General features: G+C 73.4%; 48 protein-coding genes (1 of these 48 running past the window's edge). 23 read left to right on the forward strand and 25 right to left on the reverse strand.

The genetic code is table 11. From position 1 onward, the window contains the following. Window positions 1–213: 213 nt before the first annotated feature. From RM446_RS18645 to RM446_RS18655, 3 genes are all read right to left on the reverse strand, one after another. Window positions 214–1,266, reverse strand: coding sequence for an ROK family glucokinase (locus tag RM446_RS18645; RefSeq protein WP_311546635.1), 1,053 nt, complete (start codon window positions 1,264–1,266; stop codon window positions 214–216). Window positions 1,267–1,327: 61 nt separating this feature from the next. Next, complete coding sequence (locus tag RM446_RS18650; protein WP_311546636.1) at window positions 1,328–2,167, reverse strand: hypothetical protein; 840 nt, start codon at window positions 2,165–2,167, stop codon at window positions 1,328–1,330. A gap of 289 nt (window positions 2,168–2,456) precedes the next feature. Further along, entirely contained in the window at window positions 2,457–3,827 is a 1,371-nt protein-coding gene (locus RM446_RS18655; protein WP_311546637.1) for a KamA family radical SAM protein, read from the reverse strand. A 396-nt stretch (window positions 3,828–4,223) separates the two neighbouring features. Here RM446_RS18655 and plsX point away from each other — a divergent pair, with 396 nt between their 5' ends. Together plsX and argS are read left to right on the forward strand one after the other, a co-directional pair. Continuing rightward, window positions 4,224–5,324 (forward strand): phosphate acyltransferase PlsX, encoded by a 1,101-nt coding sequence (gene plsX / locus RM446_RS18660; RefSeq protein WP_311546638.1) that lies wholly within the window; start codon window positions 4,224–4,226, stop codon window positions 5,322–5,324. A 123-nt stretch (window positions 5,325–5,447) separates the two neighbouring features. Next, window positions 5,448–7,181 (forward strand): arginine--tRNA ligase, encoded by a 1,734-nt coding sequence (argS, locus tag RM446_RS18665; RefSeq protein ID WP_311546639.1) that lies wholly within the window; start codon window positions 5,448–5,450, stop codon window positions 7,179–7,181. Between the two features lie 218 nt (window positions 7,182–7,399). Here argS and RM446_RS18670 read toward each other — a convergent pair whose 3' ends face one another. After that, window positions 7,400–8,170: a cellulose binding domain-containing protein gene (locus RM446_RS18670; protein ID WP_311546640.1), complete on the reverse strand. Its 771-nt coding sequence runs from the start codon at window positions 8,168–8,170 to the stop codon at window positions 7,400–7,402. Window positions 8,171–8,547: 377 nt separating this feature from the next. Here RM446_RS18670 and RM446_RS18675 point away from each other — a divergent pair, with 377 nt between their 5' ends. Then, window positions 8,548–9,492: an NAD-dependent epimerase/dehydratase family protein gene (locus tag RM446_RS18675; RefSeq protein ID WP_311546641.1), complete on the forward strand. Its 945-nt coding sequence runs from the start codon at window positions 8,548–8,550 to the stop codon at window positions 9,490–9,492. Window positions 9,493–9,647: 155 nt separating this feature from the next. Here RM446_RS18675 and RM446_RS18680 read toward each other — a convergent pair whose 3' ends face one another. The 3 genes from RM446_RS18680 to RM446_RS18690 form a co-directional block, all read right to left on the reverse strand. After that, the gene (locus RM446_RS18680; protein ID WP_311546642.1) at window positions 9,648–10,220 is read right to left on the reverse strand and encodes a hypothetical protein; all 573 of its coding nucleotides are present in this window, start codon (window positions 10,218–10,220) and stop codon (window positions 9,648–9,650) included. A 220-nt stretch (window positions 10,221–10,440) separates the two neighbouring features. After that, window positions 10,441–11,364 carry a ribokinase gene (locus RM446_RS18685; RefSeq protein WP_311546643.1) on the reverse strand — a complete coding sequence of 308 codons (924 nt, stop codon included), beginning with the start codon at window positions 11,362–11,364 and terminating at the stop codon, window positions 10,441–10,443. Between the two features lie 92 nt (window positions 11,365–11,456). Then, entirely contained in the window at window positions 11,457–12,299 is an 843-nt protein-coding gene (locus RM446_RS18690; protein ID WP_311546644.1) for an exodeoxyribonuclease III, read from the reverse strand. 675 nt (window positions 12,300–12,974) lie between these two features. On the opposite strand from RM446_RS18690, the gene RM446_RS18695 reads away from it, so the two are divergent. From RM446_RS18695 to RM446_RS18710, 4 genes are all read left to right on the forward strand, one after another. After that, window positions 12,975–13,703 carry a response regulator transcription factor gene (locus RM446_RS18695; RefSeq protein WP_311546645.1) on the forward strand — a complete coding sequence of 243 codons (729 nt, stop codon included), beginning with the start codon at window positions 12,975–12,977 and terminating at the stop codon, window positions 13,701–13,703. Further along, a complete protein-coding gene (locus RM446_RS18700) occupies window positions 13,704–15,125 on the forward strand; it encodes a sensor histidine kinase (protein ID WP_311546646.1) in 1,422 nt (473 codons plus the stop codon). A 161-nt stretch (window positions 15,126–15,286) separates the two neighbouring features. Beyond that, window positions 15,287–17,224 (forward strand): acyl-CoA dehydrogenase family protein, encoded by a 1,938-nt coding sequence (locus tag RM446_RS18705; protein WP_311546647.1) that lies wholly within the window; start codon window positions 15,287–15,289, stop codon window positions 17,222–17,224. A gap of 44 nt (window positions 17,225–17,268) precedes the next feature. Next, window positions 17,269–18,477, forward strand: coding sequence for a winged helix-turn-helix domain-containing protein (locus RM446_RS18710; RefSeq protein ID WP_311546648.1), 1,209 nt, complete (start codon window positions 17,269–17,271; stop codon window positions 18,475–18,477). Between the two features lie 45 nt (window positions 18,478–18,522). Here the strand turns inward: RM446_RS18710 and RM446_RS18715 are convergent, their stop codons facing one another. Continuing rightward, a complete protein-coding gene (locus tag RM446_RS18715; protein ID WP_311546736.1) occupies window positions 18,523–19,110 on the reverse strand; it encodes a GNAT family N-acetyltransferase in 588 nt (195 codons plus the stop codon). Between the two features lie 194 nt (window positions 19,111–19,304). Between RM446_RS18715 and RM446_RS18720 the strand changes: the two genes are divergently transcribed. Beyond that, window positions 19,305–20,345: an alpha/beta fold hydrolase gene (locus RM446_RS18720; protein ID WP_311546649.1), complete on the forward strand. Its 1,041-nt coding sequence runs from the start codon at window positions 19,305–19,307 to the stop codon at window positions 20,343–20,345. A 2-nt stretch (window positions 20,346–20,347) separates the two neighbouring features. Beyond that, window positions 20,348–20,956, forward strand: coding sequence for a TetR/AcrR family transcriptional regulator (locus RM446_RS18725; protein ID WP_311546650.1), 609 nt, complete (start codon window positions 20,348–20,350; stop codon window positions 20,954–20,956). Window positions 20,957–21,033: 77 nt separating this feature from the next. Here RM446_RS18725 and RM446_RS18730 read toward each other — a convergent pair whose 3' ends face one another. Beyond that, window positions 21,034–22,176, reverse strand: a complete 1,143-nt coding sequence (locus tag RM446_RS18730; protein ID WP_311546651.1) for an acetyl-CoA C-acetyltransferase — start codon at window positions 22,174–22,176, stop codon at window positions 21,034–21,036. Between the two features lie 115 nt (window positions 22,177–22,291). Continuing rightward, on the reverse strand, window positions 22,292–24,334 hold the full coding sequence (locus tag RM446_RS18735) for an MDR family MFS transporter (RefSeq protein ID WP_311546652.1): 2,043 nt from the start codon (window positions 24,332–24,334) through the stop codon (window positions 22,292–22,294). A gap of 230 nt (window positions 24,335–24,564) precedes the next feature. Between RM446_RS18735 and RM446_RS18740 the strand changes: the two genes are divergently transcribed. Next, window positions 24,565–25,707 (forward strand): acyl-CoA dehydrogenase family protein, encoded by a 1,143-nt coding sequence (locus tag RM446_RS18740; protein WP_311546653.1) that lies wholly within the window; start codon window positions 24,565–24,567, stop codon window positions 25,705–25,707. Between the two features lie 32 nt (window positions 25,708–25,739). Further along, window positions 25,740–25,907 (forward strand): hypothetical protein, encoded by a 168-nt coding sequence (locus RM446_RS18745; protein ID WP_311546654.1) that lies wholly within the window; start codon window positions 25,740–25,742, stop codon window positions 25,905–25,907. Between the two features lie 68 nt (window positions 25,908–25,975). Here RM446_RS18745 and RM446_RS18750 read toward each other — a convergent pair whose 3' ends face one another. The 3 genes from RM446_RS18750 to pdxH form a co-directional block, all read right to left on the reverse strand. Then, on the reverse strand, window positions 25,976–28,228 hold the full coding sequence (locus tag RM446_RS18750) for an ATP-binding SpoIIE family protein phosphatase (protein WP_311546655.1): 2,253 nt from the start codon (window positions 28,226–28,228) through the stop codon (window positions 25,976–25,978). Window positions 28,229–28,437: 209 nt separating this feature from the next. Then, window positions 28,438–29,148 (reverse strand): metal-dependent transcriptional regulator, encoded by a 711-nt coding sequence (locus tag RM446_RS18755; RefSeq protein WP_311546656.1) that lies wholly within the window; start codon window positions 29,146–29,148, stop codon window positions 28,438–28,440. Window positions 29,149–29,463: 315 nt separating this feature from the next. After that, complete coding sequence (gene pdxH / locus RM446_RS18760) at window positions 29,464–30,129, reverse strand: pyridoxamine 5'-phosphate oxidase (RefSeq protein WP_311546657.1); 666 nt, start codon at window positions 30,127–30,129, stop codon at window positions 29,464–29,466. A gap of 146 nt (window positions 30,130–30,275) precedes the next feature. Between pdxH and RM446_RS18765 the strand changes: the two genes are divergently transcribed. From RM446_RS18765 to RM446_RS18780, 4 genes are all read left to right on the forward strand, one after another. Continuing rightward, window positions 30,276–31,382, forward strand: a complete 1,107-nt coding sequence (locus tag RM446_RS18765) for a citrate synthase 2 (protein ID WP_311546658.1) — start codon at window positions 30,276–30,278, stop codon at window positions 31,380–31,382. Window positions 31,383–31,534: 152 nt separating this feature from the next. Next, window positions 31,535–32,656: a phosphoserine transaminase gene (gene serC / locus RM446_RS18770; protein ID WP_311546659.1), complete on the forward strand. Its 1,122-nt coding sequence runs from the start codon at window positions 31,535–31,537 to the stop codon at window positions 32,654–32,656. A 166-nt stretch (window positions 32,657–32,822) separates the two neighbouring features. Further along, on the forward strand, window positions 32,823–33,818 hold the full coding sequence (locus RM446_RS18775) for a glycerophosphodiester phosphodiesterase family protein (RefSeq protein ID WP_311546660.1): 996 nt from the start codon (window positions 32,823–32,825) through the stop codon (window positions 33,816–33,818). Further along, complete coding sequence (locus RM446_RS18780; protein WP_311546661.1) at window positions 33,815–34,768, forward strand: aminoglycoside phosphotransferase family protein; 954 nt, start codon at window positions 33,815–33,817, stop codon at window positions 34,766–34,768. Before RM446_RS18775 ends, RM446_RS18780 begins: the two co-directional genes overlap by 4 nt. 396 nt (window positions 34,769–35,164) lie before the next feature. On the opposite strand, the gene RM446_RS18785 is transcribed toward RM446_RS18780, so the two are convergent. Beyond that, entirely contained in the window at window positions 35,165–36,214 is a 1,050-nt protein-coding gene (locus tag RM446_RS18785) for a hypothetical protein (protein WP_311546662.1), read from the reverse strand. Window positions 36,215–36,314: 100 nt separating this feature from the next. Between RM446_RS18785 and RM446_RS18790 the strand changes: the two genes are divergently transcribed. Continuing rightward, the gene (locus tag RM446_RS18790; protein ID WP_311546663.1) at window positions 36,315–37,040 is read left to right on the forward strand and encodes a 3-keto-5-aminohexanoate cleavage protein; all 726 of its coding nucleotides are present in this window, start codon (window positions 36,315–36,317) and stop codon (window positions 37,038–37,040) included. Between the two features lie 340 nt (window positions 37,041–37,380). On the opposite strand, the gene thpR is transcribed toward RM446_RS18790, so the two are convergent. The 4 genes from thpR to RM446_RS18810 all read right to left on the reverse strand — a co-directional run bounded on the left by thpR (window position 37,381) and on the right by RM446_RS18810 (window position 41,810). Then, window positions 37,381–38,004 carry an RNA 2',3'-cyclic phosphodiesterase gene (gene thpR, locus RM446_RS18795; protein WP_311546664.1) on the reverse strand — a complete coding sequence of 208 codons (624 nt, stop codon included), beginning with the start codon at window positions 38,002–38,004 and terminating at the stop codon, window positions 37,381–37,383. A gap of 171 nt (window positions 38,005–38,175) precedes the next feature. Beyond that, window positions 38,176–39,465: an MFS transporter gene (locus RM446_RS18800; RefSeq protein WP_311546737.1), complete on the reverse strand. Its 1,290-nt coding sequence runs from the start codon at window positions 39,463–39,465 to the stop codon at window positions 38,176–38,178. Between the two features lie 217 nt (window positions 39,466–39,682). Continuing rightward, window positions 39,683–40,132, reverse strand: a complete 450-nt coding sequence (locus RM446_RS18805) for a MarR family winged helix-turn-helix transcriptional regulator (protein WP_311546665.1) — start codon at window positions 40,130–40,132, stop codon at window positions 39,683–39,685. Window positions 40,133–40,310: 178 nt separating this feature from the next. After that, complete coding sequence (locus RM446_RS18810) at window positions 40,311–41,810, reverse strand: NCS2 family permease (protein WP_398695473.1); 1,500 nt, start codon at window positions 41,808–41,810, stop codon at window positions 40,311–40,313. Window positions 41,811–42,034: 224 nt separating this feature from the next. On the opposite strand from RM446_RS18810, the gene RM446_RS18815 reads away from it, so the two are divergent. Together RM446_RS18815 and RM446_RS18820 are read left to right on the forward strand one after the other, a co-directional pair. Beyond that, window positions 42,035–42,433, forward strand: a complete 399-nt coding sequence (locus RM446_RS18815; protein ID WP_311546666.1) for a DUF2530 domain-containing protein — start codon at window positions 42,035–42,037, stop codon at window positions 42,431–42,433. Between the two features lie 89 nt (window positions 42,434–42,522). After that, window positions 42,523–44,007, forward strand: coding sequence for a DUF7059 domain-containing protein (locus RM446_RS18820; RefSeq protein ID WP_311546667.1), 1,485 nt, complete (start codon window positions 42,523–42,525; stop codon window positions 44,005–44,007). A gap of 30 nt (window positions 44,008–44,037) precedes the next feature. On the opposite strand, the gene RM446_RS18825 is transcribed toward RM446_RS18820, so the two are convergent. The 5 genes from RM446_RS18825 to RM446_RS18845 all read right to left on the reverse strand — a co-directional run bounded on the left by RM446_RS18825 (window position 44,038) and on the right by RM446_RS18845 (window position 50,816). Beyond that, the gene (locus tag RM446_RS18825; protein WP_311546668.1) at window positions 44,038–47,151 is read right to left on the reverse strand and encodes a sacsin N-terminal ATP-binding-like domain-containing protein; all 3,114 of its coding nucleotides are present in this window, start codon (window positions 47,149–47,151) and stop codon (window positions 44,038–44,040) included. Between the two features lie 115 nt (window positions 47,152–47,266). Next, window positions 47,267–47,929 (reverse strand): AIM24 family protein, encoded by a 663-nt coding sequence (locus RM446_RS18830; RefSeq protein ID WP_311546669.1) that lies wholly within the window; start codon window positions 47,927–47,929, stop codon window positions 47,267–47,269. Between the two features lie 199 nt (window positions 47,930–48,128). Then, window positions 48,129–48,938: a DUF3027 domain-containing protein gene (locus tag RM446_RS18835; RefSeq protein ID WP_311546670.1), complete on the reverse strand. Its 810-nt coding sequence runs from the start codon at window positions 48,936–48,938 to the stop codon at window positions 48,129–48,131. Between the two features lie 203 nt (window positions 48,939–49,141). Then, window positions 49,142–49,525: a cold-shock protein gene (locus tag RM446_RS18840; RefSeq protein WP_311546671.1), complete on the reverse strand. Its 384-nt coding sequence runs from the start codon at window positions 49,523–49,525 to the stop codon at window positions 49,142–49,144. Window positions 49,526–50,039: 514 nt separating this feature from the next. Beyond that, on the reverse strand, window positions 50,040–50,816 hold the full coding sequence (locus RM446_RS18845) for a hypothetical protein (protein ID WP_311546672.1): 777 nt from the start codon (window positions 50,814–50,816) through the stop codon (window positions 50,040–50,042). Between the two features lie 419 nt (window positions 50,817–51,235). Here RM446_RS18845 and RM446_RS18850 point away from each other — a divergent pair, with 419 nt between their 5' ends. The 3 genes from RM446_RS18850 (at window position 51,236) to RM446_RS18860 (ending at window position 54,535) form a co-directional block, all read left to right on the forward strand. Continuing rightward, entirely contained in the window at window positions 51,236–51,424 is a 189-nt protein-coding gene (locus tag RM446_RS18850; protein ID WP_311546673.1) for a hypothetical protein, read from the forward strand. Window positions 51,425–51,467: 43 nt separating this feature from the next. Then, complete coding sequence (locus RM446_RS18855; protein WP_311546674.1) at window positions 51,468–53,939, forward strand: helicase-associated domain-containing protein; 2,472 nt, start codon at window positions 51,468–51,470, stop codon at window positions 53,937–53,939. 128 nt (window positions 53,940–54,067) lie between these two features. Continuing rightward, the gene (locus tag RM446_RS18860; RefSeq protein WP_311546675.1) at window positions 54,068–54,535 is read left to right on the forward strand and encodes a hypothetical protein; all 468 of its coding nucleotides are present in this window, start codon (window positions 54,068–54,070) and stop codon (window positions 54,533–54,535) included. Between the two features lie 4 nt (window positions 54,536–54,539). On the opposite strand, the gene RM446_RS18865 is transcribed toward RM446_RS18860, so the two are convergent. After that, the gene (locus RM446_RS18865) at window positions 54,540–55,667 is read right to left on the reverse strand and encodes an epoxide hydrolase family protein (RefSeq protein WP_311546676.1); all 1,128 of its coding nucleotides are present in this window, start codon (window positions 55,665–55,667) and stop codon (window positions 54,540–54,542) included. A gap of 113 nt (window positions 55,668–55,780) precedes the next feature. On the opposite strand from RM446_RS18865, the gene RM446_RS18870 reads away from it, so the two are divergent. Then, window positions 55,781–56,800, forward strand: a complete 1,020-nt coding sequence (locus RM446_RS18870) for a helix-turn-helix transcriptional regulator (protein ID WP_311546677.1) — start codon at window positions 55,781–55,783, stop codon at window positions 56,798–56,800. A 106-nt stretch (window positions 56,801–56,906) separates the two neighbouring features. Next, a complete protein-coding gene (locus RM446_RS18875; RefSeq protein ID WP_311546678.1) occupies window positions 56,907–57,377 on the forward strand; it encodes a CD225/dispanin family protein in 471 nt (156 codons plus the stop codon). 25 nt (window positions 57,378–57,402) lie between these two features. Here RM446_RS18875 and RM446_RS18880 read toward each other — a convergent pair whose 3' ends face one another. After that, on the reverse strand, window positions 57,403–57,671 hold the 3' portion of the coding sequence (locus RM446_RS18880; protein WP_311546679.1) for a GNAT family N-acetyltransferase. Its footprint extends 109 nt past the window's final position; only the last 269 of its 378 coding nucleotides appear in the window; its start codon lies beyond the right edge, outside the window; its stop codon occupies window positions 57,403–57,405.

Below are 57,671 nucleotides of genomic sequence, written 5' to 3' on the forward strand. Positions count from 1 at the left end.
TTACTTCGACCGGCGGCCGCGGCCGGCCCGGCAGCGTGCTGATCATGCCAAGCGTCTGCTTGAGGAGTTGTCTCAGGAAGGTTACGACGTTACTCGGCTCTTGCCTTCCCCGGCAGCGTAATCCCAGGTCAGCGGTGACGTGCAGGCCATTTTGGGAATAGATCAACGGCGATGCGTCCGGTCGGGACGGCGCGACCGGCTCCGGTCCCGCGGTCAGCGTCGGCGGCGGACCGCGCTGCCGATCCGGCGCTGGCGGCGCCCCTGCCGCCAGCGCGGCAGCGCGTCGCGGGCCAGGTCGGCGGCGCCGATCAGCCCGGCCTCGTTGCCCAGCTCCGCCGAGACGATGCGCGGCTCGGGGCGGTGGCCGCGCCCGGTCAGCGTGCGCCGGAACGCCCGCCGGGCGGGCTCCAGCAGCAGCTCGCCGCTCTGGGAGACGCCGCCGCCGATGACGAACAGGTCGGGGTCGAAGGCCGCCGCGAGGTTGGCCAGGCCCAGCCCGAGCCAGCCCCCGGCCTCTTCCAGAAGCTCCACGCACGCCATGTCGCCCGCCCGCGCCAGCTCGCTCACCAGCGAACCCGTGATGAGCGACGGCGTGCCCGCCACGGCGCCGAGCAGGCCCCGCGCCACCGGGGAGTCGGCCGCGGCCAGCTCGCGCGCCTCGCGGGTGACGGCGTTGCCGCTGGCGTACTGCTCCCAGCAGCCGCGGTTTCCGCACTCGCAGCGCAGCCCGCCCGGCACCACGGTCATGTGCCCGAACTCCCCGGCCATGCCGTGGCGGCCCCGGTAGAGCTCGCCGCCGATGACGACCGCGCCGCCGATCCCGGTACCCAGGTTGACCACCACCGTGTCGGCGGCGTCGCGCCCGGCGCCCACCCGCGCCTCGGCCCACGCGGCGGCGTTCGCGTCGTTCTCGACGACCACCGGGAGCTGGAGGCGGGAGCGCAGCGCTTCGCGAAGCGGCTCGTCGCGCCAGGACAGGTGGGGGGCGAACAGGACGGTCGCACGCTGCTCGTCGACGAAGCCGGCCGCGCCCACGCCCACCGCCCGCACCGGGAACGCGCGCCGCAGCCGGTCGACCACCTCGACGATGGTGTCTTCGACGACCTTGGGGCTCTTGCTGCGGTCGGGGGTCTCGGCGCGGTCGCGCGCCAGGATGCGGCCGCCGGGTGTCACCACGCCGGCGCCGACCTTGGTGCCGCCGATGTCGACGCCGATCACAAGCCCGCGGTGCTGGATCCGGGCGGCGTTGTCGCGCGAAGAAGCCATCGTTCGGCCACTCTAGACGAACCGGCGCGCCCGGCGGGCGACCCGCGGGCGCGGCCCGACGCTAGACGGCGCGGGACAGCACCGGCGCCTCCCCGGGCGGATCGCCGGGGGCGGGCCCGGGCACCGGCGCGGACGGCGGCTCCAGGTCGTGGCGTCCGGCGATGAGCTCCTGGACCCGGATCTTGGCCTTGATCAGCGGCCGCCGGATGCGCAGGTCGCGGCGGATCGCCTGGCCCAGCTTGGCCGAGCCCGCGGTGTAGCGCCACCGCGCCCACGGCGACCCGGGCACGGCCAGCCGCACGGCCGCCACCACCGAGATCGCCGGTACGAACACCCCGGTCAGCCCGGTCCAGATCTTGCCCTTGAGCAGGCTGATCACCGACCCCGCCAGGTTGACCAGAACCAGCGTCAGCAGTCCCGCCTGGGCGCCGACCTGCCAGCCTCCACCCGGCCCCGCCGACTGCACCCACTCCCAGCCGAAGGGCCGGAATCCGGTCAGTAGCAGGCCGGTGAGCGCGACGGCGACGAACACCGCGTCGACCGAGGCGCGCCCCTGCTCGGTCCAGTACACGTCGCGCAGGTGCAGGATCAGGGCGAACTCGTCGAGCACCAGCGCCGCACCCAGGCCGAAGAGGCCTGCTGCCACCGCGACGGCCGGTCCCTGCCGGTCGGTGATCAGCAGCGCGGCGACGCCGCCGACCATCATCAGAGCCACGCCGAAGACCACGTGATGGATGTGCAGGCCGCCGGGGCGCAGGTTGCCGGGCCACCAGCGGACCCCCGCGCGGATCATCCGCACGCTCATCCGGATCAGCAGGAAGCCGGACACGAAGGCGACGAAGAAGCAGAAGAGCGGCAGCCGGCCCGTCGCCACGACAGTACTGCCGAACCACTCAGCCATCGGACTCCTAGAGTGCGACACCGGCCCGCGGGGTGGAGGAGGCAGGCCGGGGCCCAACACTATGCGGCCCGGGCTGGAGTGGGGCCGCATCGCCGCGGATGCGGACCGGAGGCCGCGCGCCGGGCAGCGGCGGCGGGTCGCTTGCTGCGACCATGGTTCCGCCCTCCAAGCGGTACAGGTGCACGGAGGACGCCCTCTCCCTGCGCCGCGCTCCCCGCTCCCGCGGCCGCCGGTGTGCGCCCTCCCGGGGCGCGGCACCGGCGGCCGCGGCGGTCGGTTCCCGACGCGGCTACGGGTGGGCCGCGCCGATGCGCGGGGCGGCGCCGCCGTGCGGCTCCTGCTCGTGGGGGAAGCGGGAGGCTCCGAGCGCTGGTTCCAGGTCGGAGAGCCAGACGGCCTTCTCGTCGTAGCGGGCGAAGAAGGGCCTGCCCACAAGCTCGGGGTCGCGGGCCTGGATGAAGTGGCAGACGAACACCTTCTCGCCGGCCACCTCGGCGACCCCGTCGATGCACACCTTGCCGGGTGTGGCCGACATGGAGGGGCCGCGCACGGTGCGCGCCAGGCCGGAGACCTCGGCGAAGGCGCCGCGGAAGATCTCGTAGGCCTCGGCCAGCGGGACGGCGAAGTAGTCCTGGGGACCGGTGTCGCGCTCGACGAACATGTAGTAGGGCACCATGCCGTGGCGGACGTGGGTGCGCCACATGCTCGCCCAGGTGGCGGGGTCGTCGTTGATCGTGCGGATCAGCGGCGCCTGGGTGCGGATGACCGCACCCGTGCCGCGGATGCGCGCGACGGCCTGGCGGACCAGGTCGGGCGCCATCTCGTTGGGGTGGGAGAAGTGCGCCATGAAGGCGAGGTTCTTGCCCGCGGCGACGACCTCCTCGAACAGGCGCAGCGTGCCGTCCGAGTCGGGGTCGGTGGTGAAGCGCTGCGGCCAGTACGCCAGCGACTTGGTGCCGATGCGGATCGACTCCAGGGTCTCCACGCCCAGCAGCGGCTCGATGTAGCGGCGCAGCACCGACTCGCCCATGATCATCGGGTCGCCGCCGGTCAACAGGACGCTGGTGACCTCGGGATGCCGGTGCAGGTACTCGACGAGGTGGTCGACCTCGCTGGAGGCGAACTTGAGGTCGGGCTCGCCGACGAACTGCGCCCAGCGGAAGCAGTACGTGCAGTAGGCGTGGCAGGTCTGGCCCTGCTTGGGGAAGAACAGCACGGTCTCGTCGTACTTGTGCTGCATGCCCTCCAGGGGGTCCTTGCCTCCGGAGGTGGGGACGTTGAGCTCCATCTGCCCGGCCGGATGGGGGTTCAGCCGCGCGCGGATCTCGTTGGCGGCGCGGTTCACCTCCGATCTGCTCGCGTCCCGGCGCAGCAGATCCGCCATCCGGGAGACATCGGCGGAGGGCAGCATGTCCGCCTGGGGAAAGACGAGCCGATAGATCGGATCGTCCGGCGCGGCATCCCAGTCGATCAGCTCGTCGACGACGTAGCTGTTGACCCGGAACGGCAGCACCGTGGCGACCGCTCGGACCGCGAGGCGTTCGCCCTCGCCCAGCCCGGCGCGAGCCGTGAGCTCGTCCAGGTGCTTCGTCGTGTAGGCACGAAACCGACGCCCGGTTGACTGGGGCGGGGACGGTGCCGCGTCGTGCGTCAAGCTCACGTGTCTCCTTTCTCAGGGGCGACGGCCCGCCGTGCGGGTGGAGCAGGGCAGGCGGTAGCCGGGGCGCCCACGGTCGGCGGGCTTCCCCTGGTTCATGGACCGGCTGTTGTGGGACCGGGAGGGACGATCGCCCCGAACCGGCCGAAGACCGGTCGAACCCGAATCCTTATAGTTACTACCCATTTTCCCGCCGTCCACTGCTGATCAGGGCTTTTTCGCAGGGCTGTGGGCGCCCGCGGGTCGGGGCGGGAGCCGCTGCGCGTAGCCTGGGCGCGTACGGTCAGGTGCGCCCGTGTGCGGGGTGCCGGCGCCGACCGCGGCCCGCGGCTCCCGCGCCCGGCGGCCGAGGGGCCGATCCCCGGCCCGGCGTTTTCGGCGATCGAATGAGGGGTGCGGGTGACCACACCGCAGGCGGGCGCCCGCGACGGGCGCGGCGGACCGGTCATCGCCCTGGACGCGATGGGCGGCGACCACGGACCGCGGGAGGCGGTCAGAGGCGCCGTCCGGGCCGTGCGCGAACACGGGCTGCGCGTCGTGCTGGTGGGCAGGCGCACCGAGGTCGCGCGGCTGCTCGTCGAGGAGGAGGCCGTGGGCGCCATGCCCGTCCTGCACGCGGAGGACGCGCTGGCCATGCACGAGGGGGCGCTGGCGAGCTGGCGACGCCCGCGGTCCAGCGTCGCGGTGGCCTGCAAGCTCATCCGCCAGGGCGAGGCGAGCGCGCTGGTCTCGGCGGGCTCCACCGGCGGGGTGGTCGCCACCTCGACGGTGCGGCTGCGCGCCCAGCAGGGGATCATGCGGCCGGCCCTGGCCGTGGCGCTGCCGACGCGGCCGCGCCCGACGATCCTGCTCGACGCGGGCGCCAACGCCGACGCCAAGCCCGAGATGCTGGTGCAGTTCGCACACCTGGGCGCCGCCTACGCCCGCAGCGCGTTCGGTGTCGAGGAACCACGGGTGGCGATGCTGACCATCGGCTCGGAGCCGGGCAAGGGCAACCGGCTGGCCCGCAAGACCGCCGAGCTGCTCACGGCCGCCGCCGCGCAGGCCCCGCACGCCACGCGGCTGGATTTCCGCGGCAACGTGGAGGGCCACGACCTGCTCGCGGGCGAGGTCGACGTGGTGGTGACCGACGGTTTCACCGGCAACGTGGCGCTGAAGTCGGTCGAGGGCGCGGTGCGCTTCACCCTGCAGGCGGTCGGCGAGGCGATGACGTCGACCACCATGGCCAAGGCCGGGTCCCTCCTGCAGCGCCGAGCGCTGCGCGAGCTGCGCGACCGGCTGGACAGCGACACCTACGGCGGCGCGGTGCTGCTGGGCCTCAACGGCAGCGTGGTCATGGCCCACGGCGCGAGCCGCGCACCGGCGATCGAGCGCGCCTGCCTGCTGGCCCACGACCTGACCTCCGGCGGGATCAGCGAGGAGGTGCGCAGCCGCGTCCAGGCCGCGGCGCGCACCGCCCGGCGGTCCCGTGTGGGAGGAGCCGAGGACCACGCCCGTTGACGCGAGCCTTCGGACGCGCCGCCTCCTGCGGGCGACGGCGGTCGGTGCGGAGCGCCGCGTCGGCGCGCACAAGCCTGTGGAAACCGCACCGGGGCGGTATGGCAGGTCGGTAGGCTTGACGCCATGGCCGACCCGCAGGAGATCCTCGCAGCACGGGTCCAGTCCGCACTCGGCGCCGCTCTGGGCGCCGATTTCGCCGAGACCGACCCCGTCATCCGTCCGTCCCAGTTCGCCGATTACCAGGCCAACGCCGCCTTGGCGCTGGCCAAGCGCCTCGGCCGAGCCCCGCGCGACGTCGCCGCCGACATCGTCGCGCACCTGGACGTCGACGACATGTGCCGCGAGGTCGAGATCAGCGGCCCCGGCTTCGTGAACCTGACCCTGCGCGACGACTGGATCGCCGGGCGGGCGCAGAACCTGCTGGACGACCCGCGCGCGGGCGTGCCCCGCCAGGACGCCCAGACGGTGGCGATCGACTACTCCGCGCCCAACGTCGCCAAGGAGATGCACGTCGGGCACCTGCGCACCACGGTGGTGGGCGACGCTTTGGCACGCGTGCTGGAGGCGCTGGGCCACGACGTGATCCGCCAGAACCACATCGGCGACTGGGGCACGCCCTTCGGCATGCTGATCGAGCACCTGCTCGACTCCGGCGAGGGATCGGCCGAGGCAGAGCTGGTCAAGAACGACCCCAACGCCTTCTACCAGGCCGCTCGCGAGAAGTTCGACGGCTCGCCGGAGTTCGCGGCGCGGGCCCGCAAGCGGGTCGTCGACCTGCAGGCGGGCGACCCCGAGACCCTGCGGCTCTGGCAGGAGCTGGTCGACCTTTCCACGGTCTACTTCAACCGGATCTACACCGAACTCGACGTCACGCTCACCGATGCCGACCTCGCCGGCGAGAGCCGGTACAACGACATGCTCCCCGGCATCTGCGAGGAGCTGGAGCGCCGGGGCATCGCCGAGATCAGCGAGGGTGCGCTGTGCGTCTTCCTCGACGGCTTCACCGGCCGCGAGGACAAGCCGGTGCCGCTGATCGTGCGCAAGAGCGACGGCGGCTACGGCTACGGCACCACCGACCTCGCCACGGTGAGGTACCGGGTCGAGGAGCTGGGCGCGAACCGCCTGCTCTACGTCGTCGGCGCTCCGCAGTCCCTGCACCTGCGGATGGTGTGGGCGACCGCGCGCAAGGCCGGGTGGCTGCCCGAGGGCATCGACCCCGTCCACGTGCAGATCGGCAACGTGCTCGGCTCCGACGGCAAGATTCTGCGGACCCGCAGCGGCAAGCCCCTGCGGCTGATGGAGCTGCTGGAGGAGGCGGTGGAGCGGGCGGCCAAGGTGGTCGCCGACAACCGCCCCGACCTCGACGAGGCCACCCGCGCCGGCATCGCCCGCGAGGTCGGCATCGGGGCGGTCAAGTACGCCGACCTCTCGGTCTCACACGACACCGAGTACGTCTTCGACTACGACCGGATGCTGGCGCTGAACGGCAACACCGGACCGTACCTGCAGTACGCGACGGCGCGTATCCGCTCCATCTTCCGCAAGGGCGGGGTCGACCCCGCAGCCGCGGCGGGCCCGGTCGCGATCACCGAGCCGGCCGAGCGCGAGCTGGCGCTGTCGCTGCTGGGCTTCGGCCCGGCCGTGGCCTCCGTCGGCGCCACCCTGGAGCCGCACCGGCTGTGCGCCTACCTGTTCGACCTCGCGCAGGCGTTCACCGGGTTCTTCGAGAACTGCCCCGTCCTCCAGGCCGAGGACCCGGCGGTGCGCGCGTCCCGCTTCGCGCTGATCGCGGCGACGCTGCGCACCCTGGAGACCGGCCTGAACCTGCTGGGCGTGCGCGCACCGGAGCAGATGTAGCCGGAGTTTGCCCGCAGGAGCCCCGCCGGCTGCGCACCGTTGCGCACCCGACTGGGGCGCCGGAGGCGGCAGCGGACGGCTGGGGCCGGGGTCGCAGCTGGTCCGGGGGCCGCGGGGAAGCGCCTCGGCGGCGCTCCCCGCCCCGGGCGCTCACACGCGATGCCAGGCCCCGAGCGTAAGGATACGTCGACGCGTCGACGGGTCGACAAGCAAGCGGGTCAAGCCGGGGTGCAGGTCACATGAGGGCGCCGATTGTCGCCCTCATGCCTGCCGATGAAGCCGAACCCCGTGCTCTCGCCGGCGGCCAACTCGCCGTTGCGGCCGGAGTCGCTCACGGTATAGCTGCCCCCGCCGCCGGACACCTCGGCGTTCCACGCGTGATCGATCGTCTGGCCGTCGGGGAAGTCCACCGCCACCCGCCAGCCGCCGATCGACGCGTCGGCGCTGACCGTGACTTCGGCCTGGAAACCGCCGGGCCACTCGTTGGCCACCGAGTAGCCGACCGCGCAGCCGCTGCCGGGCTCAGCCCCGGATCCGGAGGCGTCCTCGCCTCCGCCCCCAGTGCCCTGTGGCGCTGTGCCGCCGTTCGATCCTTCGGTACCGGCACCGCCGGAGGAACCGCCGCCCTCGTCGCCTCCCAACGCCTCGGCCGCCTCGTCCCCATCCGACTGCCCCGACTGCTCAGGCGAGGGTTCCGCGGGTGTCGCCGAAGCGGCCAGAGCTTCGCCGGAGTCCTGCTGCCCTCCGTCGGCCGCAGGGACCTGGCTCGGACCCGGGCTCACGTCGGCCTCGTGCGAGGGAGGAGGCGGCTCGGCCACGTCCACTCCGGTGTCCCCGCCGCCCAGCGCCACGCCCATGATCAGCAGTCCGCTGCAGGCCAGCCCGGCGGACAGGGCTCCGGCTGCCAGCAGGCGGCGCTTGCGCCGCTCCCTCCTGCGCCGTGCCGTCCGAGTGAGGGACGGCTCCACCTCGTGCGTGTCGCTGCTCATTCGGATCGCTGACTACTCGGGGGATGGTCTCGCCGGCGCACGTTCCGTGGAGGACAGGGGACCCGCGATGCACAGGCAGCACAAGGGTACAACCCAGCCACATCACCCCAAGGCGGACGCGGCCGGATCCGGCCGCCGCCGCGACGGCTCGCCCGGGCGGCCCCTGCCCCGCCCGGACGGCCCTTCCGTCGTTCTCCCATCGCCTCCCGGCTCCCCGGCCGGCGATTGACGAAACGGAACAACGTTCCATATGCTTCCGGAACAATGATCCGCTTATGCTTCGCACCGAAGCGACGGCGTCCCATCCTCTTCACCCGCCGTGGGCGCAGGGACCCGGCGGCGGAGGAGGACCCGTCAGACGTCAAGAGAGGCTCAGCATGATTCTGGTCACCGGAGGGCTCGGCTTCATCGGATCCCACACCGTGCGCGCACTCGTGGACATGGGCGAGGACTGCGTGCTGGTCCAACGGCGCAAGGCCGAGCCGCCGGCCTTTCTCGCCGACGCGCCGGTGGCGGTCGAGCAGGCCGACATCACCGACCTCGCACAGCTGCGCGAGGTCGGCGCACGCCACGGGATCACCGGCATCGTGCACCTTGCGGGGTCCATGCCCTGGCCTCCCGGTTCCGATCAGCCAGTCGAGGCGGCACGGAAGGCGATCGGCGGCCTGCTCAACGTCGTGCAGGCCGCTCAGGAGTGGGGCGTGGCGCGCGTGGGCGTCGCGAGCACGATCGGCGTGTACGCGGGTCTCACCGACGATGGCCCGCTCAGCGAGGACATGCCGCTGCCGATGACCGCGCCCCACACGATCCCGACGTTCAAGAAGATCGGTGAGCTGATCAACGGCCACCTGGCCGACGCCACCGGCGTCGACGTCGTCGACTACCGCATCTCCGGGATCTGGGGTCCGCGCGATCCGCACGGCCCGCTGTTCTTCGCCGCCCCCGAGCTCGTCCGCGCTGCGGCCCGCGGGACCGTGCCGGACCTCACCCCGCTCGGGTCCGTGTACGCCGAGGACTCCCTCGACCTGTGCTATGTGAAGGACGCGGCGCGGGCCATCGCGCTACTCCAGCTCGCGGACCGCCTCGGCCACCGCACCTACAACGTCGCGTCCGGCCGCGCGACGACCAACGCCGAGGTCGTCGCCGCGATCAAGACGGTCGTCCCCGACGCCCGGATCGAGCTGCCCAGCGGCGGACCCGTCCGGCAGAGCCACCTCGACACCGCCCGCATCCGCCAGGACACCGGTTATGTGCCCGCCTATGACACCGAACGCGCCGCCGCCGACTACATCGCCTGGCTGCGGGCGGGCAACGAGCACTGAGCGCCGCTCGCGCGGCGGCCCGCACGCCGCCGCTCCGCGCGCGGCCTGGCACGCCCGAGCCGCCGCCGGGCACGTGCGCTCCGCGGGTGCGCTCCGCGGCCTCTGCACGCGCTCGGCCGCGCGCCGGATTCCGGGAGGGCGCCTGACGCACCAGGTCAATAGGGGTAGTCGGGGTACTCTTCCGTGGGCGTGCCGCCGGGCGCCGGGGGGGTGCCCCAGTCGCCGTCCTCCCACGGGGGCCGCTCCGGACCGCCGTCGCCCGATCCGCCTCCGGATCCCGAGCCGCCGCCGTCCTGCCAGTCCTGCCATTCCCGCCAGTCCGGGCCGTCGCCGTCCTGCCCGTCGCCGGAGTCCGACTCGGCGCCGGCGCCGGAACCCGCGCCGCCGTCCGTGCCGTCTCCGCCCGCGCCGCCCTGGTCCTGCGCGCTGCTCTGCGTGTCGGGCACCGCCACCGGGGCCGACGCTTCAGCGGAGATCTGCTGCCCGCCGTCGTCCACCGGGGCCCGGGTCGGGGACGCGCTGGTGCCGCCGGGCGGCGGGGGCGGGTCGTCCACCCCCACTTCGGTGCTCTCGCCGCTCAGCGCCATGCCCGTGACGAGCACGCCGCTGCAGGCCAGGCCGGCGGTCAGGACACCGGCCGCGAGCAGGCGGCGCCTGCGGCGCCGCTCCAGCCTGCGCCGAGCGGTTCGGGTCAGGACCGGCTCCGCGCCTTGGGTATCGCTGCTCATACGGATCGCTGACTACTCGGGGATGGGCGCACAGGCGCCGGTTCCATGGGCGCAGGGGGCCCGCGACGCACAGGGCCACAAGAGTACAACGCGTCCATCCCGGACCAGGCCCCTGAAAGCACCGCAGATCGGCCACGCCGAACCCCGCTGATCTTGTAGCTATCGTGAAGGAAAGCGATTTCCAGTGACGATGGCTACAAGATCAACGGCAATGCGCCGCTCAGCCTTCGGCCAGCAGTTCCTCGATCTCGGCGCGCTCCGGCATGGAGGGCGCCGCTCCCTGCCGCTGGACGGATACGGCAGCGGCCGCCGCGGCGAAGCGCAGCGCGTCCGCGGGCCCGCGCCCCTCGGCGCGGGCGACGGCGAACGCGCCGCAGAACGTGTCGCCCGCGGCCGTGGTGTCCACTGGCACCACCCGGCGAGCCGGCACGTGGACGGGGTCCGCGCCCCGCGCTCCGTAGAGGGAGCCGTCCTCCCCCAGCGTGATGATCGCCTCGGGCACCGTGCGCAGCAGCGCCGCCAGCGCCGCGCGGGGATCGGTCTCACCGGTCAGGGCCGCCGCCTCGTGCTGGTTGGGCACCAGCAGGTCGACGGCCTCCAGCAGGTCTGCGGGCAGTTCGCGGGCGGGCGCCGGGGTCAGCACCGTCGGCACCCCCGCGGCACGCCCGGCCCGCGCGGCCGCGACGACCCCCTCCAATGGCAGCTCCAGCTGCAGCAGCAGGGCCGCGCTGCCCTCGATCAGCGCCGCGTCGCCGTCGCGCAGCCCGGTGACCTCGCCGTTGGCGCCGGGAACGACGATGATCGAGTTCGCGCCGTCGGCCTCCACCACGATGTGGGCGACCCCCGAGGCGCCGGGCACCGTGCGCAGCCGCGACACCTCGACGCCGCAGTCGACGAGGTTCGTGCGCAGCTGCGTGCCGAACGCGTCGTCGCCCACCGCCCCGAGGAAGACCGTGTCGGCCCCGGCGCGAGCCGCCGCCACCGCCTGGTTGGCACCCTTGCCGCCGGGCACCTGGGCGAAGCTGGTGCCCGTGACCGTCTCGCCCCTGCCGGGGGCGGTTTCGACGTAGGCGACGAGGTCGGTGTTCACGCTGCCGAAGACCGCGATGCGCGGCCGCGCCGCGGGGGTGGTGGTCGAAGTCACGCCCCGCACCATATCGGGCGGCCCCCGCGCGCCCGAGCCGCCCCGCCAGGGCGTGCGGCCGCCGGGGGCCGGTCACAGGCCCCCGGTGCCGGTCAGGCGCCCGCCAGGCCCGCCGTGCCGGGCGCCGAGGACTCGTCCCCGGGTCCGCCGTCGAGGTCGACCATCACGGGCGCGTGGTCGGAGGCGCCCTTTCCCTTGCGCTCCTCGCGGTCGATGAGGGCGCCGGAGACGCGCGCCGCCAGCGCGGGCGAGGCCAGCACGAAGTCGATCCGCATGCCCTTGCGCTTGGGGAACGACAGCTGCTTGTAGTCCCAGTAGGTGTAGACGCCCGGACCTGGGGCGTAGGGGCGCACGACCTCGGTGAACCCGGCTTCGACGACGCTCGTGAACGCGTCGCGCTCGGGCTTGGTCACATGCGTGCTGCCCTCGAACTCGGCCATGTCCCACACGTCGTCGTCCTGGGGCGCGACGTTGAAGTCGCCGCACAGCGCGATTCCCGCCTGCGGGTCCTCGGCCAGCCGCTCGGCGCCGTAGGCGCGCAGCGCCTCAAGCCACCGCAGCTTGTAGGTGTAGTGCGGATCGTCGACCTCGCGGCCGTTGGGCACGTACAGGCTCCACACCCGAACGCCGCCGCAGACGGCGCCCAGCGCCCTTGCCTCGGGTGCCTCGGGATCGCCCCAGCCGGGCTGGCCCGGGAATCCGACCTGGACGTCCTCCAGCCCGACGCGGGACAGCACCGCGACCCCGTTCCACTGCGAGAGCCCGTGGTGGGCGACCTCGTAGCCGAGGTCGGTGAAGAGCTCGGTCGGGAACTGCTCATCGCGGCACTTGGTCTCCTGCACGGCGGCGACGTCGACGTCGCTGCGCTGGAGCCAGGCGGCGATGCGCTCGCCGCGCGCCCGGACACTGTTCACATTCCACGTCGCGATTCGCACACCGCCAGGCTAGCGCGCGGGTGTGACAGTGCGCTCGTTCCCGCAGCGGCCGGTCGGGCCGGGGCGGGGTGAGGGAGGGCGGGTGGCGGGTAGGACCAGTCGACAGGAGAGGTCTCGGTGCGGCCGTCCTCCGCACCGAGACCTCCTCCTGCGCGCGCAGCGCTGCCGCGCGCGACCGCCGCGCTTTCGCGGCGCCGGTACTCGTCTTCCGCCGGTACCTGTTCGTGCTCAGTGAGACGGCCGGGACGCGCGTTCGGTTCGCATCGGAGCGCACGAATCCGCGCGCTCGCCTCCGCCCGGCCGCGCTCGGCTCGCGGGCGGGGTCCGTGGCGCGCTATCAGCGATTTCCCAGCGCGCGCACTGCCGCGTCCCAGCACTCTGCGGCATGCTTGCGCCGGGCCGCGGGCCGGATCGGAGCGCGCGGCCCGCCGCCATTGCGCCCGCGCGCAACCCGGACGCGCGGGATCGTGTTCGTGGCGGCTTCGGGGCGCCGGGCATGGCGCGCGCCCGGCGCCCCGGCCGGCGAGGCATCCCGGGCCCGCCGCCTTCGACGCTGTGCGATTCTCGTCCGCCGCGAACGCGCGGGGCTCGCGAGCGTGTCACCGCGTACCGGGCCTGCGGCATCATGGGAGTCCAGGCCGGAGACCGCTCCGGAACCGCTCAGAGGTGGGATGCATGCGCGAGACTGCGACACGCTCGCACGTACTGGTGATCGACGACGAGCCCAACATCCGCGACCTGGTGCAGGCGGCGCTGCGCTTCCACGGATTCAGCGTGGCCACCGGCGAGACGGGCAACGCCTGCCTGGACATGGTGCGCGACCAGGGCGCCGACCTCATCGTGCTCGACGTGCTGCTGCCCGACATCAGCGGCTTCGAGGTCTGCCGGCAGCTGCGCGAATCCGGAGACGAGGTCCCCGTCATCTACCTCACCGCGCGCGACACGCCCTCCGACACCGTCACCGGCCTGTCGCTGGGCGGCGACGACTACGTCACCAAGCCGTTCTCCGTCGAGGCGCTGGTCGCACGCGTGCACGCACTGCTGCGCCGCACGCGCCGCGACGACGGCGGGGGCGGCGAGTCCGACCGCACCGAAGAGGGCGTGCTGCGGGTCGACGACCTCGAGCTGAACGAGCGCAGCTGGACCGTGCGGCGCGCCGGGGTGCCCATCGAGCTTTCGCCGACCGAGTTCCGGCTGCTCGCCTACCTGATGAGCAACGCGGGACAGGTCTTGACCCGCGCGCAGCTGCTGGAGAACGTGTGGGGCTGGGACTACGCCGGGCAGTCCCAGATCGTCGAGACCTACGTCAGCTACCTGCGCCGCAAGCTCGACCCGCTCGGGCCCGCCCTGATCCACACCCAGCGCGGCGTCGGCTACGCCCTGCGGACCCGGGACAGCTCCTAGATGACCCATCGGCGAGGACTGCGCTGGCGGCTGCTGGTGGGGCTGCTCGCGGTCACCGGCACCGGCCTGCTGGTGACCTGCGTCGTCGGCTTCCTCACGCTGCGCAGCTTCATCACCGAACGCATCGACGCCCAGCTCCAGCTCACCGCCGAGCGCGCGATGGTGCGCCTGGAGAACGACACCCCGCCGGCGGGCGTGGACGCGCCCAGCCCTTCCCCCTACTTCGTGGTCCTCCTCGACAGCTCGACCGGCCAGATCACCCAGGTCTACGGCGACAGCTACCGCGAGGACGTCGTGCTGGACCGCATCCGCGCCATACCGCTGAAGGACTGGCGCGGCTACGCCTCCACGGGGGAGATCTTCGAGCTGGAAGGCGTCGACGCCAACGTCGCCCCCTACCGCGCGACGGTGCGGCTGCGCACCGACACGATCATGGTCGCCGGGGTGCCCACGGGCGACCGCGAGCAGTACCCCTGGCAGCTCGTGATGACCCAGCTGGTCACAGCCACTCTGCTGCTGGGCGGGCTCACTCTGGCGGGCCGCTGGCTGATCGGCCGCGGCCTGCAGCCGCTCGACGACATGGCCACCACCGCCAATCGGATCAGCGTCGGCTCGGACATGTCGGTGCGGATGCCGGGCTCGGTCCCGCACAGCGAGGCCGGGCGCCTGTCGCTGGCCATCAACACGATGCTGCAGCGCATCGAGGACGCGTTCGCCGCCCAGCGCGCCTCCGAGGAGCGGGTGCGCTCCTTCGCCGCCGACGCCTCGCACGAGCTGCGCACCCCGCTGACGACCATCCGGGGCTACGCCGAGCTGTACCGGCAGGGCGCCATCCCCGACGCCGAGCTGGCGGGGGCGATGGAGCGCATCGAGAACGAGTCGCAGCGCATGAGCCGGCTCGTCGCGGAGCTGCTGGAGCTTGCGCGGCTGGACCGCACCGGTTCGCTCCAGCACGGCGAGGCCGACCTGACCGCGCTGTCCGAGGAGGTCGTGCGGGACGCGCGCGCCTTGGAGCCCCAGCGCGAGTTCGTCCTGGAGGCGCCCGCGGAGCTGTGGTGCGTCGCCGACGAGGCGCGGCTGCGCCAGATCCTGGCCAACCTGCTGGCCAACGTCCGCGAGCACACCCCCGAGGAGACGCCGGTCGCGGTGCGGCTGCGCGCAGAGGACGGGTACGCGGTACTGGAGGTGGCCGACCAGGGCCCCGGCATGGTCCCCGACGACCTGCGGCGCGCCTTCGACCGCTTCTACCGCGGCAACCGCACCCCCGGCAGCGGGAGCGGGCTGGGCCTGTCCATCGTGCAGGCGATCGCCGAAGCGCATGGCGGCGGCGTCGACCTCGACTCGGCGCCCGGCCGGGGTACCAGGGTGCGGGTGCGGATCCCGCTGCGCACATCGGACCCGGACCCGCACCGCCCGGACTGAGTGCGGCGGACCGGGGGCGCGCACCGCCGCCGCGCCCTGCGGGACCGCTGCGCGCGCCGGGACGTCCGCCATGCTTCACCGGAACTACCGACGGGTAGAAGCGTGGCACAGGAAACGACTATCCCGGCGCGACGCTGGTGCTGGTGAGGTGATCCGACGACATGACCGCGGTGAACCGCGAATCCGCTCCCGAGCACGTCGACGAGCGCCAGGCCCGCGCGGTGGCCGAGGCCGCCCGCGAGACCGAATGGCGCAGGCCCAGCTTCGGCAAGGAGCTCTACCTCGGCCGACTGCGGCTCGACCTCGTCCACCCCTATCCGCGCCCCTCCGCCGAGACCGTGGAGGAGGGCGAGGAGTTCATCGCCCGCCTGCGCGAGTTCTGCACCACCATCGACGCCCAGCGCATCGAGCGCGAGGACCGCATCCCCGACGAAGTCATGCGCGGCCTCAAGGAGCTGGGGGCGCTGGGCATGAAGATCCCCCGGGCCTACGGCGGTCTCGGGCTGAGCCAGCTCTACTACAACCGTGCGCTCACCCTCGTCGGCTCGGTCTCCCCCGCCATCGGTGCGCTGCTGTCGGCGCACCAGTCCATCGGCGTCCCCCAGCCCTTGCGGATGTTCGGCACCGAGGAGCAGAAGCGCGCGTTCCTGCCGCGCTGCGCCACCACCGACATCAGCGCGTTCCTGCTGACCGAGCCCGACGTGGGCAGCGACCCGGCGCGGCTGCACTGCACCGCCGCGCCCACCGACGACGGCTCGGCCTACCTGCTCGACGGCGTGAAGCTGTGGACCACCAACGGCGTGGTGGCCGACCTCCTTGTCGTCATGGCGCGGGTGCCCCAGAGCGAGGGGCACCGCGGCGGTATCACCGCCTTCGTCGTCGAGGCCGGCTCCGAGGGCATCACCGTCGAGAACCGCAACCGCTTCATGGGGCTGCGCGGCCTGGAGAACGGCGTCACCCGCTTCCATCGGGTGCGCGTCCCCGCCGAGAACCGGATCGGCGGCGAGGGCAAGGGCCTCAAGATCGCCCTCTCGACGCTGAACACCGGGCGGCTGTCGCTTCCGGCGATGTGCGTCGGCGCCGGCAAATGGTGCACCAAGATCGCCCGCGAGTGGTCGCGCGAGCGCGTCCAGTGGGGCAGAGCGGTCGGCCGCCACGAGGAGGTCGCCAAGAAGGTCGCCTTCATCAGCGCCACCACCTACGCGATGACCGCCATGCTGGATTTGGCCAGCCAGTTCGCCGACGACGAGCGCAACGACATCCGCATCGAGGCGGCCATCGCCAAGCTGTGGTGCTCGGAGATGGCTTCGCGGATCGCCGACGAGCTGGTGCAGCTGCGCGGCGGCCGGGGCTATGAGACCGCCGAGTCGCTGGCGGCCCGCGGCGAGCGCGGCATCCCCGCCGAGCAGACGCTGCGCGACCTGCGCATCAACCGGATCTTCGAGGGTTCGACGGAGATCATGCACCTGCTTATCGCGCGCGAGGCGGTCGACGCCCACCTCTCGGTGGCCGGCGACATCATCGACCCCGAGGCCGACCCGCGGGCCAGGGCCCGCGCGTTCGCGAAGGCGAGCGGCTTCTACGCCGCCTGGCTGCCCACGCTGGTGGTCGGCGAGGGGCAGCGCCCCGGCTCCTTCGGCGAATTCGGGCCGCTGGCCGAGCACCTGCGCTACGTCGAACGCGCCTCCCGCAAGCTCGCGCGGTCCACCTTCTACGGGATGTCGCGCTGGCAGGGGCGGCTGGAGAACAAGCAGGGCTTCCTCAGCCGGGTCGTCGACATCGGCGCCGAGCTGTTCGCGATGAGCGCCGCCGTGGTGCGGGCCCAGCGCGACCGCGAGGACAGCCCCGAGCGCGGCCGGGGCGCCTACGAGCTGGCCGACGCCTTCTGCCGCCAGTCACGCCTGCGCGTCGACGCACTGTTCACCGCGCTGTGGGCCAACACCGACGACATCGACGGCAAGCTCAGCCGCCGCGTCCTCGACGACCGCTACACGTGGCTGGAGGAGGGCGTCGTCGACCCCTCCACCCCCGGCCCGCTCATCGCCCCCGCCGAACCCGGGCCCTCGGCCAAGGAGGATGTGCACCGCAGGACGGGCTGACGGCGGCCGCGGAATGTCTCAGGCCCCGAGTAGCCTCGGGACGCATGGACGACTCAGCTCCGGCGCACCCCCGCCGCGACTCCGTGCTCTCTGCGGCGCAGGCGCGCCGGGTCGCGCTCGCGGCCCAGGGATTCGCCGACCGGCGGCCCTCCGGCGCGCCCACGGCCCGGCACCTGCAGCGGGTGATCGACCGGATCGGGGTCATCCAGATCGACAGCGTGAACGTGCTGACCCGCAGCCAGTACCTGCCCGTGTTCGCACGCCTGGGGGGCTACGACCCCGCGCTGCTGGACCGCGCCGCCACCCGGCGCGGCGGCCGGCTGGTGGAGTACTGGGCGCACGAGGCCAGCCTGATCCCCCCGGCCACCCACCGGCTCCTGCGCTGGCGCATGGCACGCGCCCGCGACGAGGCGTGGGGCGCCATGCGGCGCGCGGCCGACGACCACCCCGGCCTCGTCAAGGCCGTGCGCGCCGAGGTCGAGCGCAGCGGCCCGGCCACGGCCCGGCGCATCGAGGAGGCGCTGGAGCACGGCGCCGACCGCCCGCGCGACCACTGGGGATGGAACTGGTCGGTGGTCAAGCGGGCGCTGGAGTTCCTGTTCTGGTCGGGCGAGATCACCACCGACGGCCGTACCGCGCAGTTCGAGCGCCGCTACGACCTCACCGAGCGGGTGCTCCCGGCCGCGGTCCGCGACGCCCCCGACCCCGAACCCGCCGAGGCCCGGCGCGAGCTGATGGCGATCGCCGCACGCGCGCACGGGGTCGGCACCGAGGTGTGCCTGCGCGACTACTTCCGGCTCGGCGCCGCCGAGGCCCGCACGGCCCTGGCCGAGCTGGTCGAGTCCGGCGAGGTGGTGCCCGTCGGCGTCGCCGGGTGGCAGCGTCCCGCCTACCTGCACCGCGACGCCCGCGTCCCGCGCAGGATCGGCGCCAGCGCGCTGCTGAGCCCGTTCGACTCGCTGGTGTGGGAGCGCTCGCGCGCCGAGGGCCTGTTCGGCTTCCGCTACCGGCTGGAGATCTACGTTCCTGCGGCCAAGCGGGTGCACGGCTACTACGTTCTGCCGTTCCTGCTGGGCGACGCCCTGGTGGCGCGCGTCGACCTCAAGGCCGACCGCCGCGCCGGGCTGCTGCTCGTACGGCGAACCACGCTGGAGGAGTCCGCTCCGGGCGGGACCGCCGACGCACTCCGCGCCGAGCTGGAGCGCATGGCGGCGTGGCTGGGCCTCGCCGAGGGCGTGCGCTACGAGGGCTGACGCCCCCGCTCCGGCGGGTCCCACCGCCCCGGCCGGGGCGCGCGTTCAGGCGCCGGGCGGCGCGTTCAGCTCCTTTGCCAGCTCCTCGAACACCAGGTCGTCGCGCTTGGGCAGGCCGAACCGCTCGTCACCGTAGGGGAAGGGCGCCGTCTCTCCGGTGCGCCGGTACCCGCGGCGCTCGTACCAGCCGATGAGGTCGGCGCGCTGGCGCAGCACCGTCATCCGCATGCTCGTGCAGCCCAGCTCCTCGACCGCCGTGCGCTCGGCCTCGGCGAGCACACTCCCGCCCGTCCCGCCGCCCTGGGCGCCCGGCCACACCGCGAACATGCCGAAATAGGCCGAGCCGTCCCCGCCGTCGGCGAGCTCGCAGCAGGCCGCCACCCGCCCGCCGCGCTCGGCGATGAGCACCCGGGTGCCGGGCCGGGCCAGCAGTTCGGCGATCTGCCCGGCGTCGACCCGTCGGCCGCCCAGCAGGTCGGCCTCGGTGGTCCAGCCCTGCCGCGAGGCGTCGCCGCGGTAGGCGGCGTTGACCAGGTCGACGAGTGCCGCCACGTCGTCTTCAGCGGCGTGGCGGAAGGCCGTCTGCGGCCGTCCGCCGACGTGCGGCGCGCCCGCGCGGGTCTGCCCTTCGATCGCCACACCGTTCTCCTCTCTGCCTGCAAGAGCTCCCGTCAGATTACTCGGGGGTCGCGCGTTGACGGCGGCCGCCCCGGACGCCCGCCCGCCGCAGTCACCGGCCGCGCAGCCCCTCCGCTTGCCGCTTGCACAGTACTGACCATGCGGTCAAACTAATGACCAATAGGTCAATGATGAGGGGACGGTGCGCCATGGACGGGAACGCGTCGACCGGGGACGAGAAGGAAGTACCGGGGGAAGCGACCGAAGCCGCGTCGCCGCACCCGAAACGCCGTCGGCGGTGGACCGCCTGGGCGGTGGCCGCACTGCTGCTCGTCGCCGTCGGATGCTGGGCGGCCGCACCGGACGGCCCGCCTGTCGGCCACTTCACCTCCGCGCGAGGCCACGACCGGTTCTTCGCGGCGTACGAGCGGGCGATGGCGGAGTTTCCCGAGCCTGACGCGACTCTCGACCTGCGAACGGACTACGGGGTGGTGCGGATGTACCGGTTCGACGGTGCCGATTCCGGGAACGCCCCGCTGGTCCTCCTGCCCGGCCGGGCTTCGGCGTCGCCGATGTTCGCAGGCAATCTGCCCTCCCTGCTGGAGATCGGCACCGTCTACACCGTCGACCTGATCGGCGAGCCCGGCGCCAGCATCCAGACCCGCCCGATCCGCGACGGCGCGGACCAGGCCCTGTGGCTGCACGAGGCGCTGTCCCAGCTGCCCGAACCCGAAGTGAACCTGCTCGGGGTTTCCATCGGCGGCTGGGCGGCCATGAACCTCGCGGTCCGGCAGCCGGACACCGTCGCGAGCGCGACTCTGGTCGATCCGGCGATGACCTTCGCGGACATACCGCTGGAGACGGCGGTGCGGTCCATTCCGGCCACGGTCTCCTGGACTCCGGACAGCTGGCGGGAGGACTTCAACAGTTGGACCGCGGGTGGTGCGCCGGTGAAGGACTTGCCTGTGGCGAAGATGATCGAGTCGGGAATGGAGAACTACGCCGCGAGACTGCCGCTGCCGAACCGGTTCTCCGCGGACCGGCTCGGATCCGCGGCGACCCCGGTACTGGTGATCATCGCCGGCCAGTCCGTCATGCACGATCCGGATGAGGCCGCACGCAATGCACAGGAAACGCTCATCCGGGGTACCGTGCTGACCTACGACGACGCGTCCCACGCGGCCAGCGGCGAATACCCCGGAGAGATCGCAGCCGACGTAGCGGATTTCCTGAGCGATGTGGAGAGCTAGAGGTGGAGAGGCATCGACGGCCGACCATCACAGAGCAGGCCCGGCGCGCGCAACTGATCTCGGTCACCATCGAACTCGTCGCCGCCCGCGGCTACGCCGGCTGCTCGCTGCAACGCATCGCGGAAGCTGCCGGTGTCACCAAAGGCGCGGTGATCTACCACTTCGAGTCGAAGAACGCGGTCATCGGTGCCGCATACGACGAAGTCGTCGGCGCCCTGGCAAGGCGGGTCCACTCCGCACTGCACGACGCCTCGGGCCCGGCCGACGCGGTCGACGCCTACGTGGAGTCGACGATCGGGTACATGGCCGCGAACCCCGCGCACGTGCGCATGCTCGTAGAGGCGCTCAGCCCCGCCAACGAAGCGGGGATCGCCGACCATCCGGGCTCGGCTGCACGCTGGCAGGCGCTCGCGGAGTTGATCACGGCAGCGCTGGAGGCAGGCGAGTACCGCCCGGAAACCGACGCCAAGACGCTGGCGATCATCCTCAACGGAGCGATCGACGCGGTGGTGGCCCAGACTCTCGCTGATCCCGGCTACGACCTCGCCGGGAGCACGGCCTACGTCCTGGATATGCTGCACCGCACCGCTCTGCCCCCCACCCCCCGTTGATCTTGTAGCTATCGTGAAGTAAAACGATTTCCAGTGACGATAGCTACAAGATCAACGGTGATTTCCCGTGCGCTGGGCTACACGCGTTCGACGATGGTGACGTTGGCCTGGCCGCCGCCCTCGCACATGGTCTGGAGCCCGTAGCGGCCGCCCGTGCGGCGGAGCTCGTGGAGGAGCTTGGTCATCAGCACGGAGCCGGTGGCGCCGAGGGGGTGGCCCAGGGCGATCGCGCCGCCGTTGGGGTTGGTCCTGGCGGGGTCGGCGCCGAGCTCCTCCGTCCAGGCCATCGGGACCGGGGCGAAGGCCTCGTTGATCTCGGTGACGTCGATGTCGCCGATGCCCAGCCGCGCCTTCTCCAGGGCCGCGCGGGTGGCGGGGATGGGGGCGGTGAGCATGTAGACGGGATCGTCGCCCATCAGCGCGAGCTGGACGATCCGGGCCATCGGCCTCAGCCCGTGGCGCTCCACCGCGCGCTCGGAGGCGATCAAGAGGGCGCCCGCACCCACGGAGACCTGGCTGGCCACGGCGGCCGTCAGCGCCCAGCCCTCGCGCAGCGGATCCAGCGCGGCCATCTTCTCCAGCGTGGTGTCGGGGCGCACACCCTCGTCCCGGGAGACGCCGGCCAGCGGTGCGATCTCGTCGTCGAAGCGGCCGGCGTCGCGGGCGGCTGCCGCTCGGCGGTGGCTCTCCAGCGAGTAGCGCTCCAGGTCCTCGCGGCTGTAGCCCCACTTCTCGGCCATCAGCTGCGCACCGCGGAACTGCGAGATCTCCTGGTCGCCGTAGCGCTTGGTCCAACCCTCGCCGAACAGGGGCAGGCCGGCGTCGATGGCGAACTTCGCGTTGGCGCCCATGGGGACCATGCCCATGTTCTCCACGCCCGAAGCCACGACGAGGTCCTGGGTGCCCGACATGACGCCCTGGGCGGCGAAGTGCACGGCCTGCTGGGAGGAGCCGCACTGCCGGTCGATGGTGACCCCGGCGGTGGTCTCGGGCAGGCCCGCCGACAGCCAGGCGGTGCGCGCGAGGTCGAGGGCCTGCGGCCCGACCTGGCTCACACAGCCCATCACCACGTCCTCGACCGCCTCGGGGTCCGCCCCGGTGCGGTCCATCAGCTCCTTGAGGACGTGTGCACCCAGGTCGGCCGGGTGCACGCCCGCCAGGGCGCCCTTCTTGGTGCCTACCGGGGTCCGGACGGCCCCGACGATGTATGCCTCAGCCACTGTGCCCTCCTGGGGAGACTCCGGTGCTCGCAGCGTATCGATCCTTAACCGAACCATATTCGGTTTCGGCGTGCGGGCAAGGCCCCGGGTGCCGGTCCGCCTCGGCGCAGGAGCCTCAGACGCGCCTGAGCCGCGGCCCTTCGGCCGCGAGGTCGGCGTCCCCCTCGTCGCCGAGGGAGTCCCGCGCGACCTCGCGCAGCACCCTCGCGAGCTCGGGGCGGCCCTCGACGGAGAGGTCGGCCAGCGCCTCGCGCAATGCGCGCTCCTGGGCGTCCAAAAGCCGCCCAGCCACCGCGCGCCCGGTGCCGTTCAGCCGCCAGGCACCGTCGCCGGACTCGGCGAGCAGGTCTGCACGGTACAGCTCCTCGTGTACGGGCACCAGCCCCGCCTCCGGGCGGTGACACAGCCGCGCCAGGTCCGCACCGGGGATCGCGCCGGTGGCCGCGATGTGGGTGGCGGTCCAGCACGCCGCAGGCGACAGTTCGACGCCGGCCGCCGCGGCCAGCCCTTCGTACATGCGGCGCGGCCCCTGGGCACCCGCCGCCCGGTAGGCCGCGGCCTCGATGCGCTCCAACGGCTCGCGGCCGCTCACCACCGGCGCGAACACCTCGTCCAGGTCGGGCGTGCCGATCGTGCCGCGCAGCGGGACCGCCTTGAGGAACAGCGCGAACACGACCGCCGCGGCGGCCACGGGAACCGCGTAGAGGAACGCAGTGCCGATCGCGCCGGCGTATGCGTCCAGCAGGTCCGCCTGGGCGCCCGGCGGCAGCGCGTCCAGAGCGCTCGGGTCGGTCTCCAGCCGCTCGACCGGGACCCCCCGCGGCAGGTCCGCACCGGCGGCGCGCTCGCGCAGGTCGGCGGCGAGCCGCCCGGCCAGGACCGAGCCGAACACCGCGGTGGCGAACGACCCGCCGACGGAGCGGAAGAAGGTGCCGGCCGAGGTGGCCGCGCCCAGGTCGGTGTAGTCGACGGCGTTCTGCACGGCGGTGAGCGCCACCTGCATCGCCGCGCCCAGTCCGCAGCCCAGCAGCAGGAGGTACAGGCTGATCAGCGCCATCGGGGTCTGCGGGCCCAGCGTGGCCAGCAGCCCGATCGCGACCGCGGCCGCCGCCATGCCCGCTGCGGGGACGGCCTTGTAGCGGCCGGTGCGGGCGACCAGCCGACCGGAGGCCGCGGAGGCGGCCAGCATCCCCAGAACCGCCGGCAGCAGGTGCAGGCCCGAGGCCGTCGGCGAGTAGCCGTGCACCACCTGCAGGAAGAGCGGCAGGTAGGCCATCGCGCCCATCATCGCGAACCCGGCGCAGGCCAGCACCGCCATGCCCGCCGCCACCGTGCGGCGGGCGAAGAGCTCCGGCGGCATCACCGGCTCGGCGGCCCGGCGCGCGCCGGCGAACCACAGCACCGCCAGCACGGCCGCGGCACCGGTCAGGCCGAGCACGGTCGGAGAGGCCCACGGGTGGAGGCTGCCGCCCCAGGCGAGGACCAGCGTGAGGCACACCGCGGCGCCCGCCGGCAGCAGGATGCCCGCGTAGTCGATGCGGCGGCGCTTTCGCCCGCCGGCGGCCGCGGGCAGCGCCAGCAGCACCGCGGTGAAGGCGACCAGACCCAGCGGCAGGTTGATGTAGAACACCCAGCGCCAGCTCAGGTGGTCCACGAACAATCCGCCCAGCAGCGGCCCCGCCACGCTCGCCGTGCCGAAGGAGGCGCCGAAGAGCCCTTGGTAGCGGCCGCGTTCGCGCGGCGGTACGACGTCGCCGATCATCGCCATGACCAGCGTCATGAGCCCTCCGCCGCCGATGCCCTGAAGCGCGCGGAAGCCGATCAGCTGCGGCATCGACTGCGCGGCGCCGCACAGCGCCGATCCGGCGAGGAAGATCAGGATGCAGGCCAGGAACAGGTTCCTGCGGCCGTACCGGTCGCCGAGCCTTCCCCACAGCGGTGTGCTCGCGGTGACGGCCAGCAGGTAGGCGGTGATCAGCCAGGACAGGTGGTTGAGCCCGCCGAGGTCGCCGACGACGGCGGGCAGTGCGGCGGCGACGATGGTCTGGTCGAGGGCCGCCAGAAGCACGGCGAGCAGCAGCGCCGCCAGCACCGCGACGACGCCGCCGCCGTTCCGCTGCTCCTTCCGCCCGCGCTGCTGCGCTGCGTGTCTACCCATCGGCCAGGGCCCCCTGATCGGCGCCGGAACGGATGCAGGCGCGTCGCTGCGTGGCCGGCAGCCTAGACAGACCACCGGCGGGGAGCGCGCCGCCGGGCGGGCGCTGCACCGGACTTTGCGGAACTTTCATCCGCGGCTGCCGAACCGAATCGCGCTCGGTTACGGTGGTGCTGCGCGCGGGGCGCGGGCGCGCGGCAAGGCGGAGCCCGCTAGACGACAAGGAGCCGGCCATGCAACGGGAGCTCTTCGAGACCGAGCACGACCTCTTCCGCGAGTCGGTGGCCGAGTTCCTCAAGCGCGAGGTGGTCCCGCACCACCAGGCGTGGGAGAGGGACGGCATCGTGCCCCGCGAGGTGTGGACCAAGGCGGGCGAGGTCGGCCTGCTCGGGCTCGGCGTCCCCGAGTCCTACGGCGGCTCGGGCGTCGTCGACTTCCGCTTCAACGCCGTGGTCGCCGAGGAGATCTGCCGCGTCGGCGCCAGCGGGCTCGGGTTCGGCCTGCAGAACGACGTCATCGCGCCCTACATGGTGCGGCTGACCACCGAGGAGCAGCGCCGCCGCTGGCTGCCCGGGTTCGCCTCCGGCGAACTGATCACCGCGATCGCCATGACCGAGCCCGGCGCCGGCAGCGACCTGCAGGGCATCAGTACCTCCGCGGTGCGCGACGGCGACGACTACGTGCTCAACGGGCAGAAGACGTTCATCACCAACGGGATCAACGCCGACCTGGTCATCGTGGTGGCGCGGACCGATCCCGGGGCCGGGGCGCACGGGCTGTCGCTGCTGGCCGTCGAGCGCGGTATGCCCGGCTTCGAGCGCGGCCGCAACCTCGCCAAGATCGGGCTGAAGGCGCAGGACACCGCCGAGCTGTCGTTCGCCGACGTGCGGGTGCCCGCGTCCAATCTCATCGGCCGGGAGAACAACGGGTTCGTGCACCTCATGGAGAACCTGCCCCAGGAGCGGCTGTCGATCGCCGTGGCGGCCACCGCCGGGGCCGAGGCGGTACTCGCCGAGACCATCGCGTACTGCAAGGACCGCACCGCTTTCGGGCGCCCGATCGGGAAGTTCCAGAACACCCGTTTTGTCCTGGCCGAGTTGGCCACTGAGGCCGACCTCGCCCGCACCTATGTCGATCGGGCGATCACGCTGCTCAACCGGGGCGAGCTGACCGTGGAGGACGCCGCCAAAGCCAAGTGGTGGACCACCGAATTCGCGAACCGGCTTATCGACCGGTGCCTGCAGCTGCACGGCGGGTACGGGTACATGATGGAATACCCCGTGGCGAAGGCATGGCAGGACGCCAGGATCCAGTCGATCTTCGGCGGCACGACCGAGATCATGAAGGAGATCGTGGGGCGCTCGCTGGGCCTGTAGCCGCGCCCCCAGGTCACGGCGAAAGGGTCGGCATGAGCGGCGCGTGGGACGGGCTGATCGTCCTCGGACTCCTGATCATCCTGTTGGTGCTGGGGGTGCGCAGGCTCCGGCCGCGCATGCACATCCCGTGGACCACCGGCGGCATCGTGGTGTGCTTCATCTTCGTGGTGCTGATGCTCTGGGCGTGGTCCAACCGCTGAGTCCGCGCCCGCCGCCGCTCCCGCCCGCCCGCTCCCGCCCGCCCGCGGCCGCCCGCCCGCGGCCGCCGCTACTCCGACTTCAGCGGGACCTCGAACCAGACCGCCTTGCCGTCGGGGGTGGGCCGCGAGCCCCAGCGCGCGGCCAACTGGTCGACAAGGTAGAGGCCGCGGCCGCCCTCGTCGTCGGCTCCGGCGCTGCGGATGCGCGGCAGCCGCAGGTCGCGGTCGAAGACCTCGACCCACACCGAGGCCCCGCCCCGGCGCAGGCGCAGCAGGAACTCGCTGGGCTGCGTCCCCTCGTCGTCGTCGGAGGCCTCCTCCAGCAGGTCCGACCAGTCCTCGTCGAAGTCGTCGGCGTCGTCGCCGAGTCCGCCCAGGTCCAGGGTGTCGGAGGAGTCGCGCACCCCGTCGGAGGTGAACTCGCGGCGGACGGGGTGGGGCGTGGCGTGTATGACGACGTTGGTGACGATCTCCGAGACCAGCAGGCAGGCGAGCTCTGCCTGGTCGCGGTCCATGCCCCAGTTCTTGAACGTGCTGGAGGCGAGGTGGCGGGCGTCGCCGACGGTGGGGGCCTCGGCGATGAACCAGCCCTCCTCCATGGCGAGCTCGCCGGAGTGGGTGCGCACCACCAGCAGCGCGGTATCGTCGTCGATCTCGCCGGGCACGGCGTTGACGGCGGTCTGGGCGATCTGCTCGACGTCCTTGTCGGCGACGTCCCGGACGCGACGGCGCAGCTGGCCCAGCGACCGCGGTACGTCGACGGTGCCGCCGATGGGGCGCCGGTCGACCAGGCCGTCGGTGTAGAGCAGCAGGGTGGCACCGGCCGGAAGCTCCAGTTCGGCCTGGTGGTAGACGGCGTCGTCGTAGGGGGCGCCGCGCAGCTTGACGCCCAGCAGTGTGTCGGTGACCTCCAGCGACAGCTCGTCGACGTGGTCGTCGCAGATCAGCAGCGGTGACTGGTGCCCGGCGTTGGCATAGGAAAGCTGGCGCGACCAGGCGTCGTAGACCATGTACAAGCAGCTGACGCTGGGCACCCAGGTACCGCCGGAGCCGTCGGGGCGGCCGAGCCGCCGAACCCATTCGTCCAGCTCGCGCAGGATGTCGGCGGGCTCGCGGTCGGCCTGGGCGAAGGCGCGCAGCGCGGCGCGGAGCTGGCCCATGACCGCGGCCGCGTGCGGGCCGCGCCCCTCGACGTCGCCGACGACGATGCCCACGCGACCGGCCGAGAGCGGGATGACGTCGTAGAAGTCGCCGCCGACCTGGGTCTGGATGCCGTGGCCGTTCGCCTCCAAGGGCTTCGCGGGAACATAGCGATGCGCGATGGACAACCCGTCGAAGTCGGGGAACGAGCTCGGCAGCAGGCTGTGCTGGAAGGCGAGTGCGGTGCTGCGCTCCTCCTCGAACAGGCGGGCGTTGTCGATCGCCAGGGCCACCCGGGAGGCGAGCGCGCCCACCAGGTCGCGGTCGAAGGCGCCGTAGCGGGTCTTCTGGCGGGGCGAGAGCCGGGAGAGGGCGAGCGTGAGCACGCCCAGGAGTTCACCGCGGGCGCGCAACGGCGCCGCGATGGCAGAAGTCACCCCCACCTGCTCGGCCACGAGCGCCGAGCGCCTGTCGTCGGAATCGGACGCGTAGGCGTAGTCGCCCACGAGCACGGTCTCCATCCGCCGCATCGCGGTGTAGACGAAGTGGCGGTCGGGGTAGCGGACCTCCTCGCCGACGTCGAACCAGGTGCCCGGCGGCGGGGTCCAGCCCTCGGCGTGCACGGAGACGCGCCGGACGAGGCGGTCGTGGTCGAAGAGGTCGATGAAGCAGTGGTCGGCGAACTGGGGCACGAGGATCTCGGCGACGGCCTTCATCGTGGAGTCGAACTCCAGCGATCCCGCCAGGCGGCTGCCGACCCGCTCCAGCAGCCCGTAGAGGTCCTCGACGCGGCCGCTGCGCAGCGCCTCGCCCGCGAAGACGACGAAGCCGTCGACCGCGCCGGCGGAGTCCTTCATCGGCACCGCGTTGACGCGCACGTGCAACCATGAGGAGTCGGGCCGCATGATGGCGAACGTGCCGTCCCAGGTGTCGCCCTGCAGAGCGCGACGCGAGAGTTGGTTGGCGCGTTCGAGGTCGGCCTCCTGGATTCCCAGGTCGACCAGCGTCACCCCGCGCGGATCGGAGTCGGCGGGCAGCCCGAAGAGCTCGCGCGCGAAGGGGTTGATGTAGCGGAGACGACTGGCGCGGTCGGCCACGAGGACGGCGATCTGCGCCTGCTCGAAGACCGCGTCCCCGGTGAGGGCATCGTCGTCGTAGAAGGCTTCCCCCCGTCGGTTCATTCAGCCGCCACCTCGACCTCACCGGCCGCGGTCACGATGCCGCGCCGCACGGTCCGCACTGTGCCCGCACGGCCGCTCCGATCGCCCCGGGGACCGCGCGCCATGGGCAGAGCATAGCCCGAGTGCGCAGGTATCTGCAGAGCAACGTGACATTTCGGCCCCGCGTACCGCGTGTGCGCTGCCGGAGGAGGGCACGGGTCCGGGCCGGTTCAGGGCTTGGTGACGAAAATGTGGCTGGCGATCTGCCGTGACAGTTCGCTGGGCTCGCCATCCTTGCCGCTACCACCAATCACCTGTACGCCGTTCTCCGTCCCGAGAACGACGACTTCCTGCTCGGGTTGTACCCCGGCGCGCTTGAGACCGAGCATGACTTCGGGATCGCCCTGCAGCTGCTCGCTGATCCGCCGGACCTTCACGCTGGTCTCGGTGCCGTTGGCGATGTCGAGCATCGGCACGATGGACTCGCCGGAGAACGGCTCGGGCGCGTAGCCGGCCAGCCCCAGCTCGTCCAGAGCCGGGATGGGGTTGCCGTGCGGACACACCGACGGCGCGTTCAGCAGCTGGACCAGGCGCTCTTCGACCGCCTCGGAGATGACGTGCTCCCAGCGGCAGGCCTCGACGTGGACGTCCTCCCAGGGCAGGCCGATGACATCGACGAGCAGGCGCTCGGCCAGGCGGTGCTTGCGCATGACCAGGGTGGCCAACCGGCAGCCCTCGTCCGTCATGACCAGGTGCCGGTCGTTCTCGACGCGCAGCAGGCCGTCGCGCTCCATGCGGGCGACGGTCTGGCTGACCGTGGGACCGCTCTGCTGGAGGCGCTCGGCGATGCGTGCCCGCAGGGGCACGATCCCCTCCTCCTCCAGCTCGAATATCGTCCGGAGGTACATCTCGGTTGTGTCGATTAGCCCGTGTGCGGTCAAGGCTCCCCCTCCCCTCATGGGCCGTCGAGAGTCGACGACGGCAGACTCTCAACACAGACCGGCCGCACGGGATTCCGGTTGCCCGCCGACCTCGTGCCCGGAGGGGAACCGACCGCTGCGCCCTGGCCGCGGGAGCGGCCACCGATTCCGTTCATCATACCCCGGCGAGGGACAAGCCACTGCGCCGCGATGTGTCCCGTTCCACAGGAGCGCGGCGGACCGAAATCCCGTGCGGGCGGGGATCCGCGGGTCGGAGGCGCTCCCGCCCGCGCTCGCGGGCAGCGTCGGCGCACGCCCTGCGCAGGTCACGGGCTGCTAGGGCGCCAGCCGGTCCAGCTCCCAGACGCCGTCCTCGGGGCCTCCGGTGGCCAGGGTGTAGCTGAAGCGGTCGTGCATCCGGTCGGCGCGCCCCTGCCAGAACTCGACCTCGTCGACCAGGACGCGGTAGCCGCCCCAGTACGCGGGCCGCGGGATCTCCTCGCCGCCGCTCCACACCGCGTCGAACTCGGCGTAGAGCGCGTCCAGCTCGCCGCGGTCGGCGACGCGGTCGGACTGGCGCTCGCTGGCCCATGCGCCGATCTGCGAGCCCCGTGGACGGGTGTGGAAGTACGCGTCGTTCTCGGCGTCGGTGAGGCGTTCGCCGCGCCCCCGCAGGAGCACCTGGCGCCGGACCGCGTGCCAGGGGAAGACCGCGGCCAGGCGCGGCTCGTCGGCCAGCGCCCGCCCTTTCCGGGAGCCGTAATTGGTGAAGAACCGCAGGCCGGAACGGTCGTACCCTTTGAGTAGCACGGTACGCGCACGGGGTGCGCCGTCGGGCTCCACCGTGGCGACGACCATGGCGTTCGGCTCGGCCAGCCCCGCCGTGTGCGCCTGTGTGAACCACGTGTGAAACTGCTCCATGGGGTGTGCCGCCATGTCGGCCCTCCGCAGCGGCGCACCCTCGTAGGGCTGCCGCAGCTCCGCCGGCTCGCTGTGGTTCACAGTGGAGCATCCTCACACGATTTGTGGGGTAGGCGCCACAGAATGAGCCGCCCGACCAGGGACACCGCGTGCCGCCGAAACCTGACCGAACGGCCCGCCGGGCGTATCCGGATCCGCCGGACCGCGACACTACGGAGGAAACCGGTATGTCGGAATTCAAGCCCGGGCTCGAAGGAGTCGTAGCGTTCGAGACGCAGATCGCCGAACCGGACAAGGAGGGCGGCGCCCTCCGCTACCGGGGCGTCGACATCGAGAACCTCGTCGGCAAAGCGGCGTTCGGTCGGGTTTGGGGGCTACTGGTCGACGACGGCTTCTACCCCGGCCTCCCCTTCGCCGAACCGGTCGCCCAGTCTGTGCGAAGCGGCGACATCCGCGTCGACGTGCAGAGCACGCTGGCCGCCCTGGCTCCCCTGTGGGGCTTCCGGCCGCTGCTGGACATCGACGACGACGAGGCCCGCGACAACGTCGCCCGCGCGGCGTCGGCGGCGCTCTCGGTCACCGCCCAGGCCGCCCGCGGCGACCTGCCGGAGGTGCCGCGCGCCCGCATCGAGGAGGGCGCCTCGGTGGTCGAGCGGTTCATGATCCAGCTCCGCGGCGAGCCCGACCCGCGCCACGTGAAGGCGGTCGACGCCTACTGGACCTCGGCCGCCGAGCACGGCATGAACGCCTCGACGTTCACTGCGCGGGTCATCGCCTCCACCGGCGCCGACGTCGCCGCCGCGCTGTCGGGCGCAGTGGGCGCCATGTCCGGACCGCTGCACGGCGGGGCGCCGGCGCGCGTGCTGCACATGCTCGACGAGACCGAGCGCATCGGCGACGCCCGCACCTTCGTCACCCGCGCCATGGACCGGGGCGAGCGGCTGATGGGCTTCGGCCACCGCGTGTACCGCGCCGAGGATCCGCGCGCCCGCGTGCTGCGCCGCACCGCCAAGGAACTCGACGCGCCGCGCTTCGAGGTCGCCGAGGCCCTGGAGAACGCCGCCCTCGAGGAGCTGCACGCCCGCAAGCCCGACCGGGTACTGGCCACCAACGTCGAGTACTGGGCCGCGGTCGTGCTGGACTTCGCGGAGATCCCGACGGACATGTTCACGTCCATGTTCACCTGCGCCCGCACCGCGGGGTGGTCGGCCCACATCCTGGAGCAGAAGCGGACCGGGCGGCTCGTCCGGCCCAGTGCCGACTACACCGGCCCCGCCGCCCGCGGCATCGACGACGTCCCGGGGGCTCAGGAGGCTCTCGCCCGGGGAGTCTGAGACGCGGCGGCGCCGCACGGGCGCCGGCACCGCCGCGTCCGGCGCCGAGGCGGCGGCGGGCTCCTCCCCGACCGCCGCTCTCGCTGGGCAAACGTCGCTAACCCGCCCCCCTTGCCTGCGCCGCGGCGACGCCAGCCACTACCCTTGCCCGGGTGACCGACATTCAGATTCCCGCGAACCTGCTGCCCAGCGACGGCCGCTTCGGCTGCGGTCCGTCGAAGGTCCGACCCGAGCAACTCTCCGCCCTCGCGTCGTCCGGCTCCGGCTACATGGGGACCTCCCACCGGCAGAAGCCGGTCAAGTCCTTGGTGGGGCGGGTGCGAACCGGTCTGTCGCAGCTCTTCGACCTGCCCGAGGGCTATGAGGTCGTGCTCGGCAACGGCGGCACCACCGCTTTCTGGGACACGGCCGCCCACGGCCTGGTGCGCCGGAAGTCCCAGCACCTGTCCTTCGGCGAGTTCTCCTCGAAGTTCGTCAAGGTCACCAAGGGCGCGCCGTGGCTCGACGAGCCGAGCGTCGTCAGCACCGACCCGGGCACGCACGGCGAGCCCGCGGCCGAGGACGGCGTGGACGCCTACGCGCTGACCCACAACGAGACCTCCACCGGTGTGGCCATGCCCATCCGGCGGGTGCCCGGCGCCGCGGACGACGCGCTGGTGATGGTCGACGCCACCAGCGGCGCCGGCGGCCTCCCGGTCGACATCTCCGAGACCGACGTCTACTACTTCGCCCCGCAGAAGTGCTTCGCCGCCGACGGCGGTCTATGGGTGGCGATCATGTCGCCCAAGGCGCTGGCGCGGGTCGACGAGATCGCCGGCGGCGGCCGCTACATCCCCGAGTTCTTCTCGCTGACGACCGCGGTCGACAACTCCCGCAAGGACCAGACCTACAACACGCCCGCCGTGGCAACGCTGATGCTCCTCGCCGACCAGGTCGAGTGGATGAACGAGCAGGGCGGTCTGGACTGGGCTGTGCGCCGCACTGCGGAGTCCTCCTCGGTGCTGTACTCGTGGGCGGAGAAGGTCGACTACGCCGGCCCGTTCGTGGCCGAGCCCGCCCAGCGGTCCCAGGTCGTGGGCACGATCGACTTCGCCGACAGCGTCGACGCGGCGGCGGTGGCCGCCACCCTGCGCGCCAACGGGATCGTCGACACCGAGCCCTACCGCAAGCTGGGCCGCAACCAGCTGCGCATCGGCATGTTCCCGGCGATCGAGCCGGACGACGTGCGCGCGCTCACCGGGTGCATCGAGCACGTGGTGGGCAAGCAGGGCTGAGGCGGCCCCGGCCCGCCGCCGCACGCCCGCAGCCGGCGCGGGGCCGGTTCGCGCGACAGGGCGCGACACGATACACCTGATGGCCTGCCCGGACGCGGAGTCCGGGCAGGCCATCACTTGCGAGCGGGTGTCCGCGCAGCGCGGGCGTCCGAGGACGGATGCGGCTGTGCGCAGAAACAAGCAGGAGCCCGAGCTCAAGATCATCTCGCACCGGGGCGCCTCCGGGCACCGCCCGGAGCACACGCTGGGCTCCTACGAGCTCGGTGCGCGGGTCGGCGGCGACTTCATGGAGATCGACCTGGTCGCCACGGCCGACGGTGTCCTGGTGGCCCGGCACGAGCCCGAGATCGGGGGCACGACCGACGTCGCCGACCACCCCGAGTTCGCCGACCGCCGCACCACCCGGACCGTCGACGGGCGCGACCACACCGGCTGGTTCGCGCACGACTTCACCCTGGACGAGCTGAAGACGCTGCGCGCCACCGAGCGGATCCCCGAGGTCCGCCCCGGCAACGCCGCCCACGACGGCGTCTACGAGATCCCCACCCTCCAGGAGATCGTCGACCTTGCCCGACGGATGAGCGAGCAGCTGGGCCGGCGCATCGGGATCTACCCCGAGACCAAGCATCCGGATTACCACTCGGGGCTGGGTCTGGATCTGGAGCCGCCGCTGCTGGCCGCGCTGCTGGACAACGGGCTGGCCGGGCCCGAGCCGGAGCTTCCGGTCTTCCTCCAGTCCTTCGAGAGCCAGAGCCTGCGCAAGCTCGCCGACGTCCAGCTGCCCCGCGTCCTGCTGATGGGCACCGAGGAGCACTGGCGGCCGTTGCTCACCCCCGAAGGGCTGTCCGGGGTCGCGGAGTATGCCGAGGCGATCGGTCCGCACAAGGACCTGGTGATCCCGCGCGGCGGCGACGGCGAGCTGGGCGAGGCGACGCCCCTCGTCGCCGACGCCCACGAGGCGGGCCTGCTCGTGCACCCCTGGACGTTCCGCAGCGAGAACCGCTTTCTGCCCGCGGACCTGCGCAGCGGCGGAGACGCCGGGGACTTCGGCGGGTTCGCCGCCGAGTACGGCGCGTTCTTCGAGGCCGGAGTCGACGGCGTGTTCACCGACCATTCGCGGCACGCGCTCCTGGCGCGGGAGATCTACCTGGAGAGCGAATGAAGCCGTTGCGGCGGGCCGGCGGCACCTTTCCCGATCCGCTGCCCGAGAACGTGGTGCGCACCGTCGGGGCCCTCGACGGCGGACCCGCGTGGCTGGAGTCGCTGCCGGAGACGCTGGCCGGCGCACAGGACGCCTGGAAGCTGGTGCTGGACGCCCCGTTCGAAGGCGGCAGCTGCTCCTGGGCGGGTCCGGCGCGCACCGACTCCGCCGAGCACGCCGTGCTCAAGGTCTCCTTTCCGCACCGCGAGGCCCGCGGCGAGGCGGAGGCGCTGCGCTTCTGGGACGGCGCCGGAGCCGTCCGGCTGCTGCGCGCCAGCGAGGACGGCTTCGCGCTGCTGCTGGAGGAGTGCCGCCCCGGCGGCACGCTGCGCGACTCCCCGGGCGAACCCGACGAACTGCTTGCGGCCGGCCTGCACGTGCTCGCATGGCTGTGGCGCCGGCCGCCGGAGCCGGGACTGGACCTGGAGAGCCTGGAGGCGGTCACGGCGGACTGGGCCGGGCTGGTCGAGAAGCGCCACCCCCGGCTGCGCCCCGGCGCCGACCCCTACCTGGTGCGCACCGCGGTCGGCCTGCTGCGCTCGCTGCCGCGGACGGCCGAGCGGTCGGTGGTGCTGCACGGAGACATCAACCCGGGCAACATCCTGGCCGCCGAGCGTGCACCGTGGCTGGCCATCGACCCCAAGCCGATGGTGGGCGACCCGGGCTACGACGTGTGGCCGCTGATCATGCAGATCGACTCCCCGATGCGGCTGGTCGACCCGCGCCCGGCGCTGCGAAGCCGCTTCGCCGCAGCCGCCGAGATCCTCGGCGAGCCCGCCGACCGGCTGGCGGCCTGGTCGGCGGCGCGGGCGGTGGAGTCGGCATTCGACCGGTACAACATCGGCTCTTATCCGGCGGGCGACGCCGAGCTGGCACAGGCGCAGCTGCTGGCGGACGTGGCGGGCCTGTAGCCGGTGCTGCGCGCCCGGCCGCCCCCTTCTTCCCCCGCGCGGCCGGCGGGTCCCTGGTGTGTGCACTGGAGCGCTCGCGATAGGGCGTTCACGAGAGCTGTGGGCCGCATGCCGGATGTGTCGCCGCCGCTTGTGGGTTTCGGATCGCGAGACGCCGCCGAAAGCGGCATCCCACCCGCTTTCACACACAGCCGACATAGGCCCTAAGCTGCACAAACAATCACGTAAACCGTGTTATCCACAAGGCGGTCGAATGCCTGTGGATATCAGCCGCACCCCTGTGGAAAACCGGTTGTCGCTGGCCCCGTTCGGTACCCCGGTCCACAGCGGCCGGCGCGAGGCCCGCCGAGCGGCCGGCGGAACCCGGCCCGACGGCGGGTGCCGCGCCGCTCCGGGTCAGCTGCGGCGGGCGAGGAGGGCGATTCCGGCGATCACGACGGCGGCCGCCCCGACCCCGGTCCAGATCAGGACGGCGGCACCGGTGCCGTCGCCGCTGCCGTCGGCTCCCGACGCCGCGGCGCCGCCTTCACCGGCCGGTCCCGGGCCGTCGGAGGCGCCGCCTTCACCGGACTCGCCTCCGGGGATCTCCACCGGGATGCTCCACACGGGGCTGTCCGCGCCCTCCGTGCCCGCCAGCAGGGAGCGCCCGTCGTGGGAGAACGCCAGGGACTCGCCTTGGTCGGACTCCGGCAGCGGCACACGGTCGACGACGCGGCCGCCGCCCACACCGTCGGCGGCGTCGTAGACGGTGGCCGACCAGTAGGTGCGCACCGCGTAGTAGGCGCCGTCCGGGGAGAAGGAGGCGCCCGTCGCGTACAGCGGCGCCGAGTCCACCCGGGTGAGCGTGTTGGTGCCATCGGGATCGAGCTCCTCCGGCGCCGCGTAGACGCCGCCGGCGACCTCCTTGCTCAGGATGTGGATGCGGCCGTCGCGGGGGTCGACCATCATGGCCTCGGCGTCGCGGCCGCCGTCCTCGTAGGTGAAGCCGAACGTGGTGGCCGTGACCGCCTGGTCGGCGAGGTCGCGCGGCTCGGGCAGGCGGTAGACGCGGATGCTGGGCCAGCCGCCCTGGAAGTTGTCGCCGATGTCGCCGACGTAGACCGCGGGCTCCCCGCCCTCGCCGGGACCCACCGCGATCGCCTCCCAGTCGCGCGCCTCGACCCCCGCCCCGACGACGTCCACGGTCGCCACCGTGCGCCCCTGCTCGTCGACGGCGTAGATCTGCGGCCCGTAGTCTCCGCTGTCGTTGTGCGTCCAGTAGACGCCGTCGTGCCGGCTGGAGGCGGCCATGCCGCTCGACTCCTGGATGCGCTCGTCGGCGATCCGGAACAGGGGCTTGGCGGCCGGGCCGCCGTCTCCGGGGGACGGCGTGGCGGCCGCGCCGGCCGGCGCCGCCTGCAGTGCCGCGAGCGCGACCGCGGCCGCGGCCGCGGCGCTTCTCCTCATGGGCGCAATCCTGCCATTCTCGGCGCGGCGGCATGGCTTGCGACCCTCGCCTTGTGGGCATGCTCCGCATAGACACGCGCATGAGCGGAAGGATGACCGGATGCGGATCGTCGCCTGCCTCAACGGGGACCGCCGCCCCGGGGCCCATCCCGCGCTGCCCGTCTCACCGGAGCGGATCGTCGCCGACGCGCGCGCGGCGGTGGCCGCCGGAGCCGACGAGGTGCACGTCCACCCGCGCGACGGCGGCGGCGCGGAGTCCCTGGAACCGCAGGTTGTCACGCCGCTGCTGCGGCTGCTGCGCGCCGAGCTGCCCGACGTGCCCGTCAGCTTCACCACGGCGCTCTCGGCCGAGCCCGACCCGGTACGCCGCTACGACCTGGTCCAGCGCTGGAGCGCGCTGCCCTTCTCCGCGACGGTGAACCTGCACGAACCGGGGTCGGTCGAGGTCGCCCGGCTGCTGATCGACCGCCGCGTCGCGGTCGAGGCCGGCGTGTGGACCCCCGACGCCGCGCGCATCCTGGTGGCCTCGGGCCTGGCCGGCGACTTCTCCCGCGTGCTGGTGGAGCCGACGCAGGCGACGACCGAGGACGCGCTGCACAACGCTTCGGCGATCGACGCCGTGCTGGACCGGGCCGAATTGGAGCTTCCGCGGCTGCTGCACGGCCGCGACGCCACCGCCTGGCCGGTCCTCGACACGGCCCTCGCCGCAGGCCGCGACGTGCGCATCGGCCTGGAGGACACCCTGCGCGACTCGGAGAACAACGAGGTCGACGGCAACGCCGCCCTGGTGGCGCTGGCGACCGCGCGCATGTCCGCGGCGGCGTAGGGGGCCGGGGCGCGCAGCCCGATCCCAGCGACCGCTCCCCGACCGCACCCCGTTGATCTTGTAGCCATCGTAAAGGAAAGCGATTTCCATTTGCGATGGCTACAAGATCGACGGTGATCAGCTCAGCCGATCGCCGCGCCGATCACGACGAGCAGCACGATGCCCGCGAGCACCGCGGGCAGCAGCCAGCGCTGCTTGCGGTTGTTGGTGAGCATGCTCATGGTCGACCGGCCTTACTCGCGTGCCGCCGGGGGCGCTGGTGCCGCATCCGGCTGTGGTTCCGGCCCGCTCGCGTCGGCGCCCCGCGACGGGGGCGGCGCCGGGTGCGCGCCGGGCGCTTTCAGCCTAGCGGCCAGGTCGCGAGGGTCTCGTAGCGGGGCCGCGCCGGATGGTGGCTGCGGACGAGGTGGATCGCGTCGACGGTCCAGAACGGCGTGGCCAGCCCGCCCAAGGCGTAGCGCAGCGCCGCCATGTCCGTGGGCGGACTGCTGGAAGCCAGCGTCAGGTGCGGCACGAACGCGCGGCGGTCCAGGCGGAGGCCAGACTTGCGCGCGGCCTTGCGCAGCCCGGCCGCCAGCGCGGTCATGCCGTCGACGTCGCCCTCCAGGCCGGCCCACAGCACCGACGCCTGTTCGCTGTCGCCGGGGAAGGTGCCTCCGCCGCGGACCGCCGCCGACATCCGCTCGTGCCGCGCGGTCTCGGCCGCGAGGCGCTCCTGTAGGAGCGCCAGGCCGGACTCCTCGACGTCGCCCAGGAACAGCACCGTGAAGTGCCATTCGGCGCGGTCCCTCCAGCGCAGCCCCAGGCCCGGCCGCGGACGCCCGCCAGGGTCGCCCGACCGCCCGGAGGTGTCGAGCGCACCCCGGGCGACGTCGAGCCTGTCGGCGGCGCTCAGCGCGCCGGCGGCGCGCGCCACCTCGTCCAGGACCTCCTTCGGCGGATAAACCGCGACGAAGAGCCTCATCCACCACCCCGCATCGTCGTGCCTTGCGATGATCCCGCGTGCGGAAGCATGCCATCGGCCGCGGTCCGGCGGTAGGGCACAGGGCCCTCCGCCGCGGATCCGCGCTGCGAGGGCGGATCCGCACTCGGTCGGCGGTCGCCGGTCGGCCGCCGGCGGCTCGCGGCGCCCTCGTCAGCCGGCGCCGCCGCCCGCCCGCTGCGCACCGCCCGTGGGCGGCGGCACCGCCGAGACCCGCACAAAGGGGCGCCGCAGCGGCGAGAGCCGCACCCGTACCCGCAGACTGCGGGCCAGGAGCACCGACACGACGGCGACCACGAGCACGCTCACCGCGCCGCCGACTCCAAGACTGGCACGCGGGCCGAACGCGTCGGCCAGGAATCCGACGATCGGCGCTCCGATCGGGGCGACGCCGAGGAACACGAGCATGTAGATGCTCATCACCCGACCGCGCATCTGCGGATCGACGCTGAGCTGGAAGGTGGAGTTCAGCGAGGTGGTGAAGGTCATGAACGCCACGCCCATGAACACCAGCGAGGCGACGAACGCGCCGTAACCGGGTGCCAGCGCCGAGATCCCCTGCAGCACGCCGAACGCAAGCGCACCGGAGAGCACGAGGCGCAGCCGGGGGCGTTCGCGGCGGGCCGCCAGCAGCGCTCCGGCGAGCGCGCCGACGGCCAGCGCGGCCGCGGCCGTACCGAAAGCGGCGGCGCCGGTCCGGAACTCGTTGTTGGCCATCAGCGCGATCTGGTTCTGCACATTGGCGCCGAACATCTGCACGAACACGGTCATGGCCAGCAGCAGCACCAGGTCCGGGCGGGCCAGCACATAGCGCACGCCCTCCATGGTCTGGCCCTTGCCGCGCGGCGCGGGCTCGGTGACCTGCAGCTCGGCCGGCCGCATGAGCCACAGGCCGCCCAGCACGGCCAGGAAGGAGGCGGCGTTGATCAGGAATACGGGGCCGCTGCCGATCGCCGAGATCAGCAGTCCGGCGACTGCGGGGCCGGCGACCCGGCCGAACTGGAAGCTGGCGCTGTTGAGTGCGACGGCGTTGGGCAGGTCGCGGTCGCCGACCATCTCGACGACGAAGGTCTGGCGGGCGGGGTTGTCGACCACGGTGACCAGGCCCAGCGCGAAGGCGAAGACGTAGACGTGCCAGACCTCGGCGGCGCCGGCGGCTGCCAGCACACCCAGCCCGGCGGCGAGGACGCCCATGGCGGCCTGGGTGGCGATCAGCAGCCGACGCTTGCCCAGCCTGTCGACGAGGGTGCCGCCCCACAGGCCGAACAGCAGCATCGGCAGGAACTGCAGGGACGTCGCCACGCCCAGGGCGATGCCGCTGCCGCCGCTGAGCTGAAGCACCAGCCAGTCCTGGGCGACGCGCTGCATCCAGGTACCGCTGTTGGAGACGACCTGGCCGGCGGCGAAGAGCCGGTAGTTGCGCACCGCCAGCGAGCGGAACATGGAGCTGCGCGGCGCATCGCGCCTTCCGGCCAGAGCGGTGTCCGGGGTGCCGGCTCCTTCTGTTCCGAGGGCCGCCCCGGACCGGTCCCCGTCCCCCGAGTCCGGCTCGTCCTGCCGCTCGGGTTCGCTCATGGCGTGCTCGGACGCGGAGCCGGTACCGGCCGCGCCCGTCCCCCTCGGTCCTCGGTGCGGCTCGGCGACCGGGGACGGGTCCGGGCTAGGCCTGCGTCAGCCGGTCCATGATCTCGGCCGCCCTGCGCAGGGTGTCCTTCTCCTGCGGGGTCAGCTCCTTGAGGCGCTGAGCCATCCACGCCTGGCGGCGCCGCCGGTCGGCGCGGACCATCTCCCGGCCCTCCTCGGTGAGGTCGACCAACTGCCTGCGCTGGTCTTCGGGATGCCTGGTGCGCCGCACCAGGCCCCGCTCCTCCAGCGCCGCCACGATCCGGGTCATCGACGGGGGCTGCACCTTCTCGTGCTCGGCGAGCTCCCCCGGGGTCATCTCGCCGTGGCGGGCGAGGGTGAACAGCGCCGCGTTCTGCCCCAGCGACAGGGATGCGTCGAGTCGCTGCGCGCGCAGCCTCCGGGCCAGCCTGCCCACGGTCACGCTCAGGACCGACGCCAGCCCGGCGTCGGTCCTGGTCTGCTGGGACAGCGGAGACTTCTTCATTAGCAGAACTCATTACTTTTGCTAACAATACCGCGCACCGGGGTGATTCCCCGGCTGACCGGGAGGCCACAGCGCCCTGTCCGCGAGGGCACACCGGCGCCCCGCCCGCTCCCGGGCGCACGGCGGCGCACGGCGGCTGCGGGCACCGGTGCCCGCAGCCTATTCGGCCCGCGGCCGGTCACAGACCCAGCAGCGCCTTGATCGGCCCGAGCGCGAAGTACACCGCGAAGGCGGCGGCCACGATCCACAGCAGCGGATGGATCTCGCGCACGCGCCCCTGGGCGACCTTGATCACGGTGTAGCTGATGAAACCGACGCCGATGCCGTTGGCGATGGAGTAGCTGAACGGCATCATCACGATCGTCAAGAACGCGGGGATCCCGATCGCGTAGTCGCTGAAGGGGATCTTGGTGACCTGTGTGGCCATCATGAAACCGACGATGACCAGCACCGGCGTGGCGGCCTCGAACGGCACCAGCTCGACCAGCGGCGAGAACAGCGTCGCCACGAGGAACAGCGCACCCGTGACGACCGGTGCGATGCCGGTGCGGGCGCCCTCACCGACACCGGCCGCGGACTCGGCGAAGACCGTGTTGACCGAGGCCGGAGCGACACCGCCGGCGATCGTGCCCAGCGAGTCGACGATCAGCACCTCGCGTGCGCGCGGGACGTTGCCCTCCTCGTCCAGCAGGTCCGCCTGCCCGGCCACGCCGACCATCGTTCCCATCGTGTCGAAGAAGTCGGCGAGCAGCAGTGTGAAGATCAGCAGGATGACCGCGATCGTTCCGGCGTTGGCGAAGCTGCCGAACAGGTTGAAGTGACCGATGAGGCTGAAGTCGGGCAGGGAGACGACGTCGCCGACCGCTGCGGGCAGCGACGGCACGGTCAGCGACCAGCCCTCGGGGTTCACCTCGCCGCCGCCGGCGTCCATCGGACCGACCTCCGCCAACGCCTCGATCGCGATCGCCACGGCGGTGGCTGCAGTGATCCCGATCAGCATGGCGCCGCGTACCCGGTTGACGATCAGCGCGATGGTCAGGAGCAGGCCGACGACGAACACCAGGATCGGCCAGCCCGACAGGTTCCCGTCGCCCAACTGCACCGGGACGGTGGTGCCGGCCGCGTCGGGCACCCGGCGGATGAAGCCCGCGTTGACGAAGCCCACCAGCGCCAGGAACAAGCCCACGCCCACCGCGATGGCGCTCTTCAACTCGGGCGGGATGGCCCGGAACACCGCGGTGCGGAACCCGGTCAGCACCAACAGGAGCAGGACGGCGCCTTCGAGGATCAGCACGCCCATCGCGTCGGCCCAGGTCATCTCCGGCGCCAGGGAGTAGGCGACGATGACGTTGAGGCCCATGCCCGCCGCCAGCGCGAACGGGTAGCGGCTGACGACGCCCATCAGGATGGTGATCACACCGCCGACCAGCGCCGTGGTCGCCGCCACCTGAGGGATGCCCAGGGTTTCGCCGTTCATGTCCTCGGCGGTGCCGATGATCAGCGGGTTGAGCACGATGATGTAGGCCATGGCGAAGAACGTCGCCAGGCCGCCGCGGATCTCCCGGGGGAACGTGGATCCCCGTTCGCGGACGTGGAAGTAGCGGTCGAGGCGCACCGCGAGACCGCCCGGACGCGCGGCGGGGCGGCCCCCGCCGGGCTGCTGTGGGTTCTGCTTCACTCACTCGACCTTGGCAGACGGGGATTCGGCACGAGGCCAGAGTAGTTGCAGCTTCGTACGAATCGGTACATCCCACCCGAGGCTGTACTGGGCGGACCATACGAACGCCCCAGGGGCGCCGCCAGCACGCGGCGCGGCACCGCGGCGCAGGCGCGGCACCCGGACGCGCCGACGCCGGACCGCCGCACCCGGGCGCGCGTGCCACCGTCGACTAGCCTGAAAGCGTGCGCCATCCACGCAAGCCCGATCCCGAGGTCCTGGAGAGCGACTACCGCGTCCCGACGGCTCTCGGCACGGCCGCGTGGGCCGCCGCCCTGATCGCCCTCCTCGTGATGGGCGACGGCCTGGCCGAGCAGGACCGCTGGTGGCGCTGGGTATGCCTGACCGGGATCGTCTTCGGGCTCTTCGGTTACGCCTACATCCCCCGGCACCTGCGCAAGCACGCCGAATCCAGCCGGCGCCGCGCCGCCGAGGCGGACGGCGTCGTCCCCGGCCAGGGCGCTCCAGCCGAGGGGTGCGGCTCGGCCGAGCGCGCCGCGCGCGACGGCGGGGCTGCAGCACCGGGTGCACCGGCAGCCGACCCCGCCGACGAGCCGCACGACGGGGCCCGCGGCGGCGGATAGCACCCGCCTGGGAGATTCGAGGTGCGCGGCGAACGCGCCCGAGCCCGCGAACGCACACGCCACGGGTGGCACTGCCTGATAATGGGCGCGTGTCTGATTCGTTTCGCCCGTTTCCGCACGCACTCGCCGATCGGCTCCGCAAGACGCTGATCGACGCCGACTACACCGTCTCCGGCGTGCGCGACCGGCTCGGCGACATGGCCTCGCGGGCGCTCGCCCGCGAGCAGCTGACCCCTGCCCTGCGCGCCACGGGCGGCGAGGAGCGTCTGGGGGTACTGCTGCGCCTGTGGTGGCTGCAGGAGCCGGTGGCCGCGAGTGCGGCGCGCGCCGTGCTGCCGATCGACGACCTCGCCGACGCCGGCCTGGTCGCCGCGAGCGAGGACGGCGTGCGCGCGCTGGTGCACCTGGCCCCCTGGGAGATGGACGAGGGCCGCCCGGGCTTCGTCGTCTCCGACCCCACGGTGCGTCCCGGGCAGGGTGTGCCCCGCCCCGACCACGTCGTCGGCGCCGGCGGCGCGTCCGCGAGCATGGCCCAGCTCCTGGTCGAGGGCCCGTTCGAACGCGCGCTGGACGTCGGCACCGGCTGCGGCGTGCAGGCGCTGCACCTGGCCTCCCGGACCGCCGAGGTGGCGGCCACCGACGTCAATCCGCGGGCTCTGCGCCTGGCCGAGATCACCTGGGCCCTGTCCGACGTGCCGCACGTGCGCCCGCTGCAGGGATCGCTCTACGAGCCGGTCGCCGGCGAGCGCTTCGACCTGATCGCGTGCAATCCGCCGTTCGTCATCACTCCCGACGCCCGCTATACCTACCGGGAGTCCGGCCTTGCCGGCGACGGCGTCTGCGCCGAACTGGTCCGGCGCGCCCCGACCTACCTCACCGACGGCGGCTGGTGCCAGATCCTGGCCAACTGGCTGCACGTCGAGGGCGAGGACTGGCGCGACCGGGTCGGCGAGTGGATGGCCGGCACCGGCTGCTCGGGGTGGGTGGTCCAGCGCGATGTGCAGGACCCGGCCGAGTACGTCGAACTGTGGCTGCGCGACTCCTGCGAGGTCGGCAGCCCCGAGTACACCCGGCGCTACGACGCCTGGCTGGACTACTTCGAGCGCGAGGCGGTCCAGGGCATCGGCTACGGCTGGATCAGCCTGCGCAACGACGTCGCCCAGGACGCCGCCGTGCGCCTTGAGGAGTTCCGCCACGAGATCGAGCAGCCGGTGGGGCGCTACCTGCCCGAGGTCGTCGACGGCGCCATGACCGCCAACCGGCTCACCGACGCGGCGCTGCTGTCGGCACACGTGGCACTGGCGCCCGAGGTTGTCGAGGAGCGCGTCGGGGTGCCCGGCGCGCCCGACCCCGAACGCATCCTGCTGCGCCAGCGCGGCGGCCTGCGGCGGGTGGCCCAGGTCGGCACGATCGAGGCGGCGCTGGCCAGCGTGTGCGACGGCACGATGCCGGTGGGGCCGCTGCTGGACGCGATCGCCGAGCTGACCGACCGCGACGCCGCCGAGGTCCGCGCCCGCACGCCCGACGTGCTGCGGTCCCTGATCGCCGAAGGCTTCTTCCGCGTCGCGCGGTAGGCCGCACCCGGAGGTCGGCCCCGCCGCCAGTCAGTCCAGGTCGGCCTCCGCCAGCAGCACCGGCACGGACCGCGGGTCGCGCAACACCGACGCGACCAGGTGGCGGGCGTCCCAGCGCTCCGCCAGCAGGCACAGCGCGCGGGCCAGGCCGTCGGTGGTCGAAGCGTGGGCGGTCTTGCCGTCGCAGAACCACTCCACGGCAGTGCCGTCGACGGTCAGCTCCTCGTGGTGGATGTAGGTCAGGACGCCTCCGGGCAGGAACGCCCCGACTTCGTCGGGCACCGGCAGCACCTCGCCCGTCGACTCGACCTGCGCGTCTACGTCCTCGCTGGCCAGCGCCAGGTCGAGCACGTCCGCGAGCGCGGCGGCCGAGCGTGCCGGGGCCAGGACAGCGGGGCGCTCTCCCAGAAGCGGCAGCAGGTCGGGCCGGTCGACGACGACCGCGTCCTCGGCGTCGGCCAGCACGATCGCGCCGCCTTGGACCGCGCGGACACGCTCGGGCGGGGAGACCCGGTCGGCGTCGACTCCGGCCAGCGCGGTCCACAGCTCCCGCAGCGCCCGGCGGTCGACGTGGCGGTCGGGGTCGGCCATGCGGTCCAGCAGGTCGTCGGGGCCGTCGGCCTCGGCCAGCAGACCGGCCAGGTCCGAGCGCACCCCGAGCGCGGCCGCGAGGCCGTCGTCGAGACCGCCGGGAGCGGGGTCGTAGAGCCCGGCCAGCACGGGATCGGCGTCGGCGGTGCGCAGGTCGGTGGGGCGCCGCCCGTCGAGTACGGCCCCGGTGCGCAGCCACCAGGCGGTGTAGGAGGGGACGTCGACGACCCGGCCGCGCTCGCCCAGGACGCGGGCGGGCGCGGTCACCGCCTCGCGCAGCCGCTGGCCCGCGAGCAGCTCCAGCGCCTGCGGCCAGCGGTCCGCGCGCACGAACTCCAGGTCGGCGACGCCGGTGAACTCGGCGACCACGGGCGGAAGGTCGGGGTCGCCCAGCCGCTCGGCGACCTCCTCGGCCCACTCGTCCAGGCCGTCGAGGCCGTCGAGCCCGTTCCCGCTGCGGGCGTCCTCCAGCGCGGCGCCCAGGGTGAGGTCGGCGGTGCGCACCACCGTGAAGGAGTCGAGGACGCCGACCGCGGCCAGGGCGGCCTCGCCGTAGCGCTCGACGAGGTCGGCGGCGACGGTTCCGAAGGGCGCGTCGTCGGTCAGGATGCCGCGGAGCGGGCTGCCGGGCAGCAGCAGCTCGCCGGCGACAGAGTAGCCCCCCTCGTCGTCGCGCAGCGCCAGCTCGGCGAGCCAGGGCGCGTCCCCGGCGGTGGTCTCGCCCAGCGCCACCAGGTCCAGCACGGGGCCGCAGACGGCCTCGGGGTCGTCGGCGTCCAGCGAGTTCTCCACGGCTGCGCGCGTCTGCGGGTCCGCGAGGACCGCCGCCGGGCCGGCCTCGACCGCGCCCAGCCGCTCCAGCAGCGGGTCGGCGGCTTCGGGGTGGACGACGCGCAGCCCGAGCGGGCTCAGCCGCCCGGCCTCGGCCGCGCCGAAGGTGTCGCCCGAGGGCACGAGCAGTCCGCGGGGGCCGCGCACCAGCCGGCCGTCGGCCAGCGGAACCGGCAGCGCGCCGAGCTCGCCGATGTCCACCCCGCTCTGCCCGGCCGTGCGCAGGGCCGCGTAGAGGCGCGCCCACCAGGCGGGCTCGCGGTCGAGGTCGCCGAGCAGGTCGGCCAGCTCCGCGAGGCCCAGTCGGCGGACCCGCAGCTGGGCCAGCGCCGGGTGGTAGGGGTCGAGGCCGCCGGGCAGCGCCGTGCCGACGACCTCGGAGAGTACGGAGACGACCTCGGGGCCGCCCTCGAGCACCACCGCGTCGCGCGGACGGACCGGCTCCCCGCCGGCGGTGCGCAGGAAGGGGGTGTCGGGCAGCGGCTTGGCGGCGGCGGAGCGGAAGCGCCCGTCGAACTCGCCGTAGCCCATCAGCGACCGCGGCACCAGGTCCAGCGCCGCGCGCGGGTCGAGCTCGCACAGCAGGTCGCAGTAGGCGTCGGCGGACTCGGCGATCAGCGTCTCGGCCGCCGGGCCCGCGGCGACACGGCGGCGGTCGGGGCCGAGCGGGAAGGTGCCGATGAGCAACGCGGGCAGCGCGAGCGCGTCGTCGGTGGGTGTGGGCGCGTGCACGACGGCGGAGACGTCGTCGGGTAGCGGGGCGGCGCCGCCCTCGGGCGTGAGGGCGACAGCCCAGGTGAGCGTCCACTCCAGCCGTCCGCGCTCCTCGCTGGGCCGGTCGGCCAGCAGAGCGGGGTCGAACCGGCCGGTCCGGGTGGCGGTGCGCCAGCGCACGGTGTGCGTCTCGGCGGCCCCGCCCCGGGACTGCGCGCCGCCGCCGTCCGCGGTCCCCGGCGCGCGGTGCTCCACGCGGGTGAGCACGTCCGCCCCGGTCGCGGGCTCGCGGGTGAGGATACGTTCGCCGGTGTCGGTGGAGACGCGGATTTCGGCGAGGTCCGCCAGCGCCAGCAGCACGGCGGGGGTGGTGGACTCCAGCAGCTCGCGCAGGCGCTCGGCGGACTCGGGGTCGCGCAGCACCAGGACGACCTCGGTGTCGTAGCCCTCGGAGGGCTGCGCGTCGGCGGCGAAGGGCAGACGCAGCAGCGGCAGATGGCCGCCGCGCCGCTCCAGCTCCTCAGCGAGGCCGGGGGCGCGTCCGTCGGCGGTTGCGGCGTCGAGCGCGGGCCGGGCCAGGGCGCGGCTCCAGCGCACGGCGCCCGCGGCGGAGGCGACCGCGATGTCGTCGCTGAAGGCGGCGACGGCGGAGAATCCGACGCCGAAGCGGCCGGTCGATCCGGGGTCGCCCTCGTCGCGCTTGGCGGAGGCGCGCAGGGTGGACAGCGACTCCACGCCCGCCGCGGTCAGGGGTGCACCCGTGTTGGCCGCGCTGAAACGGTCTCCACGCAGCTCCAGGCGGAGTCTGCCGGGCACGCCGGCCCGCCGCGCGGCGTCGGCGGCGTTCTGCGCCAGCTCGACGACGACGCGGTCGCGGTAGGCGCCCAGCGCGTAGTCCTCTTCGGCGTTGGCGTCCTCGCGGAACCGGGCGGGGGCGTCGGCCCAGCCCTCGAGGACACGCCGCCGCAGTTCGGCGGTGCCGAACGGGTCGGTGGGTGACAGGGCCATGGGGGCTCCTCCCGCATCGGTGCTGAACTACCGTACGCGAACCGGATGTCCATTCTCAGCCGGACGGCGCGGAGGCCCCCACCAGGCCCCGTCGCGGGACCGGCGGCCGGTCGGCCTAGGCCTGCGCCGCAGCCGGGGGCGCTCCCTCGGAGGCCTGGACCAGGACGAAGCCCTGGCCCTCGAAGGCGAGCTGGAACGCCTCGCCGCTGCCGCGCCCGACCAGCGCCCCGGCCTTGGCGGTCCTGCGGACGCCGGTCTCCAGGCTCGACGCCCACGCGACGGCGGACTGGGTGTCGACGAAGGTGGGCTGGTCGACCTGGAGCAGCACCGGTGTGCCGTGGCAGGCGACGGCGATGCGCCCGGTCCCGGTGAACACCGTGTTGAAAAGGCCCCCGGCGGTCAACCCGGCGCCTTCGACGCGCTTGATGTCCCACTCCAGGCCGGCCTCGAACGCCAGCACGTTCTCGCCGTTGACGGTCAGGGAGTCGCCTTCCAGGTCGATGACGTGGATGTCCCAGGCGTCACGGGCGAAGAAGACGTCCCCGCGCCCCGACACGGTCATCAGGGGCAGGCCCTCGCCGGTCAGCGACTTCTTGAAGAACTTGCCGAGCCCGCCGGAGCCCTTGTAGGAGAACTCGACATCGCCCTGGTAGGCGACCATCGAGCCCTGGCGGGCGTTGACCTCGCCGTCCAGGCCGACCTTCAGCATCTTGGCGTTCTGCAGCACCATTCCGCGCTGCTGGGACTCGCGGACCTCGTCGAACAGCGGACTGCGCATAGCGGACCCCTTAGCGTGTTGCCGGCCCAGCCGCGGCGGCCGGGCCTGATCGTGCGGCGCGCCGGAGGCGGCGCGACGGACGGATTCGCGCCCGTACTCCTGAGACGCCGCGGTGCCGCGCACGGTTTCCGGTTCGGACCGCCCCCCGCTCCGCCGATGACCGCGCGGAGCGGGCCGGGGCGGCAGGTCCGGTCGCCGTTCAGCCGTCGGAGGAGACGAGTTCCAGCTCGCTGGTGTCGTCGAAGACGATGTGGTCGTAGCCGAGCTCGTCGACGACGGGGCGCAGGGGCGCCTCGGTGGGCACCGAGGGCTGCGCGGCCTCGGAATGCGCGCCGCAGCCGTGGTCCAGGCTGACGACGCGGCCGTCGTCGGGGGCGTACTCGTTGGCGCACACGCCGAACATCTGCCGGAACTCGCCGGCGAGCGGCGTCATGAAGCCGCAGGTGGCGCACTTGGCCGGCGCGGCGGCCGCGATGGCGCTGCGCGGGCCGCTCTCGCCGCCGTACCAGCGCTCGGCGGCGGTCTCGCGCCCGGTTTCGGAGAGCACGCGCGGGCGGCCCAGGCCCAGCTCCCAGACCATCTGCCGGTCGAGGCCCTCCTCGCCCAGCTCGTCGTCGGGGACCTGGGCGTAACCGGGCTTGAGCCGGTCGTCGTCGTCCGCACTGGGCAGCAGGTCGCCCACGCCGAGGTCGCCGGGGCGCAGGCGCTCCTTCCAGGGCACCCACTCCGGTGCCAGCAGCGCCTCGGCGCCGGGTAGCAGGACGGCCTCGTTGACGGTCACCTTCTTGGCGCGGGAGGCGCGGACCACGGTGACGGCGTAGCGCCACCCCGAATAGGCGGGGTCGAGGCACGCGAACAGGTGGGTGACGACGCGGTCACCCTCGACATAGGCGGAGCGGTGTTCACCGACCCACTCCGGGCGTCCGATCTCGACGGCCGCGGAACGGGCGAGGTCGACCGCTTCGATGCATGCCTTGTCTGGTGCGGGAGAACGGCGGCTAGGGCTCACGTTTCCATTTTCGCTGATTACGGGCACCGACACGACCAGGATAGCGATCGATAGTCGACCGTTACGCCCCATGGCGGTCCCGATCGCGGCTGCACCGCGTACGGGTGTGACGGGATTCACTCTCTGCGGCCCCGCCCGCCGGCGCGGACGGGGCCCGCCGACGGGCGCCGCGAGCGCGGCGCACGGGGCGGTCGGACCGGCCCTCAGGCCTCCAGGTCGTCGGCGACCTTGCGCAGCACCTGGGCGATCTTGCCCGCCTCGCGGCTCTCGGGATGCTTGCCGCGGCGGTAGGTCCCGGACACCCCGTCGAGGAGCTTGATGAGGTCCTCGACGATGACCACCATCTCGTCGGGCTTCTTGCGTTGGGCCTTGACCACCGAGCGCGGCGCGTCCAGGAGCTTGACCTGCAACGCCTGCGCTCCCTTGCGGCCGTCGACGACGCCGAACTCGACACGCTGCCCGGAATGCAGCGACTCGGCTCCGTCAGGAAGCGCCGACGAGTGCACGAACACCTCACCGCCGTCGTCGCGGGTGAGGAAGCCGAAACCTTTTTCGCTGTCGTACCACTTGACCTTGCCGGTGGGCACGGGTGACCTCACGCTCTCGCCGTCGGAGTCCAACGAGGGCCGGGGCGCCGTCGCTCGGCTCCCGATCCTCCCATAGGGGCCTTTTCAGGCTAGTGCCCTGCGTTCCCGGCAGGCGAGCGAATTACCCCCTGAAACGCGGGAAAAGCGCGGGCGCGCCTCGGCGACCTGTCGCGGCGGACCGGGCGGCGCCGCCGAGAGTGGGAGAGGGACCCGGATGCGGCTCTCCGGGCCCCTCTGTCGGAAGCGCTTGCCGATGCCGCTGGTTGCGGAGTCATGGGACGGGACCCGGCGCCACCGGAACGCCTCCGAGCCAATGCGGCGAAACGCCGCGCGGCGCCCGCGGCCGCGGAACGGCCGACATCTGGACGCACAGGCATCATTACCCGGCACCTCGGTCATGACGCGTCCGAAACCGCAGGTCAACCCGGATATTCCGCAGACTTGGCGTACAGCTGACCCGATTGCGGCGCGGCTTGCCCGCTGTTGGTCCGGGGGCACCGGCGGCGGGCCGCGATCAGCGGCGGCCCAGTTGCAGCGCCAGGTACGCGCCGGTGGCCAGGGCCGCCGCGCGCAATCCGATCACACCGGTGTCCGTGAGCGACTTCCAGATGATCTGGTCGAAGTAGATGTGGTCGACACCGCTCTCCCACAGCGCCATGCCGACCAGCGTGGCGAGGACCGGCAGGCCCAGGCCGGCGGCCTTGTCCAGGCCTGTCCACACCCGGCTCAGCGCGACGATCGCGGCACCGACCAGCCAGGCCGCCGCAAGGGGCCCGACGGCGCCGGCGACCAGGTAGAGGAGGACGCCCGCCGCCTCGCCGGGGTGGCGCCGCAGCGCCGCCGGCAGCGCGGCGAGCGCGTCGGTGCGGCTCCCCTGCGCGGGCGCGCCGCCGCTCGGGCGGGGACGCGGGCGGCGGGCGGCGGGCCGCGCTCCGGACCGCCACGGAGGCGGCTCGCGCGCCGGGCGGTTGTCCGGTGCGGGGACGGCGCGCCGTCGCTCCTCGGCTCCCTCTGCGTCGTCCTCCTCGGCGGCGGTGCGGACGAGGCCGGCGCTTCCCGAGGTTTCGGCATCGAGTTCACGAGCGAGGAGTTCGGCCGGACGCCCGAAACCGTGCAGGATTCGGCGCACATCCCCGACGCTCTCCGCACCGGCGGCAGCGCAGGCGCGGTCGATGCGGGAGCGCAGGTCGGCGAGGTAGGCGGCACGGTGCCGTGCCGACACGTTCCCGTACGCGGCGTCGGCGACCCGCGAGAGGTACTGCAGCACAAGCTGAGCGGCCTGCTCGGTCATGGGACCAATGGTGCCGCAAGATCACCGTGGGCCCTACGGGTGTTCCGGCGATCTTTGGCCCCATCCGGACACGCAGAATCGAGGGCAGAGCAGAAACCCGAAACCCGAAACCCGCTACTTAAAGTAGCCGCAAACTAACGCAATGGCGTGTATGAATGGGGCGCTCCGCCTTTCACCGTGCACAGGAAACGGCGAAACGGCACCGAACGCCGGAATAGCCCCTGATATCCGACCTGAACTTCCGAGAACGCAGGAGACAGCATGCGCACCCGCATCCTCGCCGGCGCCGGCACTGGCGGCGGCCGCGCTCGCCTCGCCCGCCCCGGCGGCCGCCCAGCCGGCAGCGCATGCCCCCGGCGAAGACGCCGGCCGGCTGAAGGTCTACGCAGCCCCCCGGCCTGGGTTGCAAGGAGCTGCGGGTGCCCGCCGGCTGCCACGACTACGAGAGCAGCCGCAGGGTGTCCTTCGCCGACGCGGAGCCCATCGCGACCTACCGCTTCTACTCGGGGCCCGGCTGCACCGGCGGCGTCGGCGGCGCCTGCCGGGACGACAGCCAGTGGATGCCCGCCCTGAACGGCGTCAGGTCGGTGCGCATCGACTTCGAATGACCGCGGACTGGGGGCGGGGCCCCCATCGCATAGCGTTGAGGTGATGACCGACGACGCGGATGCGGATGCGGGAGCGGGAGGCGGCACCGGCGGGCGTCCTCCCACCTTCACGGGATGGCTGCGCGGAAGAACCGACGCGCAGCTCGCCGCGCTCTTCGCGCTGCGGCCCGACCTGGTCACCCCCGTCCCGGCGGACATCGGCGCCCTCGCCTCGCGCGCGACCGCGCGGCCTGCTGTTCTGCGGGTCCTCGACCGGCTGGACGCGTTCGGGCTCCAGACCCTCGAAGGCCTGGTCGCACTGGGCGACGACCGCCTCGGCGGCCCGCCCGGCGTCGAGAGCGAGCGCCTCGCAGCGGCGCTGGGCACCGACTCCGAGCGGCTCGGCGAGGCGGTCTCGGGCCTGCTGGCCGCCGCGCTGGTGTGGCAGGACGGCCCGCGACTGCGACCCGTCAGCGTGCTGCGCGACATCCTGCGCACACCTGCCGGGCTGGGGCCGCCGCTGCGCCCGCTGCTGGCCGAGCGGCCGCCCGAGGCGCTGGCCAGCATCGCCGGGGCCCTGGGAACCGCCGGGCCCGCCGACAGCGTCCCAACCGAGCGCATCGCTGCCGCTTTAGCCGAGCCCGCCCGGCTGGAGAAGGCGCTGGCGCTGGCCGGGCCCGACGCGCGGCCGGTGCTCGACCGGCTGCTGTGGGGGCCTCCGCAGGGCACCGTCTCGGGCGCAGCGGAGCGGAACGGCGGTCTGGCCGCAGCGGCCTCGCCGATCGACCGCCTGCTGGCCCTGGGCCTGCTCGTACCCACCGCGCAGGACACCGTGGTGCTGCCGCGCGAAGTCGCGCTGCACCTGCGCGGGGGCGAACTGTTCCGCGAGGTCGAGACGGAGCCTCCGGCGCTGTCCGGCGCCCGGCGCGGCGCGGAGGCCGTGGTCCGCGCGGCCGCCGGGCAGTCCTTCACGGCCCTGCGCTCGGTCGCCGAACTGCTGGAGCGCTGGGCCGAGGATCCGCCCGCAGTGCTCCGCAGCGGCGGCCTGGGCGCCCGCGACCTGCGCCGCGCGGCTCGCGAACTGGACACCGACGAGACCGGGGCCGCGCTCTTCGCCGAGACCGCGCGCGCCGCCGGCCTGCTGGCCGCCGACGGCGAGGTCGACGGCGAGTGGCTGCCCGCGCCCGAGTTCGACCTGTGGCGCGAGGCCCCCGCCGAGTACCGGTGGCTGCGCCTGGCCGAGGCGTGGCTGCGCTCGCCGCGGGTCGCCTCGCTCAGCGGCACCAAGGACTCCCGCGGCCGCTCCCGCCCGGTACTCGGCGAGGGACTCGACCGGCGCTCGGCGCCGGAGGTACGGCTGGACGTGCTCGGCATGTTGGCTGCAGCACCCGAGGACCTCGCGCCCGAGGCGGATTCGGTGGCCGCCCGGCTGGCCTGGCTCCGGCCGCGCCGCCAGGGCCCCGCCTACGACGAGCTCGTCGCCTCTGCGCTGCGGGAGGCGGCGGTCCTCGGCCTGACCGGGCGCGGCGCCCTCGCCCCGCACGCCCGCGCGCTGGTCGAGGAGCTGGACGCGGAGGAAGCCCCTCTGGCCGAGCGCGACAAGACGGCCGCGGGCGAACTGCTCGCGCGGCATCTGCCCGAGCCGCTGGAGACGATCCTGGTCCAGGGCGACCTCACCGCCGTGGCGCCCGGCCCGCTGGTGCCGCGGCTGGCCCGCGAGCTGGCACTGGCCGCCGACGTGGAGTCCACCGGCGGCGCGACGGTCTACCGCTTCAGCGAGGCCTCGGTACGCCGCGCCCTGGACGCCGGGCGCGGCGCCGACGACCTGATCGCGCTGCTGGAGCAGCACTCCTCCACCGAACTGCCGCAGCCCTTGCGCTACCTCGTCCACGACGTCGCCCGGCGGCACGGGCGGCTCCGCATCGGCACCGCCTCCAGCTACCTGCGCTGCGACGAGCCGACCGTCCTGGATGAGCTGACCCGCGACCGGCGGGCGGCCGGCCTGCAGCTGTTCCGGCTGGCCCCCACGGTGGTCGCCGGACGCACCACGCGACCGGTGCTCATGGCCCGCCTGGAGGAGCTGGGCTACCACCCGGTGGCCGAGGCCGCCGACGGCACCGTGCAGCTGACCGGAACCGCAACGCGCCGCGCGGACCCCTCCTCCACCTCCTCGGCGGGCCGCGACCTGGAGGAGCCGGCGGCGCCCAACGCCGAGCTGCGGCTGGCCGCGGTCCGCGCGGTGCGCGCCGGCGACGAGGCCGCCACCACCGCGCGCCGCCCGATCGCCGCCCCCGGCGGCGCGCCGCCGCGCTCGCCCACCACTGCAACGCTGACCGCCCTCTCGGAGGCCGCCACGCAGGGCCGGCGGGTGTGGATCGGCTACCTCGACACCGAGGGCCGCGCCAGCAGCCGCATCGTCGAGCCCGCCCGCGTTGAGGGCGGCTTCCTCACCGCCTACGACGCAACGCGCGCGGCGGTGCACCGCTTCGCCGTGCACCGCATCACCGGGGTCGCCGACCTGGACGCCTCCTCCTGAGACCTCCGGGGACCGCCGGAGGGAGGCCGTGGCCGGTCGCCGGTCGCACACCCGCAGCGGGACCAGACGGCCCCTACTCCGACACGGCGCCGGCGGCCCGTCCCCGACCCGATCAGGAGAGCACGCCGATGTCCGCTCCATCAGCACCGGCCCGGCGGTCGCGGCCGCCGGCTCCCGCACCGAGACGGCGCCTGCCCGCAGTGCTCGCCGCCGCCGCGCTCTGCCTGCCGCTGGGCGCGGCGGTCGGAGCCGGCGGGCTGCCGCTCGTCGACTCCGACCTGTTCACCGCGGAGGTGCAGCGCGTGTCCTCGGCCGGGGACGGCGTGCGCTACGACCCCGACACCGCGGGCAGCGGGTCCGGCCCCCTGCCGATCGTGGCCGTGCTGCTGCGCCATCCCGGCATCGGCGGCGGCGGCTACACACTCCGCCTGGGCCACCGCCCCGACTCCTACTTCCACGAGGTCCCGGTCCCCGAGGGGACCGGGGAGCCCGTGCGCATCTCCGGTGTGGACTGGGGCACCGACCGGATCACGGTCCGGTTCGCCGGCGGGCACAGCGTGGGCGTCCCTGCGGAGTACGCCGCCGGCCTGCGCTGACGGTTCAGCGGACCGTGCCGAAGAATGCGCGCATGTCGTCCGCGTAGGGCCCGGGCGACTCCATCGCGACGAAGTGGTGCCTGCCGGTGTTGCCCTCGGGCCAGTGCTCGATGCGGTTGTGGCGCTCGGCCAGGCGGCGGATGGCGGGCGGGCCCGCATAGACGCCCGTCGGTACCCGGTCCTGGCCTTGCGGCCAGCCGAACTCCGCGGTCTCGTACATCGGCCACGACGACGTGCCCGCGCTCTGCGTGAACCAGTACAGGGACGCGTTGGTCAGCAGCAGATCGCGGTCGATGACCTCGTCCAGCGGCTCCGCGGCCATGGAGAACTCCTCGAACTTGTGCACAAGCCAGCCGAGCAGGGCCGCCGGCGAGTCGTTCCACCCGTAGGCGAAGGTCTGCGGCCCCCGGCGCAGCAGCGCGTGGTGGTCCAGCCCGCCGGTGCTCCACCGGCGGATCTCGTTGTACTGCTCCAGCTCGTCGGGAGTCAGATCGGGGATGTCGGCTTCGGTGGGGAACCCCAGCCCGGCGGTGATATAGACGCCGACGACGCTTTCGGGCGCCGCGCGGGCGATCTCCGGCGCGATGTAGGCGCCGAGGTCGCCGCCCTGGACCCCGTACCTTCCGTAGCCCAGGCGCCGCATCAGCTCGGCGTAGAGCCGCGCGGTGGCCTCGACGGACCAGCCGGGCCCGGGTGCAGCGGAGAAGCCGAACCCGGGCACCGAGGGCAGGACCACGTGGAAGGCCTGCGCCGGGTCCCCGCCGTGTGCGCGGGGGTCGGTCAGCGGCCCGATCAGCTCGGTGAACTCGGCGAAGGTGTTCGGCCAGCCGTGGTTGAGCACCAGCGGCAGCGCCCCGGGCTCGGCCGAGCGGACGTGCGCGAAGTGCACCTCCAGCCCGTCGATCTCGGTCGTGAACTGCGGGAGGGCGTTGAGTCGCGCCTCGTGCCGACGCCAGTCGTAGTCCTTCTCCCAGTAGGCGGCCAGTTCCCGGAGGTGGTCGACGGGCGCGCCGCGGCTCCACTCCGGCCCCGGAAGCTCACGGGGCCAACGGGTACCGGCCAACCGCTCGCGCAGGTCGTCCACCTCGGCCTGCGGGACGTCGATGGTGAAGGGGCGGATGCCGGTGGTCATGGAGTCCTCCTCGGATCTCGGGTGGCGCTCCGCCGGGCGGTGCGCCGAGGAGTTCCGAGACTAGGAGTCGTATAGGGCCGTTTCCGTCCTAATCATGACGCGAGAATGAGGGGATGAGCGACACCTCGGCGCGCCTGCTGCGACTGCTGTCCCTGCTGCAGACGCCACGCGAATGGACCGGTACCGAAATCGCGCAGCGGCTGGGCACGACCCCGCGCACCGTGCGCCGCGACATCGCGCGGCTGCGCGGGCTGGACTACCCGATCCGGGGGGCGCGCGGTCCCGACGGCGGCTACCGGCTGGCTGCGGGGGCGGCGATGCCGCCCCTGCTCCTGGACGACGAGGAGGCGGTCGCCATCACCGTGGGCCTGCGTACGGCGGCGAGCAATCCGGTGGCCGGAATCGAGGACGCGTCGGCACGCGCCCTGGCCAAACTGGGACAGGTGCTGCCCGCGCGGCTGCGCCGCAGGGTCGGCGCCCTCGGCACGGCGACGGTCGCGATGCCCGGGGCGGAGGCCCCCGACGTCGACCCGGATGTCCTGGCCGTGATCGCCTCGGCGGTGGCCAACAGCGAGCGGCTGCGCTTCCGCTACCGCAGCGCCGGGTGGGGTGAGGGCCGCGGCGTCCCGGAGCCGCCCCGGCGCCTGGTGGAGCCCTTGCGGCTGGTCGCAGCACAGCGGCGCTGGTACCTGCCGGCCTGGGACGACGACCGCGCCGACTGGCGGATCTTCCGTGTCGACCGGATCGGCTCCCCGCGCCCCACGGGCGTCCGCTTCGCGCCTCGCGACCCGCCGGGCCGGGACGCGGCCGCCTTCGTGCAGCGGAGCCTGCACTCGCTGGCCCCTACCTACGAGGTTGCGGCAACGCTGCAGATGCCCGCCGAGGAGGTCGTGCGGCGCCTGCCCGCAGCGGCCGAGGAGGTCACCCCGGTGGACGAAGGCAGCTGCCGCCTGCACGGCCACGCAGACACGCTGGAGTGGCTCGCCGCCCGGCTGCTCATGCTCGGCTGCGCATTGGAGGTGCACGGTCCCCCGCAACTGCGCGCCTACCTGCGCGCCGCGGGAGCGCGCGCGGTCGCGGCCGCGGAGCCGGAACCGGGCGCCGGTCGGCCTTCCGGCGCGGATTCCCGCTAGATTGCTGCTGGGACACGGCCGCGCCTTCTGATGGGATGGGGGCGGCCCGGCGTTCGAGCGGCCGCGGATCGGCCGCAGTAGGTCAGAGGAGGACGGCGAACCCCCCATGAGTAACCAGTCGCTTCCGCCCGGAGCGTCCTCGCCGCGCGACGAGCCGCCGTCGGGGCGACGCGAAGCGCGCTCCCCCTTCGGACGGCGCGAGGTCCCCCGCGAGTCGGCGCGCGAGGAGGCCCGCCCGGGGCCCGCTTCCGAGCGCGACCGGCGGGAGCGGAACGAGCGCGACGAATCCGCCGCCGGGCCCGCCGCGGGCAGCGGCCCGACGATGGCGCTGATCCTGCACGCTCTGACGTTCCTGTGCTGCTTCAACTGGATCTTCGGCGTGATCGGCATCGTGTTCGCCGTCCGCGCTGGACACAAGCGCGACCAGGGACGATACGTCGAGGCCGAGACCCTGACGCGCTACTCCTGGTACTGCCTGGGCGCGGCCGCGGTGATGTTCGCCGTGATGCTCGTGCTGACCCTGTGGCTGTTCACCCAGGCGGGCTCGCTGTTCGAGGGCGTGGTGGTCCCCTACTGACGGCCGCGGCACGGCCGCCGCGGGGTCAGGGCAGGCGCATGGCCATGCCGACCGAGTCCGGCGCGGTCTCGGTGAACCCCAGCTTCCGGTAGAGGCGCCGCCCGGGCGGATCGGCGAGCAGGTTCACGAACGCGCCGGGCGGAGCCTGTTCGCGGATGACGTCGAGCAGGTGCCGCAGGACCGCGCCGCCGACACCGTTGCCCTGGTGCCCGGGAAGCACTGCCATGTCCACGATGTGGAAGTACCAGCCGCCGTCGCCCAGCACCCGGCCCATGCCCACCGTGGAGCCGTTGG

It is taken from the genome of Streptomonospora wellingtoniae, from assembly GCF_031845375.1.
Lineage (GTDB): Bacteria > Actinomycetota > Actinomycetes > Streptosporangiales > Streptosporangiaceae > Streptomonospora > Streptomonospora wellingtoniae.

What these genes read in the sequence shown, in the direction of transcription:
- RM446_RS18645 (WP_311546635.1), bottom strand. Translation starts at nt 1,266, where the DNA reads ATGGCTTCTTCGCGCGACAACGCCGCCCGGATCCAGCACCGCGGGCTT.
- RM446_RS18650 (WP_311546636.1), bottom strand. Translation starts at nt 2,167, where the DNA reads ATGGCTGAGTGGTTCGGCAGTACTGTCGTGGCGACGGGCCGGCTGCCG.
- argS (WP_311546639.1), top strand. Translation starts at nt 5,448, where the DNA reads ATGGCCGACCCGCAGGAGATCCTCGCAGCACGGGTCCAGTCCGCACTC.
- RM446_RS18670 (WP_311546640.1), bottom strand. Translation starts at nt 8,170, where the DNA reads ATGAGCAGCGACACGCACGAGGTGGAGCCGTCCCTCACTCGGACGGCA.
- RM446_RS18675 (WP_311546641.1), top strand. Translation starts at nt 8,548, where the DNA reads ATGATTCTGGTCACCGGAGGGCTCGGCTTCATCGGATCCCACACCGTG.
- RM446_RS18680 (WP_311546642.1), bottom strand. Translation starts at nt 10,220, where the DNA reads ATGAGCAGCGATACCCAAGGCGCGGAGCCGGTCCTGACCCGAACCGCT.
- RM446_RS18695 (WP_311546645.1), top strand. Translation starts at nt 12,975, where the DNA reads ATGCGCGAGACTGCGACACGCTCGCACGTACTGGTGATCGACGACGAG.
- RM446_RS18700 (WP_311546646.1), top strand. Translation starts at nt 13,704, where the DNA reads ATGACCCATCGGCGAGGACTGCGCTGGCGGCTGCTGGTGGGGCTGCTC.
- RM446_RS18705 (WP_311546647.1), top strand. Translation starts at nt 15,287, where the DNA reads ATGACCGCGGTGAACCGCGAATCCGCTCCCGAGCACGTCGACGAGCGC.
- RM446_RS18710 (WP_311546648.1), top strand. Translation starts at nt 17,269, where the DNA reads ATGGACGACTCAGCTCCGGCGCACCCCCGCCGCGACTCCGTGCTCTCT.
- RM446_RS18720 (WP_311546649.1), top strand. Translation starts at nt 19,305, where the DNA reads ATGGACGGGAACGCGTCGACCGGGGACGAGAAGGAAGTACCGGGGGAA.
- RM446_RS18735 (WP_311546652.1), bottom strand. Translation starts at nt 24,334, where the DNA reads ATGGGTAGACACGCAGCGCAGCAGCGCGGGCGGAAGGAGCAGCGGAAC.
- RM446_RS18740 (WP_311546653.1), top strand. Translation starts at nt 24,565, where the DNA reads ATGCAACGGGAGCTCTTCGAGACCGAGCACGACCTCTTCCGCGAGTCG.
- RM446_RS18745 (WP_311546654.1), top strand. Translation starts at nt 25,740, where the DNA reads ATGAGCGGCGCGTGGGACGGGCTGATCGTCCTCGGACTCCTGATCATC.
- RM446_RS18750 (WP_311546655.1), bottom strand. Translation starts at nt 28,228, where the DNA reads ATGAACCGACGGGGGGAAGCCTTCTACGACGACGATGCCCTCACCGGG.
- RM446_RS18765 (WP_311546658.1), top strand. Translation starts at nt 30,276, where the DNA reads ATGTCGGAATTCAAGCCCGGGCTCGAAGGAGTCGTAGCGTTCGAGACG.
- RM446_RS18780 (WP_311546661.1), top strand. Translation starts at nt 33,815, where the DNA reads ATGAAGCCGTTGCGGCGGGCCGGCGGCACCTTTCCCGATCCGCTGCCC.
- RM446_RS18785 (WP_311546662.1), bottom strand. Translation starts at nt 36,214, where the DNA reads ATGAGGAGAAGCGCCGCGGCCGCGGCCGCGGTCGCGCTCGCGGCACTG.
- RM446_RS18790 (WP_311546663.1), top strand. Translation starts at nt 36,315, where the DNA reads ATGCGGATCGTCGCCTGCCTCAACGGGGACCGCCGCCCCGGGGCCCAT.
- thpR (WP_311546664.1), bottom strand. Translation starts at nt 38,004, where the DNA reads ATGAGGCTCTTCGTCGCGGTTTATCCGCCGAAGGAGGTCCTGGACGAG.
- RM446_RS18800 (WP_311546737.1), bottom strand. Translation starts at nt 39,465, where the DNA reads ATGTTCCGCTCGCTGGCGGTGCGCAACTACCGGCTCTTCGCCGCCGGC.
- RM446_RS18805 (WP_311546665.1), bottom strand. Translation starts at nt 40,132, where the DNA reads ATGAAGAAGTCTCCGCTGTCCCAGCAGACCAGGACCGACGCCGGGCTG.
- RM446_RS18825 (WP_311546668.1), bottom strand. Translation starts at nt 47,151, where the DNA reads ATGGCCCTGTCACCCACCGACCCGTTCGGCACCGCCGAACTGCGGCGG.
- RM446_RS18830 (WP_311546669.1), bottom strand. Translation starts at nt 47,929, where the DNA reads ATGCGCAGTCCGCTGTTCGACGAGGTCCGCGAGTCCCAGCAGCGCGGA.
- RM446_RS18845 (WP_311546672.1), bottom strand. Translation starts at nt 50,816, where the DNA reads ATGACCGAGCAGGCCGCTCAGCTTGTGCTGCAGTACCTCTCGCGGGTC.
- RM446_RS18855 (WP_311546674.1), top strand. Translation starts at nt 51,468, where the DNA reads ATGACCGACGACGCGGATGCGGATGCGGGAGCGGGAGGCGGCACCGGC.
- RM446_RS18860 (WP_311546675.1), top strand. Translation starts at nt 54,068, where the DNA reads ATGTCCGCTCCATCAGCACCGGCCCGGCGGTCGCGGCCGCCGGCTCCC.
- RM446_RS18865 (WP_311546676.1), bottom strand. Translation starts at nt 55,667, where the DNA reads ATGACCACCGGCATCCGCCCCTTCACCATCGACGTCCCGCAGGCCGAG.
- RM446_RS18870 (WP_311546677.1), top strand. Translation starts at nt 55,781, where the DNA reads ATGAGCGACACCTCGGCGCGCCTGCTGCGACTGCTGTCCCTGCTGCAG.
- RM446_RS18875 (WP_311546678.1), top strand. Translation starts at nt 56,907, where the DNA reads ATGAGTAACCAGTCGCTTCCGCCCGGAGCGTCCTCGCCGCGCGACGAG.